This window comes from Ensifer sp. GW101-20A05, from assembly GCF_059424735.1.
This window is the reverse complement of sequence record NZ_JBWKZT010000027.1, coordinates 1-54150: the sequence shown is the minus strand read 5'-3', so window position 1 is coordinate 54150 and position 54150 is coordinate 1. Positions and strand designations below refer to the sequence as shown.

Genomic DNA, 54150 nt, shown 5'->3' with positions numbered 1-54150 from the left:
CCACAGTCGTCAACGCACCGAGACTGTAACTAAGGCTTTTGCGGATCATTTTCAGCTCCTCCGGTGAATACACATCTCCCGTTCGGAAGATATCCGTTGCGGTGGCCTTCGCGCTGGAGCGCCGCGCGTTCAAGGGGGAGCGCACAAAGGACACTCTGGACGCATGGACGACAATCCATCGAAATTCGGCGACCGCATGTAAAACCTTGCATTGACGGATGCGCCGGAAGCACGCCGGAGCATTCGCGTCTGCTGTCCGTTGAAATTGGAATTATGCCCAGTTCACGTAATCGCTACCTATGCGAACGCCACCCATCGCATCGGAGCCTAGTCAGGATTGCGCCTCAGCGATATTGTCCTTTGGGGCAGCGCATGAACGGCTGCGTGTCCGTCCATTCGGGATGGGAAGCTGCCTCGGCCTTCACGCGGTCGAGTGCGAAGGCGAGTTGGGTGTACATCGGATGCTCGACCCACAGCGTGACGTCATTGTCGAAAACGGCGATGCGCTCCGGTTCGGGAGCGAAGTCGGGCGAGTTTTCCTTGGTCACCTTCTCGACGAAGGCGACGATGGCCGCCTTCGGGACGGTGTCATTCCACGACGGCAGCGGAGCGGTCTGGGCCTGCGCCGAGGCAACAACAAACAACGTTGCCAGGCCAAGCACGACTCCGCCGGCCAGTCTGAGGAAGTTACGTCCCAAAGTCATAACGACCCCTCCATCGGTTAGGTGTCCAGATTCCCGCATCGTCCCTTGAGACGTGCGGAGGACTGTGCCTTGAAACCAGACGGGCGGCCCTGGAAAACCGCCCGTCGTGTTGAGCGGGCCTTCTAGTTACCTGGCTTGTTCTTAATTGCGGCGTCGATCTGCTTCTTGACAGCATCAAGATTGAACGAAGCCGGGTCTTGCATCGGCGGATAGTCAATCGCCGTGAGCGCCAGTTTTGCGACCTCCTGCTGGACGCTGACGAACCGCCAGAACTCGCGTGCGAAGAAGTCATTCATATAGCCTCCGCCGAGGTCATTGAGGCTTTGGCCGCCGATCGATGGTGTCCGCTCGAATGGGTCCTGGCGGATATTCACCATAGTGGGCATGTCCGTTGTGACCTTCCCACCGGGCCAGCCCTGCGGCTGTTGGAAGAACTGGAACTTGAAGTTGTCGATGCGAACCGCCCCCAGAGAAGGGCCGCCGAAGTAGAAAAATTCATGCCGTGCGGATGGGGATTTGCCCACCAGCAGGTCCAACTGATTGTAGCCATCAAGGTGATTCTTGTAGGTCCTGTCGCCCAGCTTCACACCCTTGAGCAACTGCTCAGTGATCTCGGTGTTGCCAGCTGCCGCCGCCAGCGTGGGGAACCAATCCAGAGCGGAGAAGATGCCGTTCTCGACAGTGCCCGGCCTGACTTTACCCGGCCAGCGGATGATTGCCGGTGCCCGAAAGCCGCCTTCCATCACCGTACCCTTGGTGCCCTTGAACGGGGTCATGCCACCGTCGGGCCAGGTAAACACCTCCGCCCCATTGTCAGTTGTAAAGATGACGATGGTGTTGTCGGTCTCGCCCGCATCCTCCACACACTTCATGATGGCGCCGACGCTGTCATCCAGTTGCGCCATGCCGGCTTCTTCGAGGCCGTAATTGCTGTCGCTGTTCATGAGCGCCTGGTATTTTGGCGACAGAAACGTCCAGACGTGCATGCGCGTCGTGTTGTGCCAGACAAAGAACGGTTTGCCGTCAGTCTTGGCCTTGTCCATGAAGTCGCACGAGGCCTTGACCAGCACTTCGTCGAACGTCCCCATGTCGTACTTTGCCTTGGGCGTGATGTCATGCATGTTCGGCACGTTGGTCATGTCGGCGAATGGCGCCAGAGGTCCCTCGTCGACGATCCGCTGCTTGCCGATCTTGCCCCAACGCGGCTGCTCGGTCGTGTCGTCCGTGTCCGTTGCAAAGCTGTGGACCAAATTGCGCGGCCCCACTTTGTCCCGGTACGATTGGTCATTCGGGAACGAATACCAGTAGGGGTCTGACATCGCATCGAGGTGATACAGGTACCCGAAGAACTCATCGAAGCCATGCAGCGTTGGCAGGAACTTGTTCAAATCGCCGAGATGGTTCTTACCGAATTGACCGGTGGCGTAGCCCTCGGTCTTGAGGGCGGCGGCAATGGTTGCGGCCTTGTCCGGCATGCCGACGTCTGCCCCCGCTTGTCCGACCGTCGTCAAGCCGGTGCGCAACGGGATTTCACCTGTGATGAAGCTTGCTCGGCCCGCAGTGCAGCTCGCTTCCGCGTAGTAGTCGGTAAATAGCATGCCCTCGGAGGCAAGCTTGTCGAGGTTCGGCGTCTTCCCGGACATGATGCCCCGGTGATAGGCGCCAATGTTGAACCAGCCAACATCATCGCCCATGATGACGACAATGTTGGGTTTTTGCTGATCTTGCGCGGCTGCCGGCATGATTGCTGCTGACGCAACAAAAGTGGAAGCCAGCAGACCAAACCAGATGTTTTTCATCTTGCTCATGGTCTCGATTCCCTCCCTGGCTGCCCGAAATGGGCCGGCAGCCTGCGCCCCATATGGCAACGCCTCATGCCGCATCTTCCAGTTATCGCAGGCGGGTCGATTGTTATCGTCGACACGGCGGAGCAGTTTCCTCGAAGGGACTTCTCAGCGTGTGTGTCCGACACTTCTCCTCAACGCACCAAGACCATAATTTATGGTTGTGCGACTCATTGCCGGTCCCCCCGACGAACGTGTGATGACGCACTCTGCCAGCCGAAGATAGCTGACGGTGGCCTGACCACATGCAGACCTTGCATTGATGGATGCACCGAAGCACGCCGCGCGTCTGTTGTCGTCGAAACTGGAACTACGCCGAGTTCACGCAATTGCTACTTACGCGAAAGCTATTCATCGCATCGCAGCCTAGTCAGGAACGCGCCTCGGCGGTATTGTCCTTTGGGGCAGCGCGCACGAGTTGGCGCGGTATGGATCGGTCAGCAATCGCATTGGGTGTGGAAGCCGTACGCAGGGCAGGAAGGTTTCGGCGCGGGGGCCGGACTAATTTTTGAAATAGTTGAACGCCGACGGGCAATCGCCCCGGCCGCATCGTCACCTCCGAACGCATTGACGGAGAATGGCGCAAAGGACGTTCAATATGGCTCGTGCATCGACGAAACCATCGAGCCCGTTCACCCGGATCGCATCCGCATTTCGTTGCCTTCTGTTGCTCTTGATCGTTGTGATGGCCGAGCCCTTGTCGGCGGAGATCGTGGACCAGGTGCCACGCATCCTCATCCTCTATCCCTATGACGAGAAAATCCCGGCAACGACCATTGCTGGCGAGACCCTGAGACATCGACTGCAGCAGGCGACAATGGGCAAGGTCGATCTGTTCTCGGAATTTCTCGATCTTTCCAGATTCCCCGAGAAGGTTCACATCGACCGGATGGCGCGATATCTCAGTGAGAAATACGCCGACCGACGTCCGGATGTAGTGATTGCGCTTGGTGAGGAGGCAACGGGCTTCATCGTCAAGTACCGGCATGCGATCGCCCCGGATGCGAAGATCGTGTTCTGCGGCTTCAGCAGCGCGGACGCCGTGAAGTTGAGTCTGCCGAGCGACGTCGTCGGGGCTTTCAGCGAGTATGACATCGCAAAAACCCTTCTCATGGCGCGCGGTCTCCAGCCGGAAGCCCGCGATCTCGTCATCATCGGCGGGTCCTCGGATTTCGACCGCTCCTGGCTTGCGACGGCGCGCTCGGATCTCCCCGGCCCCGCAAGCGGTCTTAAAACGACCTACGTCGAGGATTTGACCATCGATGAATTCGCAGACCGCGCCTCGCGTGTGCCGAAAGGGAGCATCATTCTGGTTCTGACCGTCTTTACCGATCGCAGCGGCAGGAACTTCATTCCGCGCAACGCGCTCGAACGGATTGCCGCCAAGGCGAGCGCTCCCGTCTACGGTCCCTATTCCACGTATATCGGCCATGGCGCCGTCGGCGGTAATTCCGTCACCTTCGAGTCGGTCGGAACGGCGGTCGCCGAACTCGCCCTCGACGCGATCGCGGGAAAACCGATCGCCAGCGTCAACGTGCCGAAAACCTTTGTCGCCGATGCGAGAGAGTTGACGCGCTGGGGCTTGCCGGAGAGCGGGCTTCCTGCCGGAACCGTCCTGAGCTTCAAGGAGAAGAGCCTCTGGGAGGAATACTGGGCGGCGATCATCGGCATCGTTGCAGCGCTTGCGCTTCAGGGGGCGATCATCACGGTGCTTCTGGTCGAGCGGCAGCGCCGGCTGGCCGCGGAGCAGGAAGCGCGGCTTCGTCTGCTCGAACTCGTGCATCTCAACCAGTCGGCAACGGCGGGAGCCCTGTCGGCATCGATCGCCCATGAACTGAACCAGCCGCTCGGAGCGATCCGCAGCAATGTCGATGCCCTCGAAATCCTGCTTCGGAAAGAGCAGCCGGATCTCGACCTCATCCGGCAGATTCTCATCGACATCCGCGAGGACGACCAGCGCGCCAGCGATATCATTGTTCGACTGCGGGGACTGCTGAAGAAGCGAAGCGAGATCGACTGGCAGGAATTCGACCTGAATGAGGTGGTCAACAGCGCGATCCATATCCTCCACGCCGAGGCGGGACAAAAAAGCATCGTCGTCAGCTCCAGCGACCCGACCCGGGCGCTGCCGGTGCGGGCCGACAAGGTACATCTCCAGCAAGTCATTCTCAACCTCGCCACCAATGCGATGGACGCCATGGTCGATGCGGCGACGACCGAGCGGAAGCTGGTCTTTCGGACGGCGCTGATCGAGAATTCCGAGGTCGAGCTGTCGATCTCCGATACCGGCCGCGGCATCCCGAGCGACCAGCTCGACCATGTTTTCCATGCGTTCTACACGACCAAGCCGACAGGCACCGGGCTGGGTCTCTCGATCGCCCGCGCGATTATCGAAACCTATGGCGGCAAGATATGGGCGGACAATCGTGCCGAAGGCGGCGCCGTGTTTCGTTTCGTCCTGCCGCTTGCTCAGCACGGATGACCCAATTGGAACCCATCATTCATATCGTCGACGACGACAACTCCTATCGCACCGCGCTGGCACGGTTGATGGAGGCATCCGGCTATCGCGTCGTCACCTACGGCTCGGGCGAAGAGCTTTTGGCCAACCTGTCGGGCTCCGACCCCGGATGCATCCTCCTCGACCTGCAGATGCCAGGTCTGAGCGGGCTCGAGTTGCAGGACCGGCTCACCGAGAAAGCACCACTGCTGCCGATCGTGTTTCTGACGGGGCGAGGCGACATCAAGGCGAGCGTCCGGGCGATGAAGGCCGGCGCCGAAGATTTCCTGGAGAAACCGGCCTCGAGGGAGGCGTTGCTGGGGGCCGTCGAGCGGGCGCTGCTTCGCTCAGAGATACGGCGCGCCGAACACGATCGCGTCCATACACTCCAGGCGCGTCTGGACGCCCTGACGCCACGCGAGTTCGACGTTTTCGGCCTGATCGTCCGCGGCAAGCTCAATAAGCAGATCGCTTACGAACTCGGCACCTCCGAACGAACCGTCAAGGCGCACCGGCACAACGTCATGGAAAAGCTTGGCGTGCATTCGCTGGCCGAGGCCGTGTCGATCGCAGAGAGACTGGGACTTCTCGACCTGACAGCAAAACCGTCTGATGATGCGCACGGTGCTGTTCGCCGCGCTTCCCCATAGGACAATATCCAGCCTTCGACGTTGGTCATACGATCGTCATGATCGGGGCTGGACATGCCTTTCCGCATGGGCCTCAGAAAGGCATCCCTTGGAAAGCCAACCACGCAAAGTGGCCGTCGTGGAAGACGATCCGAGCATGCGCAAGAGCGTCGCGCGGCTGTTGAACGCGCATGGTTTCGCGACGGAAGGATATGCCTCGGCCGAGGCCTTTCTGAGCCGCGCCACGTCGAGCGAGATCGGCTGCATCGTGCTCGATGTCCATCTCGGCGGCATATCCGGCATCGAACTCTGGCACCGGCTGAAGGACGGCGGCTCGAAGATAAAGGTCATCTTCATCACCGCCGTCGACGATCAGGCGCTCGAACAGGAGGCGGTCAAAGCGGGCTGCGTCGCCTATCTGCACAAGCCGTTCCCGGCCGAATCCCTGATCGACGCCATCGAAAGGGCGATGACGGTTTCGCCCGACGATTGAATGACGAGCCAGCGGAAGCCGCTCCGAAGCAGCACTCGCGGACGGCGGTTTCTAAAGGGGAGACGAAACATGAAGTGGCTCGGACCGTGGCGGGGAATGTGCTTTGTATTGGCGATCGGCTCCTGTCTCGTTGCCAATGCGTTGCCTGTCGGAACAGCATCTGCGCAGCAATCGACGCCAAACATCCTCTTCGTTCTCGCCGACAACATCGGCTACGGCGACATCGGCGTCTACGGCGGCGGGGAGCTGCGCGGGTCGCCGACGCCGCGCATCGACCAGCTCGCCGCAGAGGGCCTGCGGCTGACGCAGTTCCTGGTCGAGCCATCCTGCACGCCGTCGCGCGCCGCTTTGATGACAGGTCGCTATTCCATCCGCTCCGGGCTATCGCTGGTCGCGGTCGCAGGCACGCCTTTCTCGCTGCCGGACAAGGAAATCACCATGGCGGAAATGCTGCACGACGCCGGCTACGCCACGGCGATCTTCGGCAAGTGGCATCTTGGCGCCCAGGTCTATAGCCAGCCGCAGAACCAGGGCTTCGACGAGTTTTACGGAATCCCTCCTGGTGACACCTGGGACGCGTTCGGGATGATCCGCCAGGGCCATCAGACCAAGTCCATCGACGTCCCGCTCGACAAGGGGCCGCACATCGTCGAGGCCAAACGGGGAGAGCCGGTGAAGCTGGTGAAGCCCTATACCGAGGAAGTGCGTCGCGGGATCGACTGGGAACTGGTGGACCGCGGCGTCGATTTCATGAGGCGCCAAAAGGCGGCCGGCAAGCCGTTCTTCTTGTACCTGCCGATTTCCCGGACGCACTTTCCGAACCTCCCCTCGAAGCGCTTCGAAGGAGCTTCCCGCATCGGCCAGTTCGGCGACTCCCTGATGGAGGGCGACGCGATCGTCGGCACGATCCTCGACGCATTGAAGGATCTTGGCATTGAGGAAGACACCATCGTGGTCTTCGCCTCCGACAATGGACCAGACGGCCCCGGTGCGAGCCGGTTCGGCACCGACATGCCGGATATGGGAACGACAGGACCCTATCGTGGCGCGCTGGGCGACGTCAGCGAGGGCGCGATCCGCACCGCCGCGGTGATCCGCTGGCCGCAACGGATCAAGCCGCGATCCTCCTATGCGATGTTCTCGATCATGGATTTCTTCCCGACATTCGCGAAGCTTGCGGGCGGCAAGGTGCCGGACGACCGGCCGTTCGATGGGATCGACCAGAGCGACCTGCTGCTCGGCGACAATGACAGCGGACATCGCCAGCATTTGCTGACCTTCGTCGGCTCCGACCTGGTCGCCGTCCGCTGGAAACAGTTCCGGGCCTATTTTGCCGACGTAGCACCTGGCCGCAGCGGCGCAGGCGGTGCAATCTTGATGGGCGGTGTCGGATCAAGCGCTGCGCCGATGAATGGCTACCCAAAGGTGTTCAATATCGAGGCCGACCCGCAGGAGGAGCACAATATCGGCGAGATGTATAACTGGGTCCTCGGGCCGTTGTTGAAGACGGTAGAGGAATACAAGGCGAGCCTCGCGCGGTCACCCAATCCGCCCGCCGCAAACATGACGAGGTTCTGAACGTCAATACGTTGTGAAGGCGGGCCTTTTGGTTTGAACGCGATCATATTGCCACCGACGGCGTCACGCCGATGTAGGTCGAGGGCCGACTAAGGACCATAGGTCGGTTCAGCCGCTCACCGCTACCAATGGATCGGATTGGAAAAGAGGCCGCCGCCACCTGAGAAATGATAGCACCGCGCCAGGGACGATAAGTATGCCGACGGACGCCAGATTGAACGAATCGCGTGATGAAGGGAGACGCAAGGACTCCCGGCTCGAAAAATTGCTCTTCCGCCTGGAGGCCCAGCGCATCTGCCTCGAATGGGCCTTCCGAGAAATAGCCGGCCGGCCGGGCATTGTGTTCGAGATGGGCCTGGGTCACGGTCGCACCTACGACCACCTGCGCATCCACCTCCCCGAGCGCGAGATCTATGTGCTGGATCGCGAGATCGACTGTTTCGCCGACTGCACGCCGCCACAGAATTATTTGCTGCTCGGCGACATCGAGGACACGCTTGCTTCCGGAGCCACCCGCTTTGGCGGACAGGTCATCCTGGCACATGCGGATATGGGTTCGTATGTCGAAGCGAACAATATTGCGACAAGCGCCAAGCTGAGCCGATGCCTCCCGGCGGTCCTTTCGCCACATGCCATCATCCTGTCCGATTTGCCGCTCGAACTTGCGGGGACCCGTTCGCTACCGCGTCCACCGGGCGCGCCCAAAGACACGTATTTTCTCTACGTCAATGGGCCGCCGTGATCCGCCGGCCGCAACGGATTAAGCCACAACTCTCCCACGCGATGTTCTCGATCATGGACGTCTTCCCGACATTCGCGAAGCTCGCGGGCGGCAACGTGCCGGACGACCGGCCGTCGGACGGGATCGATCAGCGCAACCTGCTGCTCGGCGACAATGACGCGGACGTCGCGAACATTTGCTGACATTGGTCGGCTCTGATCTGATCGCCGTCCGCAGGAAGCAATTCCGGGCCTATTTCGTCAAAGTGGCACCCAGCCGCAACGGTCCTCCCGGCGCAACTCTGCTGGGCGGAGCGGGAAGCGGCGCCGCACCGATGAAAGGGTATCCTAAGGTGTTCAACATCGAACCGGATCCGCATGAGGAGCACAATATCGCTGAGATGTACAACTGGGTCCTCGGGCCGGTGTTGGAGACGGTGGAGGCCCTGGATGATCCTAAGACGCACCGACCTTAGCCGGTCAGTGAAACTTGCAGAGTATCGGCCGTCGATCCTACCAGCGGCCGGCAAGTTCAGACGACTTCCCCTAAGGACAATATCGCTCAGTGGAGTTTCGCGTAATCTCAGTTGGGACGAGTTGCTTGAGCAGCCGCGCTTGGTTGCCACCCCGTCACAAGCGCAAAACCTAGGAAGGAGCATGACAATGAACCGCATTGCGACTTTTTCTATGATTGCCAGCCTCTCCGCCCTTAGCTTCGTTGGAATCGTGCACGGTCAAGGTGCCGCAATGGACTGGCCTAAAGAGATTGAGCAAACTGTGCGTAGCTACAGCGGCGACAAGATCAATGTCGTCGATGTAAGCACACTTGCGGAGCAGAACCAAACGCGCATGTGGGTCGAGCATGCCACGCCGGAACAACGTGCGGCGCTTCTCGAGGCGGTCAAAGCGAACAAGTCCTTGGCTGAAAAGCTGAAGGCGCAGAACGTCGAGATGGACAACATTGGCGGCGCTGAACAGGCGACTGACGGCGGGCTGACGATCTACGTTCGCTAACCCTCCCCGGGGTCAGTAAAGCGGGGTGCGGAACACCGATGGTACTCGCGCCGCATCCCGCTCCATCCGCGAGCATACCGCGGCAGGCGTTCGGTACTCGTTATCTTTATAGGACGCCCCACGCGCGAGACCTCCCCCTCCCGTCATTTCCCGCAAGCCAAGCTCGCCGACGATCCGGCGGGCTGCTTCGGCCCAACGTCGAACGCCTTGGTGGACCATACCGGCCGAGACCAGCGGCATGGCCATGACCAACTCACTCAGTTCCGGCAGTTCCGACGAGGTGCGTCGGGCGGACAGCTTCCGCTCCATCATCTGCCGCACCAACGCCAGCCGGTCACTTCGAAGCGCTTCGTGCTCGCGTCACTGAACGGCCCGCCAACGAATCTCCGTTCATCGCGCCAACCAGCCGCCATCAGCCGGGATGACGGCACCATGCAGGTAGCGTGAAGCCGGCGTCAGCAGGAAAACGGCAGCCTCGCCGATATCCTCGGGAGTGCCCCAGCGGCGAGCAGGAATGCGATCGATGATCGCAGCGCTGCGATCGACGTCCGTGCGAAGCGCCTCTGTGTTGTTGGCGGCGGTTGGATGTCGTGGCAATTATCCCTCTAGCGGGTCCGACTATTTCCGTTGCCCCGTCGGGCGGCAATCACGCGCACTTCCATAGCAGCGGCCGGGGTGCGAAGCCGAGTTTTTCCTTCGCTCGCGTGTTCGCGGCGCCGGTCAGACGGGTGTGGTAGTAGACCGCTTCCTCGCCGGCCGACTTCAGCGCGTCCTCCACACTGACCCGCCCCGGCTCCGATGCATCAACCCATCGAGCGAAAGCCGGGAGCCATTTGGCGACGGGCATCGGGTCGTCGTCGACGATATTGTAGACCCCCGGTTCGGCCGTAAGCGCGGCGACGGTCGCAGCGATCGCGTCATCGATATGGACGAACGACCAAACGGCATTTCCTTCGCCGATAATCACCGCCTCGCCATTGCGAACCTGATCGGCAATCGCTCCGTCCGGCCGGTACCAGGTACCGGGCCCATAGAAGAAGCCGTAGCGCAGGACGACGCCATCGAGCGACGGCGAGGCGAGCACACGGTCCTCATAGGCGCCGATGGTGCGCGTGCTCTCGCCGATCTCCCCGGGCGCGTCGTAGCTGAGCCTCGCGGTCTCGTCGGCGAGTTGTCCTGCCGGGGCATCGAGGTAGAAGCCACGAGACTGCATGATGTAGCGGCGAACGCCCAGCTTCTCCGCCGCAGCGAGCAGGTTGGCGCCGCCCTCGCGATGAAGGCGCGTATCGTCCGGCATGGCCTTGATGATGTCGGCGGGGTTGGCCGGAAGCCAGGTAAGTTGATCGATCACGACGTCCGGCGCTGCTGCCGCGATTGCCTCATGGACCGCCTCGGGGTCGAAGGCATCGGCGGTCGACGCCTCGGCCCCGAGTTCGCGGAGACGATCCACGCCTGGGCCGGGGCGCGTCATGCCGGTCACCTGATGGCCAAGGGTCAAGAGCGCCCGCACCAGCGGCGAGCCGACGGCGCCTGTGGCGCCCGCGATGAATATCTTCATAGCCAACTCCTCAATTTGAGCGTTTCGGGCGTGCGCCCGCCTTTACTTTTCAAGTGCTGCCTGTGGCGTGTTACGGAAGCTGATCGCCATGCGGTTGTAGGCATTCATCAGGCCGATCGCGATCGTGAGGTCGGTGAGTTCACGCTCGTTGAACTCGGCGTACGCAGCCTCGTAGGCTTCGTCCGGCACACCCGTCTCGGCGACGCGTGTGACTGTTTCGGCCCAGGCAAGGGCCGCCCGCTCACGCGCGTCGAAGAGGTTGCCTGCTTCCCTCCACGCCTGGACCAATGCGATCTTTTCGATCTGTTGGCCCTTTTTCAGGAGGTCGCGGGTGTGCATGTCGAGACAATAGGCGCAATTGTTGATCTGTGAGATGCGAAGATAAACCAGTTCGACCAGCACTGGCGCCAGGCCACTTTGCAGGACGTAGCCGTAGACACCGCCAAGGGCCTTGGCGCCGGCCGGTGCAATCTGGTTGTAGTCGAGACGCTTGCTCATTGTTCTGCTCCTTGGGTTCGGGTCTACTTGATCGGGGTGGTGAGTTCTTTTTCATCCGTGTCGGCGACGAACACCGCCAGCAGCTTTGCCGGCGTCGTCTGGCTCGCGTTGCGGCTGACGAGGTGGGTGGACGCCGGCGGCTCGTACCAGCTCTCGCCGGCGCGGTAGGTCTGCGTCGGGCCGTCATTGACCTTGGAGACGATTTCTCCGGAGAGAACGTAGGCGAAGATGAAGGACGACTTTGCATGCGTGTGGGGAACCGAGGCACCGCCTGGGGGATAGTCGACGATCAGGGCGGTCAAGGTCTTGCCCGGAATATTGGGTATCGCCTTTTCGAAGTGCGGCGTGACAACGTCGCCGGGATCATGCGCAGCGGCCGGCAGCGTGGTGACGATTGCAAGGGCGGCGGCAGCAGCGCCAATGAAGAATCGTAAGGTCATGCCAGGGATCTCCTTTCCGTGTGGTCCTGATGACGTTTCTTCCTGCCCCTAGAAATGACGACTTCCTGGTTCTAAAAAAAGCACCAAGAACCGACAAACAACGTGTACCAGGAAAGCATGGATCAGCTGCTGGAACTGAACCTCGATCGGTCGGCGCGGACGCCACTGGCCGAGCAGATACGAAAGGGCATCAGCGCCGCGATCGAAAGCGGGGTGCTTGCCCCAGGCGCGCGTCTGCCGTCCTGGCTGGATCTCGCCGCTCAGCTTGGTGTTGCACGCGGCACTGTGCGTACGGCCTACGACAAGCTTTCCGCGGCCCAGCTCATCGTCGCCTCACGCTCGACCGGGACCCGCGTCGCCGCTCGTCCTGCAGCGGTTGCGCGGATCGAGCCGCCGCCGGATCCCGGCTCGTTCATGGAGCGCTATCGGGAGATGACAGCCGGCCCGGCGATCTTCCAGATGGGCGTACCGGCGCAGGAAACCTTTCCCGCAACGCTCTTCGCGAGGATCCGCGCGCACGCCGTACGCGTGGAGACGAGCGCTCCGGCGATCTATCCCGACCCACGCGGCGAACTGGAACTGCGCCGGGAAATTGCCGCCTATCTTGCCGTCGCACGTCGCATCGAGTGCTCGCCCTCCGAAATCATCATCACCGGGGGATACGCCAGCGGGCTTGGAATGGCGCTCCGCGTCCTCGGTCTCGAAGGGCAAAAGGTCTGGATGGAGGAGCCAGGGTTCCCATTCACCCGGCGCGGGCTGGAGCTTGCGCGACTGGAGATTGTGCCGGTCCCCGTCGATGCCGATGGCGTCAACGTCGAGCATGGCATACGCCGTGCCCCGGATGCAGCGCTGGTTGTCGCGACCCCGGGGCAACAGGCGCCGCTCGGGTCCACCCTATCGCTGGCACGCCGACTGCGTCTTCTCGACTGGGCGGCCGGGGCGCAGGCCTGGGTGATCGAGGACGACTATCTCAGCGAGTTGCAGCTCGACGGCCGCGCCGCACCGGCGCTGGCCTCCCTCGACGGCGGTGGACGCGTCATTCACATCGGCTCCTTCAGCAAGACCATCAGCCCGGCCCTCAGGCTCGGCTTTCTCGTCGCGCCGCCGGCGCTCGCCTCCCGTTTTGCGGAAGTCGCAGCCTGTCTCGCACCGCCCCCCGGGCCGTCCGTGCAGCTTGCAGCCACTGAGTTCATGCGCGAGGGGCATTATTTGCGGCATCTCCGGCGGACGAAGCGGGTCTACTCCGCCCAACGCGACGCCTTGCTGAAATCCCTGCGGCCAGAGGAAGCGACAGTTGCCGGATTGGCCGTGCTGTTGCGTTTGCCGGACGGGGCGCCGGATCTCGCTATTGCCAGAGAAACGTTGGCTTTCGGCATGTCGCCCGCACCGCTTTCGGCCTGGTACGCGTCGCCGGATTCTGCAAAATCCGGCTTGCTTCTAGGCCTTGCCACGGCGCCGCCACGGCAGCTTGCGAGATCCTGCGACCGCCTGCTTGAGATTGTAAGACGGTTTGCTTGACGTGTTGCATGTGCAAGCAAAGTGCGAACTCTCAAGCGACGGAGCCGTTCTGTGCGCCTTCGGACTTCCCCAGCCAATGGCAAGAAAATCCTGTTCCGGTCGATACACCGTGCGACCCTTCTGCTTGTCGTGCGAAACCACGAACCTGATTAAGCGGGATACGAGACTCACCTGCCAGCCGTCGCAGATGACACATCAATGGAACTTAACTGGGAGACTTTTTTCAAATTATATCAATGGTGCGCGGCTGCCGAAACAGGCGCGCAGAAACCCAACGTGTTGGGATTATTCCTCGATATCGACCTTGTCGAATCGATGCGAACCCAAGGGTTCCATCACGTAGTTCTTCACCTTTTTCGACATCGGCAGCACAACGGTGGAATGAGCAATCGGAACCCAAGGTGCCTGGTCGCTGATCATGGCCTGCGCTTCTTCGTACAGTTTCGTCCGCTCGCTCTGATCCGAGCTGGTACGCGCCTTCTGGAAGATCTCGTCGAGCGGCTTGTCGCACCAGTTGGCATTGTTGCTGCCGCCAACGCCCGAGCAGCTGAAGAAGTAGCTGAGCAGATTGTCGGGATCGCCGTTGTCGCTCGTGCCGCCCAGGATGACGGCGCCATCGCGCGCTTCGTCGCGCACCTTCTTCAGGTACTCGCCCCATTCATAGGAAACGATCTCGACGCCGATGCCGACCTTGGCAAGGTCCGCCTGCATCAGCTCGGCCGCGCGACGAGCATTCGGCATGTATGGACGGCTGACGGGCATCGCCCAGATTTTCATCTTCAGATCTTTGACGCCGGCTCCGTCGAGAAGCTTCTTTGCCGCTTCCGGATCGTAGCTGTAGCCCTCGATGCTGCCGTTATAGCCCCACATCGTCGGCGGCAGGACGCTTTTGGCGACCTGGCCCATGCCCTGATAGACGGAATCAACGATCGCCTTGCGGTCGATCGCCATGTTGATGGCGCGGCGCACCTCCAGCTTGTCGAACGGCGCGACCAAGGTGTTCATCGCGAGATAGGAGACGTTGAGACCCGGTTGTTCCAATACCGTCAGGTCCGGATTTGCCTTCAGCCCGGCAACATCGGCCGGCGCCGGGTACGGCGCGATATGGCATTCGCCCGCCTGAAGTTTCTGCATCCGTGTCGTCGGGTCGGTGGTGATCGCGAAGATGAGATTGTCGATCTTCGGCGCGCCGGCCCAATAGTCTGCATTGGCTGCAAAGCGGATCGCCGCATCTTGCTGGTAGTCGACAAACCGGAACGGCCCGGTGCCGACAGGCTTGCGGTCGAGGTCCTCGCGCCGTCCCTCAGCCGCCAGCTTGTCGGCATACTCTTTCGACATGATCGAGCCGAAGTTCAGGGCAAGCTTCGCCGGAAGCGACGCATCCGGTTGCTTCAGCACGAACTTGACGGTCTTTTCATCGACCTTGACGATGTCCTTGATGACCGTTGGCATGTCCATCGCGTTGAACATTTCCCAGTTCGCACCAGGAAAGTAGCTGTTCCACGGGTCGTCCTTGTCCAACTGGCGAATGTAGGTGAAGAGCACGTCGTCTGCGTTGAAATCCCGTGTCGGGGTGAAATCATCCGTCGTCTGGAACTTCACGCCTTCCCGCAGTTTCAGTGTGTATTCGAGATTGTCCTCGGAAATGGTCCAGCTTTCGGCGAGGCCCGGGGCGACGTTGGTGGTGCCGGGCTCGAATTCAGTGAGGCGATCGTAGATCGTCTCGGCCGAAGCATCCCACGTGCTGTTGGCCGAGTAGAGCGCTGCGTCGAACCCCTCTGGCGCGCCCTCCGAGCAATAGACGAGCGTCTTCGCCATGGCAGGCGTCAGCGCCACGCCCGAAAGCATGGTTGCTGCAAACAGGGAAACAAGGGTTTTGCGCGTCCGCGCGAATTTCAAAGTCATTGGCGTGTCCTCCCTTGGGAATGGAATGCGAAATGCCCGGCGGATGTCTCGCCGGCTGAGGTCAATCGGCTTTGCCGGCCGTCGTGCCGAGGCCACGGCCTGGCGTCCAGACCGGGTCTGGCGCGGTCCAAAGCACGTCGTTGCGGATCAGCTTCACCAACTCGTTCGCCTGCAGGTCGAGGAAGCGCTCGCCCTTTTCGGCGGTTGCGCTGCGAGGATCGCCCCAGGTGCCGGTGACCGGCGCCCGCTCGGCGAAGGAATAGAAGCGCGACACGTCCGCAGGTACGTCAACGGGATGCTGCTGGTTGCCGAAGGCCTGGCCGAACATCTCGGTCTTTACCGCATCCGGAACGATCGCCAGCATGACCGACGCTTCGCCCTCACAGGCATGGTGCGCACCGGTGTCGACCTCGAAGATCTTGCTGGCCTCCTCTGGCGCCAGCATCCACGGCGTTGTGGCGACGATCGGCATGGCGAACTCGACCGCCAGTTCGCGCACGGCAACCGCGAGCGGGTCCATGTTGCCGCCGTGACCGTTGACGATGAACAGCCGCGAGAAACCGAGCGTCTTCAGCGATCGGACGATGCAGCGAATGACGCGGCTCAGCGTATCGTAGTCCAGCGTGATGGTGCCGCCGAAAGGCAGGTGGTGTTCGCTCATGCCGAGCCACAGGCCGGGAAGAACGGCGACCGGGATGTCGTCGGCCACGAGACGGGCGGCACGGATTGCCGCGGCCGATGCGCTGGCTGTGTCGGTAATGACCGGCAGGTGCGGCCCATGCTGTTCCAGCGAACCGATCGGCAGGACGGCAAGCGCGCCCGGCTCTCCGGCGAGTTCACGCAGGCTGGGTGCGGTCATGCGCGCCCATTCGACTTCCTTCTTCATCTTAGGCCTCTTTCATCAGATCAAATTCATTTCGGCTCGTAGCCGCGTGGACTGCCGCACGCGCGACGGCGTCCGCCGACATGGGGAAAGATACGGAAGCGGCAGCTGACAGGGGCACCGATCGGCATCGGTCAGGTCAATGTAGTCTCCGGCGGCGTAGGTCGCGCTTCGTTCGAGTGCAGTGGTGCGATCCGCTCCAAATATGCACAGTCGGAAACATCAATCAAATTATTTTTCCGATACGAAAATTATCTTTCTTAAAATATCGGAACAGCGCATCAAATGATATGGAGCGGCCACCCCGCCAGCCGTGCCGACGGTCGGCGGAGTGTGTCTATAACGCTCGTCTGCGCCTCACCCCTGCGCCAGATGACACCTTGCACAGCGTGCGCCCTCGCCTAGGTGCTGGAGAACCTGCGGTGCCTCGCAGCCGGCTGCAGCCTTGCCGCAGCGTTCCTTGTAGAAGCAACCGGTTGGCAGTTTTCGGTTGTTTGGAAGCTCGGCGGTCCGCACCTCCGCAATGGTCGGCAAGGGACTTGCGAAACTCGGAGCCGCGGCCAGAAGCGTCTGCGTGTATGGGTGCCGAGGATCGCCCAGCACCACGTCGGCCGGGCCTGATTCAACTATCTGGCCGAGATACATCACCGCGACATCGTCGCAGAAGTGGCGCACCAGTGCGACATCGTGCGAGATCATGAGGTAGGCGAGCCCCCGCTCCCGCTGCAGTTTCAGAAGCAGGTTGATGATCTGCGCCTGGACCGACACGTCGAGCGCCGATGTCGGTTCGTCCAACACCATGAGGTCGGGGTCCGTGCTGATGGCGCGGGCGATGGCAATGCGCTGGCGCTGTCCGCCTGAAAACTCGTGTGGCAGACGATCGAGATGTTCCGGCCTAAGACCGACAGCGGTCGCCAGTTGTTCCGCCTTCGCATGCAGCTCGGCGTTGCTATGCCCGCCGCGAATATGCAGCGGCTCGCTGATGAGCCGCCAGACCGGCAGGCGCCGATCGAGCGAGGATTGCGGATCCTGGAAAACGATCTGCATCTTCTGCCGCAGCTGGCGCTTCTCTCTGCCCTGCGCTGCCTGAAAATCCTGACCGTCAATCGCCACCCTACCCTGCTCGTAAGGCGCAAGTCCGATGATCGCCTGGGCGAGCGTACTCTTGCCGCAACCGGATTCGCCGACAATGCCGAGGCTTCTGCCGGCACGAACTCTAAGGGTGACGCCGTTGACGGCGTGCACATGCGAGGTGGGGCGCCCGAGCCAGTTGCGGGACGCCGGGAAGCGGACATGGAGATCGGAAACCTCCAGAACCGGCCGCGCCATCGTTTCAACGCCTGCGGTCATTTCCGGCTCCCTTGCTCTGACAGTTCTCGCGCGTCACCGCGCCGCCAGCACGCCACCTGTTGGCGATCGGCCCCAGCCAATTGCGGAGACTGGGATCGACAGAGATCAACCGCTTCCTTGCATCGCGGCTGGAAATAGCAGCCCGCCGGTGGATGCAGGAGATTAGGCACCGCGCCTGGGATCGCTTCGAGCGCCTGTTTTGGCGCCACCCGATCCGGCAGACAGCGCAATAGCGCCTGGGTATAGGGGTGCTGCGGCGCCTCGAGCACGGTGCGGGTCGCACCATGCTCAACGATCCGTCCGGCATACATCACGTAGAGCCGGTCGCAGAGCTGCGACACGACGGCGACGTTGTGCGAGATGAAGATGACCGATGTGCCGGTGCGGCGCGCGCGGTTCTGGATCAGCCTCAGGATCACCGCCTGCACGGTGACATCGAGCGCGGTCGTCGGCTCGTCGGCGATGATGAGGCCGGGATTGCATGAGAACGCCATGGCGATCAGCACGCGCTGCCGCATGCCGCCGGAGAGTTCGAACGGGTAGAGCTTCATGACCCGCTCTGGCTCGCCGATCAGCATGTCGGCGAGAATATCCCGCGCAATGCGCCTGGCATCCGGCAAGCTTGTCTCCTCGTGACGCATGATGACGTCAGTCAGCTGCTTGCCGATGCGGATCGTCGGGTTCAGCGCGTTCATCGGCTCTTGAAAGATGGTCGAGAACACCTTGCCGCGCACATCCTGCAACTGACTGTCGTCCATGGCGAGGGTGCTATGGCCAAAGAGCCTGACCGAGCCGCCGGTGATCCTGTAGCGCCCCCTGGGCAGCAGCCCAGTCGCGGCCATGGTCGTCACCGATTTGCCGCAGCCTGACTCGCCGACGATCCCGACGATCTCAGCCTTTCCGACATTGATCGACACATTGTCGAGCGCCTTGATCGCGCCGCTGAAGGTGGGAAACTCCAGAGACAGGTTGTGAATGGCCAGCGCCTGGCCGCGTCGTTCTGCCGTGCCTGTCATCATCTGCCCCTCAAGCGCGGGTCGAGCATATCGCGAATGCCGTCGCCAACCAGATTGCACCCCATCGCCGTGACCAGAATGGCGAGACCCGGGAAGGTCGCGTACCACCACTGATCGAGCATGTAGCTGCGGCCGCTGCTGACCAGGGCGCCCCATTCGGAGGTCGGCGGCTGGGCACCGAGGCCGATGAAACTAAGCGCGGCTGCGATCAGCACGACGCCGCCAAGATCGAGCGTCGCCTGCACGATGATCGGCGACATCGCGTTTGGCAGGATATGCCAGCGAAGGATGTAGAACGGCGAAGCGCCGAAGGTGCGCGACGCCTTCACGAAGACCTGCTCGCGCAAGGAAAGCGTTTGACCGCGGGCCAAACGCACATAGGCGGGAATACGCACGATCGCCACGGCCAGCATGGAGTTGAACAGGCTCGGGCCAAGGGCTGCCGCCAGCGCCATGGCCAGCACCAGCGCCGGCAGAGCAAGAACGACGTCCATGAGCCGCATGATGGCGGTGTCGACCGGTCCGCCGACCACGCCGGAAAAACAACCGATCAGCACCCCGACCGACATCGAAATCAGGACGATCATGAAGGCGGCGCCGCAGGACGCCCTCGCCCCATAGATCACGCGTGAGAACAGGTCGCGGCCAACCTCGTCCGTGCCGAACCAATGCGCGGCACTTGGCGGCAACAGGCGCGCCGTCAGGGAAACCTTGTCGGGATTGTACGGTGCGACCACCGGTGCGGCGATGATCATGATGAGAACGAGCAGGATGATGGCAGCGCCAACGAGGGTCAGCGGGCTGCGGCGGCTGAGGTACCACAGATAGTGCAGCCGCTCGGAGATGGACTTGGTCCTGCGCATCGCGGCACTCGACGCAGCAGGTTCTGTCGGCATGACGGCGGACATGATCAGACCTCCCTGATTTGCGGGTCGGCGAGCATGTAGGCGAGATCGACCAGGAGGTTGATCAGCACATAGCCGATGGATGCGACGATCGTGAAACCCATGATGGCGGGAAAATCGAGCGTCTGAATGGAGGTCACGACATAGGTGCCCATGCCCGGCCAGGCAAAGATCGTCTCGGTCAGCACTGCTCCATAGAGAAGGTCGCCAAGCGCCAGTCCCAACAGGGTGATCGAAGGGATCAGCGCGTTTCTGAGTGCGTAGTTGAAAACGATCATGCCCTTGCGCAGGCCGCTCGCGCGGGCGGTGCGGATATAATCTTCCTGCAGCACATCCAGCATCGAGGCGCGGATCTGGCGGGTGATCACGCCCATATTGGCGAAGGCCAGCACGAAGCCCGGCAGGATGATGTGGTAGACGGCGCTGCAAAAGGCATCGAAGCGGCCTTGCAGCAGCGAGTCGATCAGCAGGAACCCGGTGATGCGTTCGGGTGCAACGATGCCCATGGCCAGGCGCCCGCTGCCGGGCAGTATCTGGAACTTGGCGTAGAAGAGGTAGATCAGGATCAGGCCGAACCAGAACACCGGCATTGAGATGCCGCAGACGGAGACCGTCCGCGCGATCTGGTCGATCGGGCCGTCCTTGTAGACGGCCGACAGCACGCCGAGTGGTACGCCCAGACAGATCGCAATGAAGAGCGCGACCGTTCCGAGTTCCAGTGTTGCCGGCAAGAAGGTACGAATATCGGCTGCAACCGGGCGGTTGGTCCGCAAGGACGTTCCCAGATCACCTTGCAGGAGATTGCCGATATAGATGGTGAATTGTTCGACGACCGGGCGATCCAGACCCAGGTTGCGCCTGACGTTCTCAAGCGTTTCGGCGCTTGCCCTATCGCCCGCAATCATGCGCGCGGGATCTCCCGGAATGAGGTGAGAGATCGTGAAGGTGATGACCGCGACCCCGAGCACCACAAAAAGCAGCAATATCAGACGCGGAATGATGATGCGGGTGATTGCCATGGACGTCAGCCTTTCCAGCAGGAAAACCTTGCTTGGGAAACGATGAAACCCTGCCGTCACAGCCGTTGGGGCCGGCGGCAGGTGTTCCGTGGATTGAGGCCTGTTGAGCGAGAGGATCGCTTCAATCCGGCCCCTCACTCCGTCTTCGACATCGTCCCGAAGTTGTAGACCTGGATCAGCATGGGATTGTAGACATAGCCTTTCACCACGGCGCGACGGGCGAAGATGTCATTCTTCTCCATGATGTAGAGATAGGGCGCGTCCTCGGTCGAAAGCTTCTGCGCCTCGATGTAAAGAGCCTTGCGCTTGACCTCGTCGACGATCGATCCCGCCTCACGCACGAGATCGGTCACCTGCTTGTTGCCGTAGAAGGAACGGTTGCCCGGGCCGCCCATTTTGTCGGCGTCGAACCAATAGTTCATGAACATGTAGGGGTCGGCAAAGTCAGGCGTCCAGGCACCGGGAGCCATATCGAATTTGCCGTTGGCCACCAGTTCGCGTTTGGTCGTGTCGGCGACCGCCTGCAGATCGAGCTTGATGCCGACTTCAGCCAGTGACGCCTGCAGCGCCAGCCCAACCGGCTCCCAGGCAGGGTCCGCCTGAGAGAAGGTATAGGTCAGGTGAATATCGCTCTTGCCGGAGTCGGCAAGCAGAGCCTTGGCCTTCTCGATGTCGTATGTGTACTGGAAGCCCTGCGGGTCGTGTCCCCACATGCCGCTCGGCACCGCGCCGCGCATTTGCTTGGCCTGGCCGAGCATGATGCCGTCGATGATGCCTTGATAGTCGACCGCATAGGAAATCGCCTTGCGAACCTTGGCGTCGTCGAGCGGCGGCTGGCGGTTGTTCATGTAGATGTAGTTCACATACATGCTGGGATTGCTCTCGACCACGACGGAAGCGTCCTTTTGCAGCGCCTCCGCCTGATCGAGCGGGATCTGTTCGATGATGTCGGCATCGCCGTTGGTCAACTGAAGGCGGCGGGCCGACACGTCGCCGACGATGCGAATGACGACCTGTCTCAGCGCCGGCTCAGTGCCTGCGTAATGTTCGTTGCGGTCGAGCACGATGCTCTGGTTCCGCTCCCAGGAGGCGATACGGTAGGGCCCGCTGCCGGCGGAGTGCTCGGCAAGCCAGGCCTTCGCCATGTCGCCGTCCTTTTCATGCTCCATCACCTTGGGATTGATGATCGCTGCCCCGGAGACGGCCAGCGTCGAAATGAACGGCGCGAACGGCGCCGTCAGATGAAATCTGACAGTCTGCGGATCGACGACCTCGACCTCCTTGAGCACCGGGAACGCGTCGGACGGTCCGGCCTTCAGCTTCATCAGCCGGTCGAAGCTGAATTTGACGGCCGCGGCATCGACCGGTGAACCGTCATCGAACTTGTGGCCGCTGGCGAGCTTGAAGGTCCACACGAGGCCGGCATCGTCGGCGGTCCAGCTTTCAGCCAGTTCGGGCCCGACCTCCGTTGAGCCGCCCTTGTAGGCGACGAGCCTTTCGTAGGCGGCATAAATCAGTGTGTAGCCGCTGTTGCTGATTTCAACTCCAGGATCGGCGGTCGGCGGATCTTCCGCTCGCGCCATCACCAGCACGTCCTGCGCTGCGATCGCGCCGGAAAGAGGCGTCGACGCCAGAAGCAATGCAACGCCGATCGATTTCCACTTGGAACCGTTCATCTCGTAGTCCTCCCCAGAACTGCGGCGCACGATGCCCTCCCGGCACCAACCGCAGTGCTAGACTAGGAAACGCTTTTCCTAAGTGCAATATTTTTTTCTTATCGTATTTGTTTTTTAGTTTCGATCAGCTTTTGAGCTTGATCGTCTGCGCGTTCGCCAGTGTGGAGACCAGCTCGGTTTCCGGGGTCGAGCAAACGCACAGGATATGCGCGGGTTCTTCGCTGACGCTGAGATAGGCGTGACCCATTATCGCGTCGAAGTAGCAGGAATCGCCCTTCTTGAGCCGCAAAGGCGCATAGATCTCGGTGTGAAGCTCCAGTTCCCCTTCGAGAACGTAGAAGAACTCCTCGCCCTTGTGCCGGATAAGCGGCCCAAACTCCTCAAGTGTGCGTGCCCGGGCTACCGCCACGATCGGAACCATCGACTTCTTAGAAATCTCCGTGCAAACATAAAGATAGTCGTAGTTCTGCGTGATGATCGCCCGCCCGTCGCCGGACTTGGTGTAGGTGCGCCGCCCCAGCATGTTGGGGGCTTCCTCAGCGCCCGCCATGGTCCCGAAAAGCTCGACGATGTCGACCTTCAGGCCCTGGGCGAGCTGGATCAGTCGGTCGTAGGTGAGCTGCATCTGGTTGTTCTCAACCTTGGAAAGGGTCGAGACCGCAAGCCCGGTCATGGAACTCACCTCTGCCAACGTCCAGCGATTGCGGTTGCGAATCTCCTTCAGGATATCGCCGAGGCTGGATTTCGCATCGGTCATCGTTGGCGTCTCCAATTTGCCTGCAGCCGTTCCGGACCGCGTGCCGATTTCGGCTCAGCCCGCGACGCGGCAGAATCCGACTGGCATGATAGGAAAACCATTTCCTATAATACGTGGCCGAAATCAACATTGCCTCGAAGGCAATGCGTGCCGGCGACAACCCTGCCCGCGATCGTCTTCGGATCGATACCGCCCTTGCCCTACCCCTCGAATGGGTTGGCGACCCTGGGCCAACAGGGTCGCTTCAGCTTGGTAAAGGCCAGTTTCTCGAATGAGGGCTGCAAGGCACCGGGCGCGCTGACGTAGAGAATTTCGCGCGCGATGGGTTCGAAGCCTGCGCGGAAGTGGTTGCTGGATTTCACCACGACGATCTTCTTCTGCGCCGGGTCCAGGCCGAGCGCGGTCATGCATTCCGGGTGGAAGGTTTGTGTGCGCACGGTGTTCAGCACGATGTCGACGTTGCCGACACTGACCCAGACGGCATCGCCGATGCCGAGCGGCGTCGGCCCGAAGCGCTGTGTGATGCCCGAAGCGACACGCCTGACCGTCACCGTCAGATCGAGCGGATCGCCGGAAGCCGGCCCGACCTTGCCGCCGATCCGCAGCGCCAATGTGGCCCCCTCTCCCGCCTCGCGGCACATGCGCACCGCAATCGGGTCCCAATAGAGGCAGGTCGCCACGTCTTCGATGCCGCGCTCGATGATGCGACGCAGGATGAAGGTCGAGTCTCCAGGCGCTCCGCCGCCTGCATTGTCGGAGACGTCGGCAAGCACGATCGGACCGCTCTTCGCGGCAATGGCCCGATCCAGCGCCGCGTCGATACCGAGATAGTCTCCGCGCATTTCTTCGCGCGCATCGAATATCTCCCGACCGAAGGACCGGGCGGTGCGCGCAGCCTTTTCCGGGTCATTGTCGGTGACGACGAGCATCTTGGCGCCGACATCCTCGACATCGCCCCAGGGGAAGCCGTGGCCGAAGGAGACCGACAGCACGCCATCCTGCCCCTCCACGGCTTTCATGCGATCGACAATGCCGCGCAACGGCGCGCGATGCGGGTGGAAGGTGTTGATCATGCGGCAGTCATAAACGCCCATGGCTGGTCGCACTTCGCCCGCGAGGGTCCGCTCCACCAGCCGGAACAACTGGCCGGCTACCTCCTCGATGTCCGTATGCGGATATTCCTTGTAGGTGGCGATCATGGTCGCATTGGCGAGCATGCGGTCGGTGATATGGCAATGGAGATCAAGTTCGGCGGCAACCGGCACATTCGCCCCGACCAGCCCGCGCACATGCTCGAGCAGATCCCCCTCGACATCGTCATAGCCTTCGGCGACGCAGGCGCCGTGCAGGGCAAGCATGACGGCATCGACCGGCATGGCCGCCTTGAGGTCGCCAAGGATGGTGGCGCGGAAGCTCTCGTAGACCGCCCGCGTGGTCCTGCCGCCTGGCTCGGCCACCGCGCACAGGCTCTCCACCACGCACCAGGCCTTTTCTTGAGCGGCCTTGCGCCAGACAGACAATTGCGACGAGCAGCAGGTGAGCGGCCTGCTGGTGGCATCGCCGTAGGCGATCAGGTTTTCCCGGAAGGCCTCAAGGCCCGTCTGCATCGGCGAAAATGTGTTGGTCTCGGTGTCCAGCCCAGCGATGAACAGTTTCATTTTTACCTCTTGCCTATCAAGAAAGATATTTTCTAATCATAAAACTATGTTTATCGTCGGAAAGTCAAATGCATTATCCGCGCCTTCGCGCGGCTGACTGGGGAGGCAGGAATGCGCGTCTATATTTCCGCGGATATCGAGGGCATCGTTGGGGTCGTCAGCCGCGACCAGCTGATGCCCGAAGGTTTCGAGTATGAGAACGCCCGGCGCTGGATGACGGACACAGTGGTCCATGCCTGCGAGGCTGCGCGTGAAGAAGGCGTGGAGGAAGTCATCCTCAGCGATTCTCATGGAAATGGCGAGAGCATCCTGATCGACCGCCTGCCCGACTATGTGCAGGTCGTGCGTAGCTGGCCGCGGCCGCTGATGATGATGCAGGGCATCGAGCTCGGGTCCTTCGTCGGCGCCATGCTTCTCGGCTATCACGCCGGGGCAAGCCACTCGGGGGGCGTGCTGTCGCACACCATCGGCGGCACAGCCTTCGCCGAGGTGCGGATCAACGGCGTCGTCATGCCGGAGGCCGGCATCAATGCGGCCATCGCCGGGCATTTCAATGTCCCGGTGCTGCTCGCCTCGGGCGACAACATTGCCTTGGACGAGATCAGGGAGCGCATCGGCGACATCGTGACGGTGCCGGTGAAGCAGGTCTACAGCACGCAATCGGCGATCACGCTGACGCCGGCCGTCGCGCATCGCCGCATCCGCGAGGGCGTCAAGGCGGCGCTGGCAAGAGCAGGCTCGGCAAAACCGTTCAGACTGGAAAACCCTGTCCTGGAGATCGTGTTCCGAAATCGCCTGCCGGCCGAGTATCTCTCCTATCTCAAGGGCGTCGAGCGCACTGATGGTTACACGATCCGCTACCAGGGCGACGACATGGTCGACGTATCGCGCTTCATCCAATTCGTGGTCGGCTACAATTCGCGCCTGACTTTCTGACGGGCCCTTCTGCGGAATCAAACAATGGCTACCTCCATCGTCCTCGGCGCCGGCATGGTCGGCGTCTCAACCGCGCTCGCACTGCAGGAGAACGGGCACCAGGTGGTGCTGCTGGATCGCCAGGCACCGGGCCGGGAAACAAGCTATGGCAACGCTGGCATCATCCAGACCGAGGCCGTCGAGCCCTATGCCTTCCCTCGCTCCGTGACCGAGATTGCCAGGGTTGCGCTGAAGCGCGGCAACGACGTCGACTGGCGGCTGCGCGATATGCCACAGCTGGTGAGGCCGCTCTGGCGCTATTTCGCGCAGTCGGCGCCCGCGCCTTACGCGAGAACCATCGCGGCCTATTCACAACTGGCGCTGCGTGCGAGTGACGATCACGCGCGTTTCATCGAACCCGCCGGCGCTGGGGAACTGATCGTCCGGCAGGGCTGGCGCGCGGTCTATCGTACACCCGCGACATTCGAAGCGGCTGCTGCCACCGCGGAGCGGCTGAAGCGTGTCTACGGCGTGCCGTCAGCGGTGCTTGGTGCATCCGAACTCGCAGCAAGCGAGCCGGCGCTGCAACCTCGGCTCGCGGGTGCGGTCCATTGGACCTCTCCCTGGACCTGCCGTGACCCGGGTGAACTGGTCGCGCGCTATGCCGCCCTCTTCATTGCGCGCGGCGGAACGCTGGCCCTCGGCGACGCCATGAGCTTGCAGCAGAATGGCGCCGGCTGGCAGGTGTTGTCCGAGGGCGGCACTTTTACGGCACAGAACGCGGTCATCGCCTTGGGTCCATGGTCGCCGACACTCGCGAAGACGTTCGGCTATCGCATCCCCATGGTGTTCAAGCGCGGTTATCACAGGCATTTCGCAGGTTCGAACGGACCGCGCATTTCGATGCTGGATGTCGACCGTTCCACGCTGGTTGCACCGATGAACGCAGGGTGGCGGGTATTGACCGGTGCGCATATGGCACCGCCGGGCACAGCGCCGGCATCGCGACAGATACTGCACGCCGCCAACGCCGCGCGCGAGCTTTTTGGCTTGGGCGAGGCCGTCGAAGCAACGCCCTGGTCGGGCACCCGGCCCTGCATGCCCGACATGCTGCCCGTCGTCGGTCCGACCCGGTATAAGGGCCTGTGGTTCCATTTTGGCCACGGCCATCAGGGCTTCACATTGGGCCCGACGACCGCCTTCATTCTGGCGGAGCAAATCGAGGGGGGACACGGCAATCCGCTCGCCCTGCCCCTGACGCCATCCGCGCGAGGCTGGGCATAAGGTGCGGCTTTGCGCCGTTCGGTACGGACGCTGGATAGGATTACAAGAACGAGTACTTGCGGACTGGCGAGACTTTCAGCGTCTCGCCAGTCGAAGCGGTGCGGTCCCTTGGCACACCGGCAACGCTCATAGCGCGCCGCAGCCTTACTTATTTTCTCTTCAACGGACCGTTCGGTTCCGTCCCGGTACAGCCTTCATGCGGCTGCATCCCGGAAGTTGCCAGTTCGGCCGGGCGCTTAGCGCTTGAGAAGCTGTCCCCTTCGCCGGTTCCTCCGTGCCAGCGGCGATCGTTTTGTTCCTCGCGGCCGCTGACTTCCAATCCTCCAGCGCATTCAGCGCGAATATGCACAGGCGGAAATATTCTCCGGTCGCCAGCTTGACTCCGTTTCGGCGTGCTTCTATCAAGTTGTAGGCCTAACCCTACAATTGGATGCCATGCACCACTCTCACTCATCTTCAACGTCCGCGCTGTCACTCGCAGACCTTCCCGGTCCGGATGTCGCCATCCGCCCACTGCACCACCCCTGGCGGTGGATCAGTGGCGGTCTCGTCATCCTGCTGCTTGCCGTGATCGGCCGCGCCTTCGCAGTCGGGCAAATCCAGTGGACGGTGGTCGGCGAGTTCCTGACGGCTGGCGTCATCATCACCGGCTTCGGTTGGACGCTTTTGATCTCGGCCTGTGCGCTGGTGCTCGGCGTCTTGCTTGGTTTCGCTTTCGGCATCATGCGGCTTTCGGAAAATCCGATCCTGCGCTTTGCAGCATGGCTCTATGTCTGGGTGTTCCGCGGCACGCCGGTGCTGCTGCAGCTGCTCATCTGGTTCAACATCGCTCTGGTCTTCCCGCGCCTCTATATCCCTGGGCTCATCGATGCCCGCATGGTCGATGTGGTGACGCCCTTCGTCGCGGCTGTCCTCGGTCTCGGCGTGAACGAAGGCTCCTATCTGACGGAAGTGGTGCGCGGCGGCATCTCTTCGGTCGACAAGGGCCAGAAGGAAGCTGCCCATACGCTCGGCATGACGCCGGGCCAGACGATGCGGCGTATCATCCTGCCACAGACCCTGCGGCTGATCCTGCCCGTACTCGGCAACAGCGCCATCGGTATGCTGAAGTTCTCCTCGCTCGCCGCCACCATCGCCATGGGCGAGATGCTGAACGCTGCACAACGCATCTACTTCATCAATGGCGCTGTGATCGAACTGTTGTTCGTCTGCGCCGTCTGGTATCTGGCGGGAACCACCGTTCTATCCATCGGCCAATACTATCTCGAACGCCATTTCGGCCGCGATGGCGCAGCCGCAACCCGCGAGCGCCGCTGGTTCAAAGGATGGGCGCGTCGTCCCGTCGCCCCGGGGGAAGCATGACACTCGCAGTCAAGGCAGTCGGTATCCGCAAGAGTTTTGGCAGCCACGAGGTCCTGAAGGGTCTCGATCTGGAAGTCGCCTATGGCGAGGTGCTCTGCATCCTCGGACCCTCGGGCAGCGGCAAGAGCACCTTCCTGCGCTGCATCAACCATCTGGAAACGCCGAATGGCGGCTATGTCTGGGTCGACGGCGCGATCATGGGCTACGAGCTCAGCCGCGGCGCGCTTGAGGGATTGCCGGTCAAGCGGCTCAGGGCGCAGCAGAGCCAGCTCGGCATGGTGTTCCAGCATTTCAATCTTTTCGCGCACCGAACGGTGCTCGGCAACGTCATCGAGGGACCGATGGTGGTGCGCGGCTTGAGCCGCGCCGAGGCCGAAGCCCGTGCCATGGGCCTGCTCGAGCAGGTCGGCATGGCGGCCAAGGCATCGAGTTATCCGTCGCAGCTTTCCGGCGGCCAGAAGCAGCGCGTGGCAATCGCCCGGGCGCTCGCCATGGAGCCCCGTGTCATGCTCTTCGACGAGCCGACCAGCGCGCTCGATCCGGAACTCGTCGGCGAGGTTCTGGAAGTCATGCGCAATCTCGCGCGTGGCGGCACGACGATGATCGTCGTCACCCACGAGATCGGCTTTGCCCGGGAGGTCGCCGACCGCGTCGTGGTGATGATCGACGGCGAGATCCGCGAGATGGGCGTGCCCACGCACGTTCTGAGCAACCCCGGCGACCCGCGCGTGCGGAGTTTCCTCAGCCGCGTGCTGGCCTGAAGAAAAGAGTTCAAAAAGAGGGAGAACTGAAAATGAAACAACTGCTACCAATGGTTCTGGGGCTAGCCTCCGCAACAATCATCAGCCTGGCCGCAGGCGGCCTGGCGCACGCCGCCGACGAGAAGCTCGCAGCCGCTCTGCCGGACGCGGTGCGCGATACCGGAAAGCTGAACGTCACGATCAGCCTTGCCTATCCGCCAATGGAATACAGCGACGCCGGCTCGACGGAACTGAAGGGCTTCGACATCGATCTTGCCAAGGCAATCGCCGAACGCCTCGGCCTGACGGCCGAGTTCCAGAACGTCGAGTTCCCGCAATTGATCCCGCAGGTCGTCACCGGCCGTTCGGACCTGATCATGACCGCCTTCTCCGACAAGGTGGAGCGCCAGACGCAGCTCGATTTCATCGACTACTTCAAGACCGGCAACGTCTTCTATTCGGCTGCCGATCATCAGGGTGAAATTAAGAGCGAAGCCGACCTCTGCGGCAAGACTGTCGCGGTCGCAACGGGAACCAGCTGGGTTACCTGGGCGGAAAATGTCGGCAAGGCTAAATGCGCAGCCGACAAGCTGATCACCGTCATCCAGATCCCGACCCAGGCCGAGCACATCATGCAGATCCGCCAGGGCCGCGCCCAGGCTTCAGTCATCGGCCTGGAAGGTCTTCTCGACCTGATGAAGCAGGAGCCGGGCAAGTTCTACCAGATCGGCGAGGTCGGCGATGTCAACCACTACGGCATCGCCTTTGCCAAGTCGAACGGTCAGCTGCGTGATGCCGTAAAGGGCGCGCTCGACGCCATGAAGGCCGATGGCACTTATGCACAGATCCTCGACCGCTACGGCTTGAAACAGGCCGCCGTCGAAGAGTTCAAGATAAACGGAGCCACGAAGTAACCGAACCGCGCCGGAGCCTGCCTTGACCCATCCTTCCATGCCAGACGCCTCCACCATCGCAGCAAACGGAAACCCGGACGACCGGCTGGCCCGGCTGCGCCTCGATCTCTATTCGAGCGAGCAGCTCTACCGGCAGCTCTATCGGGCGCTCCGCGCCGCGATTCTCAGCGGCGACTTCTCCGAAGGGGAAGCGATTCCCTCGGAGAACCAGTTGCGCGACCAGTTCGGCATCGCCCGAACAACGGTGCGCAATGCGATGGCGCTTTTGGTTTCGGAAGGTCTGGTTCAGCAGATTCGCGGCCGCGGCACGATCGTCTCGCACCGGCCGATCAGCCACAACATCTGGAATTTCGGCAGCTTCACGGAGCTTGCCCGCCGCCAGGGCCAGCGCCCAGTGACGCGCGTGCTGGAGCACCGGGTCGAAAATGGCGAACTCTTACTGGTGCGCGCCCGCGGGCTTGCCAATGGCGATACGGTGAGTTGGCTGAACGTCGACACATCTCAGCTTGATCTTGCCCTCTATCCGGGCATCGACCGCTACGATTTCGCGGCGCAATCGCTCTACGAGGTTTTGCGCCGCGACTATGACCGCCACCCCTTGCGTTCGGAATTGCTGCTCAGCGTCGTGCCGCCTTCCGACCGCCTCAGGGAGGTCTTTGCTCCGGCGCCTGACGTGCCGGGCTACCTTTGCGCCAGCGGGGATGTGCTCGATGCCGACGACCGGTTGGTCGAGCGCACGTCGATCGTCTACTCGCCGGCCGTCCAGATGAAATTTGCAACGCGCTGGGGGCGCGAGACCGCGCCGCACGGTGCGCAGGAGAGCAAGACATGAGCCGCTTCGGCGACACTTTCACGACCCCAAAACCCATTCTTGGCATGCTGCACCTGGCCGGTGACGGCCCCGCGGCCAAGCTTGCCCAGGCCGAGGAAGAGGCCCGCATCATGGCCGGCGAAGGCGTGGACGGGGTCGTGGTCGAGAACTACTTCGGTGGTGCAGAAGACGTCGAGCGGGTGTTGGACCGGCTGTTCGGGTTCGACCTCGGCACCCGCATCGGCGTCAACGTGCTCAGAGACGATGCGCGCGCCTTTGCCCTTGCCAAAACGTACCCCGTTTCCTTTGTCCAGGTGGATTCTGTCGCCGGCCATCTGCCGCCGGGAGCGGACGAAGCCTTCGAAGCCGAACTCGCGACACGCCGCGAGGACGTTTCGGCACTGTTGTTCGGTGGCGTTCGCTTCAAGTACCAGCCCGTTCTGTCCGGGCGACCGGAATCGGAAGATGTGCGCATCGGCGCTTCGCGCTGCGACGGGCTGGTGGTCACCTCCGACGCCACCGGCCAGCCGACAGACATGGAAAAGGTGGCGCGCTTCCGCGCCGCGACCGGTGGCGCGATGCCGCTCCTGATCGGCGCCGGTCTCACCGAGGCCAATGCCGCCGAGCAACTGGCCAAGGCCGATGGCGCCGTGGTCGGGAGCTGGTTCAAGCACGACCATAAGGACACAGGCCGTGTCGAGGCAGCCCATGTCGCCGGACTGATGCGCGTCGTGCGCGCCATCAGGAGCGACGCATGAGTGCGGCCGACTCCGTTTTCGCCCGCCCGGTGACCCCGGACAATTTCTCGCGATACGGCAAGGTCTATGACCTGACCGGCGACACCGATCCCAAGGTGGTCTGGACCGCCGGTGATGGATGGAGCGACGGCTTCACGAAAACATCGTTGATCGATGGTGCCGGCCATCTCGGCGTCACGCGCGGCGGCAGCGCACCGTGGCACTGCGGCGCTATGGAGCGGCATCCGCAAACGGAGGAGGCGATCTTCTGCTTCGCCCAACCGGTTGTCCTCGCCGTCGCTCCCGCATCTGACGCCAGGGCGCCGGACCGGAATGAGATCGAAGCCTTCGTGATCGCGCCCGGGCAGACCGTGGTGATGGACCGCAACGTCTGGCACGACGCCTGCCGAGGTGTGTCGGGACCAACCCCCTATTACTGGATGGCCGTCTGCGGTCTCGGCGAAAGCCCTTGGGTGCCGGTTGCCGGTGGCCCGAAGCTGGTGCAAGCCATTCCAGGCGAAGGACCAACCGCATGACATGCTTCTTCATCGGCGACGTCGCACTCGACGAATACTACACCGCCGATCGCTGGCCGGGCCGAGCCGACAAGGGCATGGTCAAGGAACTCCCGGCCGAGGCCGGTGGCTCCATTGCCAACGCCGCCGTGGTGCACGCTGGCCTTGGCGGTGAAACGCAGTTCATCTCCCTGCTCAACGACAGTCCCCTGTCGCAACGATTGATCGCCGATTTGAAGGACAACGGTGTCGGCGTTGATCATATGCTGATCGATCCCGCCATTCCGGAATCGCGCAATTTCATCTTCCTCGTCGACGGCGAGCATGTCGTTCTGACGGTCGAGATGGGCGAGCAGCCGATGTGGCTCGGCGCCGCTGCCCTCGATGCGTTGCGCCAACCAGGCTTTCTCTACACGACGCTCTATCGCGCCCGTCGTCTGCATGCGCGAACGGATCAAGGCGTGGTCAAGCAAGCCGACCTTCTTGCCGATCTCCGCCAGCACGGCCGCCGCGTCATCTTCGATCTCGACGTCGGTGGATGCACGCCGCAGGATATGCCTTATCTCACCGGTGCTACCGTCGTTATCTTCAACCAGGTCGGTTTCCGCGCTGCCTTCGGCCACGATGAAATCACGATAATCAGCGACTGGATGCAGGCGCACGATATCGACTGGGTCGTACGCACCCTCGCTGCGGATGGCGCCGAGGCGCGCAACGGCGACACGATCCTTCGCGTTCCCGGCCTTCCGGTTGACGTCGTTGACGTCACCGGTGCAGGCGACACGTTCGGCGGCACATTGACCTGGTGTTTGTCGCAAGGTCAGACCATCGAAGAGGCGCTGGACTTCTCCGTCGCAGCCGCCTCCCGCTCCGTCACCATCCACGGCCCGCGGGCGGGCAAGGCAGGCCCGGACGATATCCGCCGCTGGCGTGACGACGGGCGCCGGCCGAAAGCTCGGTGAACCGCAGCACAAGATCGGATCGCCGGGGGTTGTAGCTGAGCCCTTCCTTTCCGCACGAATTAGAGCATTTCCCTTTCATGCTGGATCGTATCCGCATGAGTTGAAGTAGTTTCTGCATTCTTTTGGCGCGACGAGATGGACGAGCTTGCCAATCATGTCCCACAGACCAGACACGGTCCGCTCAGCCGCCTTCCTCAGATGTGCCTTGAGCTTGGAGAAGGCCTTTTCGATGGGGTTGAAGTCGGGACTGTAGGGCGGCAGGAACACCATCGTTGCGCCCGCCGCTTCGATTAACGCTCTTGCTGCTGGCCGTTTGTGGCTGGAAAGATTGTCGAGGATCACGACGTCACCGGGTTTCAATGTCGGGACCAGGACCTGAGCGACATAGGCCTCGAACCACTCGCCATTGATCGGACCGTCGATGACCAAAGGCGCGACCATTCCGGTGTTTCGTAGACCGGCGACAAGCGTCGTCGTCTTGCGATGGCCATGCGGGAAACCCATCCGCAGCCGCTCACCTCTGGTGCATCTTCCATGAGTGCGGGCCATGTTGGTCGCGGTCCATGTTTCGTCGATGAACACGAGCCGCGACGGATCAAGATCAAGTTGCTCGTCGAACCACCGCTGACGGAGTTCCAAGACGTCTGGGCGTGCTTGCTCTATCGCGTGGCCAGTCTTTTTTTGCGCGTCTGATTGTGCCGGACAAGGAAACGGTGCAGCGCCGACTTGCTGATGGCGATGCCCTGAGCTGCAAGGGCATCACGAAGTTCGAACAAGGTGCCGTCCCGGTGTTCCTCAAGCCACGACATGATCGCGTCGGCGTTGGCTTCGGTTTTGTACGAATGACGGTCTCCACCCAGCGGACCCGGTCGAACATGGCCCTGACGGACTTGCAGGTTTCGCCACCGGCTCACGCTGGCCGCACTGACGCCAAAGCGCTCGGCAGCCTCCCGGTGCGACGCTCCGGCTGAGACGGCGGCAAGAACACGTGCGCGAAGATCAACGGAAAGGGCTTTCGACATTATCTGCCGACCTCCATCGGCAGAAAGTTTGAATCAGAACCCATCTGATTTGCAAAGCCCAAATGATTCAATCAGTCAGGGAAACGCTCTAAAGGGACGGCTGGACGTCACGACCTGCCGGCGAGGGGCTGAACCTTACTCAGATCCCCAGCATGCGCCGGTTGGCGGCCTCGTCGGTGCCGCCGCCGGCAAAGTCGTCAAACGCCTTCTCAGTCACGCGGATGATGTGGTGCTTGACGAAGTCGGCACCCTCGCGGGCACCATCCTCCGGGTGCTTCAGCGCGCATTCCCATTCGACCACCGCCCAGCCGGAGAAATCATTGGCCGCCATCCTGGAAAACACCGCGCCGAAATCCACCTGGCCGTCGCCGAGCGAGCGGAACCGTCCGGCCCGGTTGACCCAGCCCTGATAGCCGCCATAGACGCCCTGGCGTCCGGTCGGGTTGAACTCCGCATCCTTGACGTGGAACATGCGGATGCGGTCCTTGTAGATGTCGATGTTGTCGAGATAGTCGAGGCACTGCAGCACGTAGTGCGAGGGGTCGTAGAGCATGCAGGCGCGGGCGTGGTTGCCGGTGCGCTCCAGGAACATCTCGTAGGCGATGCCGTCGTGCAGGTCCTCGCCCGGATGGATCTCGTAGCAGACGTCGACACCACAGTCCTCGGCATGGTCGAGGATCGGTTTCCAGCGCTTCGCCAGTTCGTCAAAGGCGGTGTCGACGAGGCCGGCCGGCCGCTGCGGCCAGGGATAGACGAAGGGCCAGGCAAGCGCGCCGGAAAAACTCGCCATGGCGTTCAGCCCGAGGTTCTTCGAGGCGGTCAGCGCCAGCTTCACCTGTTCCACCGCCCATTGCTGCCTTGCCTTGGGATTGCCGCGCACTTCCGGTGCCGCAAAACCATCGAAGGCCTCGTCATAGGCCGGATGCACGGCGACGAGCTGGCCCTGCAGATGGGTGGAAAGCTCGGTCACCTCGACGCCGTTATCGCGGGCCTTTCCGGCAAACTCGTCGCAATAGGTCTTCGAGGTCGCTGCCTTCTGAAGATCGATCACCCGCGCGTCCCAGCTCGGGACCTGCACGCCTTTGTAGCCGCAGTCCGCCGCCCATTTGGTGATCGCATCCCAGGAATTGAACGGTGCCGCATCGCCGGCAAACTGCGCAAGAAAGAGCCCTGGCCCCTTGATCGTCTTCATCTCTCGTCTCCTCCGAAAATGTGCCGGGCAATCGAAAGGCGCCGGCGATGCCCGCCTGGGGCTCAAGACGACACGACCTGTGATTTCAGGTGATCGTTGTGGGATGGCAGCCCGCGCCGACCGCGGGCCGCCTTTCAGTCAAGCCTGGATCAGAACGGCGAATCCGGGAAGTAGAAGTCCTTGGCATTGTCCTTGGTCACCAGCGTCGCGTCGATCGTGTAGACGCCACGGACCGGAACCTGGCCGTAGAAGTTGGCCACGGTCATCTCAAGCGCAGTACCGACCATTGCCGGCGGGTAGAGCACGTCGACCGGGATCATCTTGTCGCCGTCCATGACCTTCTTGATCATTTCCTTCGAGCCGGCGCCGGCAACGACGTATTGGATGTCGGTGCGCTTCGCCTGCTCGATGGCCTGCAGCACGCCGACGGCCATGTCGTCGTCCTGGCACCAGACGACGTCGATCTTCGGGTACTTCGTCAGGTAGTCCTGCATGACCTTGAAGGCATCGTCGCGGTTCCAGTTGCCGTACTGGCGGTCGAGAACCTTGACTTTCGAGCCTTCGATGCCCTTGTCGAAGCCGTCCTGGCGCTGCTGGTCGATCGGGATCGGCAGGCCGCGGATGACGACGACTTCGGCTTCCGGCGTCGTGGCCTTGATATATTCGCCCGCGACCTGGCCGAGCGCCGGGTTGTTGCCGGCGACGTAGAGATCGCGCACGGAGTTGTCGTTGACGCTCGGCGCACGGTCGACGAGCGCGACGAAGGTTCCCTTGCCCTTTACTTCCTTGATTGCGTTGACCAGCGGATCCGGATCGGTCGGCAGGATGACGAGAGCGTCGATGCCCTGTGTCTCGAGGTCCTGCACGGCGTTGGCCTGGCTTGCCGGATCGGGTGAGGTCTTGACGATGACGTTCAGGCCCGGATTGCGTTCCATCAGGATCTTGGCGACGCGCTCGGCATGGAAGACCACGCCGGCCGTCCAGCCATGATCGGCAGCCGGGATCGAGACGCCGATCGTCACTTTCTTTTCTTCCTGCGCGTGCGACACGCCAGCGAGTGCGGTCATGGCCGCGAGGGTCAGGCCGAATAGCTTATTACGCATTAAGTTCCTCCCAAATATCAGGTCAGCCTGTTTGAGGCCGGGAGACCTGTGGACCCGGCCGTCTCACGATTTCCGAACCAGCGAGCGCTGGACGAGCATCGCAATGATGATGATCGCACCCTGGATGGCGCCGATCAGGTATTCACTGATGAAGTTGGAGAGCAGCATGATGTTGCCGACCAGTTCGAGGATGAACGCACCACAGATCGTGCCCCAGACGCGACCCGCGCCGCCTTTGAGCGCGGTGCCGCCGACGACAACGGCGGTGATTGCCTGTAGTTCCCAGAGAATGCCAGTCGTTGCCGACGTCGAGCCGAGGCGCGGCACATAGAGGAGGACGGCGGCTGCCACGCAGAGCCCCTGGATCACGAAGGCGACGGTGCGGACGCGGTTGACGGAAATGCCGGAGTAACGCGCAACGTCACGATTGGAGCCGACGGCGACGACGTGGCGACCGTAGCGCGTGCGATAGAGGATGAAGGCCGCCACGGCCGTCACCGCGAGGATGACGACGATCGGTACCGGCAGGCCGAAGATCGTGCCGAAATAGGCGGGACGATAGATTTCCTGGAGCTCTGGCTCCTTAAGCGTGATCGCGCCGCCCTGCGACAACCAGGTCGTCAGTCCCCTATAGATGCCCATGGTGCCGAGCGTCGCGATGAAGGGTTCGATCTTGCCGACCGTGGTGATCAGACCATTGGCAAGACCACAGAGTGCGCCGGCGACAATAGTAAACAGGACCGCCGCCAGAAGCATGAGCACCGGATCGGCGATGACCCCGGAGTTCATGAACAGGATCATCAGACTGGCGATGAAGGCGACCATCGCCCCGACGGAGAGATCGAGATCGCCCGACGAAATCACGAAGGTCGCTCCGACCGCGATAATGGCGATGAAGGCGCTGCGGGTAGCGACGTTGGCGAGGTTGTTGATGCTGATGAAGTTGGGATTGACCAGCGCCCCTACCAGCAGCAGCAACGCCAGTGCGACGAATGGCGCCACGGCCCTCAGATCGATGTCGCGCCAGCTGCGGCGACGAATTGCGCCCTGACTGCCTTCCTCGTTTACGCTCATATCCAATTGAACCTCCGTCCCACCTGTCGGGAATCTTGTTGTTCTCGGCATCTGCGCAGGATGCGCCGCGGCCGCCTCAGGCCGCCGTCTTCCTCTTCAATCCTGCGGCGTAGCGCATGATCTCCTGCTCGGAGATCTCGTCCCCCTCGAGAATGCCGGCGATATGGCCTTCGCGCATGACCACCACGCGACTGCATAGGCCTATGACCTCGGGCATCTCCGATGAGACGACAATGATCGAGCGACCGTCCCGGGCGAGCGCCGAGATGAAGTGGTAGATCTGCTGCTTGGTGCCGACGTCGATGCCGCGGGTCGGCTCGTCGATGATGATGATACCAGGGTCGGTTTCCATTACCTTGGCGAGAAGCAGCTTCTGCTGGTTGCCACCGGACATGCGTCCGGCGACAATCTTGTCATCCCTGACGCGGATGTCGAAGCGGCGGCGCGCCTTGACCAGAGCCGCCTCCTCGCTTCCCGGATCGAGATAGCCGAGGCGGCTATGGCGACCGAGCGACTGCAGCGTCAGGTTCGCCATCATCCCGGCATTGAGCAACAGCCCCTTGGCTTTCCGGTCCTTGGTCATGTATGCGAGACCGGCCTTGTTGACCGCGTGCACGTCACCGGATGAAACCGGCTGGCCACGAACGAGAACCTCGCCGGACACACGCGGGCGCAATCCGACGATCGCCTCCATCAATTCCGTCCGACCCGAACCGATCATCCCGGAAAAACCGAGGATTTCGCCGCGGCGGACCTCGAAGCTTGCGTCCCTAACGTAGCCTGTTGAGACCGAACTGACGCGCAGCACGACCTCCTCGTCGAAGTCGGGTTCGCTTTTGGCGGGATAGAGGCTCGAAAGCTCACGGCCAACCATCAACTGGGCGATCGCCTCGCCGTCGAGGATGGAGGTCGGCGATGTCTTGATCCATTGGCCGTCGCGCAACACCGTCACGCGATCGGTGAGTTCCATGACCTCGTCGAGCTTGTGCGACACGAAGACGAAACTCGTTCCCTTGTCGCGCAGCTTGCGCACCAAGCGGAACAGAAAGTTCGTTTCTTCGCGAGAAAGGACGGCGGTCGGCTCGTCCATGAAGACGACACGCGCGTCACGGCTGATAGCCTTGGCAATCTCCACCATCTGCTTTTCGGCGATCGACAGCGAGCCGATCATCGCGTTCTCGTCGACATGGGAGCCGAGGAGATCGAGAACGCGGCGCGTTTCCGCGCGCATGAACTTGCGGTCAAGCACGCCGAACCTGGTCACTTCGCGGCCGAGAAACAGGCTCTCGGTGACGGTGAGATGTTCGGCCAGATTGAATTCCTGATGGATGATGACGATGCCGAGCGCTTCGGCCGCACCGTTTGCCGGGAGCTTCACCGACTGGCCGTCGAGCAGGATCTCGCCCGAGGTCGGTTGCTCGAAGCCGGACAATATCTTGACGAGCGTGGATTTACCGGCGCCGTTCTCGCCCATCAGCGCGTGAATCTCGCCCTGGCGCAGCTCGAAATCGACGCTGAAAAGCACCTGCACGCCGCTGAAGGATTTACTGATGCGGCGCGCAGACAGCACGACGGGAGCCCCGTCGACAACCTCCGTGGTCATATTCCCCTCCCTGCGGCCTCCACCGCTTTTTCAATGATGTAAACCTTTACACTGCCCGATGTAAAGGTTTACATCATGCTTGTAAGACAATTTTTTCGGCCTGCGCGTTTGACCGTCAGGCAAGTCTGTGTAGTGTCTCGCAACAAAGCCCGAGGCCAAGCGAGTGTCCGATTCCACCCCCGCAACCATCGAAGATGTCGCACGGATCGCCGAAGTGTCGATCGCGACAGTTTCGCGGGCCATTCACATGCCGGAGAAGGTTGCCAAGTCCACGCGGCTGAAGGTCAACCAGGCTATTGCGCTGACGGGCTACACCACCAACGCCATGGCGCGCAGCCTGAGGCTGGGGCGCTCGAACATGATACTCGTGGTCGCGCCCGATATCGGCGATCCGAACTTCTCCAGCATTCTGGTTGGCCTTGAAAATGAAGCGCGTGCCCATGGCTACGGCGTGCTGATCGGGCATACCCAGAATGATGCCCAACGCGGGTTGGAATATCTGAAATTCTTCAACTCGAACCAGGCGGCCGGCCTGATCCTGTTTACCGGCATTCTTCCTTTCGGCCATCAGGAGGTGACGCCGCGCCTGCCGCCGACAGTCGGTGTCTTCGAGCCCGTCTTCAACGGAGGCATTCCCTATGTCGGCGTCGACGACGTCGAGGGCGCGCGCAAGGCCGTTGATCTTCTCATTTCCGAAGGGCATCGGCGGATCGCATTCATCGGAGACTCCCATACGCGCCTTGCCTATGGCCGTCGTCGGTCGGGGTACGAGGCCGGACTTGCCGCGGCCGGCATCCCCCCGAACCGCCGCCTTATCCTCGAAGGCGACGGAACGGTGGAAAGCGGCAGGCTGGCGCTGGAGCAGCTCTTCATGCGCGACGACCTTCCGACCGCCTTCATGTGTGTCAACGATCAGACTGCTCTTGGTGTCGCGCTTGGCCTCAAAGCGCGCGGCTATGAGATACCGGATCAGTTTTCGGTCACCGGCTTCGATGACGTCCCGCAAGCCAGTTTCATGACCCCTTCCCTGACCACGATCCGCCAACCACGGACCGCGATCGGCAAGCAGGCGATGGCACTGCTTCTAGAGATGCTTTCGAACCGCACCCCTTCAGAAACGGAGATCCTGCTGAGGCCCGACCTGGTGGTCCGCAACTCTGTTGGGCCGCCGCCGACACGGCGATGAAGGATTGGGCGCGACTGTCCGGTTACTCCGAGAGCAGCCACTTCGTTCCGAAATCTAGCTGATGATCCTGTTGCGCGCCTGCATGATGATCTCGCGCAGCCACCGGTGCATCGGCGAATGATGCGAGCGGTCATGCCATAGCATGTGGAAGACCATTTGCGGGAACTCGATCGGCGGCTGGCGTACGACGAGCGGCAAAAGCCCCGCAAAGTAGCTGGCAAAATGACGGCTGGTGGAAAAGATCAGGTCCGACTGCAGCAAGAGGTACGGAGCGGTCGTAAAATAGGAAAGCGCCACGGTGCGCGCCCGGCTGACCCGGAGGCTCGACAAGTGGGTTTCGACGACACCGCGATGGGCCATCGAATAGGCCACCGGCACGATATGGGCGGCCGCCAGATAGTCGGCGTCGCTGAATTCGCCCTGCGCCAGAGGATGGCTATCCCGCATCAGGCAAACGATGTCGTCCTGCAGGAGGATCGAGCGCTTGAGATAGGCGGGCGGAGACGGCCAGTTGCCAATGACGACATCGACGTCACCCCGGGCAAGCGCCCCCTCGAAGTCGAAGTCGGGACCGAGCGCCCGGATCACGAGGCTCGCATTCGGCGCCTTGCGCCTGATCTGATCGACAATTTCCGACAGGAACACCGGCGCCATGTAGTCCGGCGAGGCGATCGTGAAGCTGTGATTGCTTGATGAGGCGTCAAACGGCGCCGTGGCGTCGACCAAGCCGGTGAGATCGGCCAACAGGGCCTGAGCGCGCGGCAAAATCGCCAGAGCGCGCTCCGTCGGGACCATTCCGTCACGGCCGCGCACAAGCAATTGGTCGGAAAAGATCTCGCGCAGCTTGCCAAGCGCTAGGCTGACCGCCGGCTGGGATTGCTCCAGCTTGACCGCGGCACGCGTCACACTGCCCTCGGCCATGAGCGCGCAGAACACCTTTAGGAGATGTGCGTCAACGGTATCTTCTTTCGACATCTGATTTTCAGAATAGCCAACAAAATCCGGCAGGGCGAGCCGGCCAATAGGTCAACACCACCTTTTATTCGTCTGGCTAATAATGGGTATTTGCCTACCCGCGTTGACCAAATCGCCCCCACCGAGCACCGTTCGCATAGGAAACGCCCCGATGCGGCGGCTCAACTTCAGGGCAAGACATGCTTGATATCGACGCGATCAACCAAATGGACTGCGACGCGTTCGTCGCCTACCTCGGTCCTGTCTTCGAGAATTCGCCTTGGGTCGCGCAGCGCAGCTGGCAGAAGCGGCCGTTCGCCGACGTCGAGGCATTGCATGGTACGATGTTCGGCCAGATCCTGGCCCGTGACACGGCGTCCAAGGTCGAATTCCTGGGCGCGCATCCAGACCTTGCCGGCAAGGAGGCCAAGCAAGGCCGGATGACCGCGGAGTCGACCGTCGAACAGGGAACGGCCGGGCTCGACAGCCTGGCGGGCCACGAGATGGCGCTGATCGACGATCTGAACCGCCGCTATCGCGCCCGGCACGGCTTTCCCTTCATCGTTTGCGTTCGCCACTACACCAAGGCCGGCATCTTTGCCGAGTTCAAGCATCGCATCGGACGGGAGACCGACGCCGAGCTTGCGGAAGCACTGCGGCAGATCGCAAACATCAGCCGCTATCGACTAGGCGCTCTCGTAAAAGAGGCGCAGGAGGTTATCACGCCGGCCGCATAGCGGCCGGTATCCTGAAATGGGCTTATACGGGAGGTAGTCCACAATGGCATCGGCAGCACATGCGGGGCATAGAGGCGGCTCACCCGCCGCGAACCCTGAAAATCTCGAGTCGGTCTACCGCAAGGTGACATGGCGGCTCCTTCCCTTCCTGATGTTCCTGTGGATCCTGGCATGGATCGACCGGGTCAATGTCGGTTTCGCGAAGCTCACCATGCTGCAGGACCTACAGTTCAGCGAAACCGTTTATGGCCTCGGTGCCGGCATCTTCTTCCTCGGCTATTTCTTCTTCGAGGTGCCGAGCAACATGTGGCTTGAACGGATCGGCGCCCGCGCCACGATCGCCCGCATCACCATCGGCTGGGGCATCATCTGCGTGCTGATGATGTTCGTCACCCAGCCCTGGCAGTTCTATACGCTGCGGTTCCTGCTCGGCGTGTTCGAGGCCGGCTTCTATCCCGGCATCATCCTCTACCTGACCTATTGGTATCCATCGCTGCGTCGCGCCAGGGCCTTCGGCCTCTTCATGTCGGCCTCGGCTCTTGCCGGCGTCATCGGCGGCCCGCTGGCAGGCACAATCATGACGCAGCTCGGCGGCGCCAACGGCTGGGCCGGCTGGCAGTGGGTGTTCCTGCTCGAAGGCATCCCGTCGATATTCGCCGGCATCGCCACCATCTTCTATCTGACCGACAAGCCTGAGAAGGCGCATTGGCTGACCTCGGAGGAAAAGGCCCTGCTCATCCAGGACATCGAGCAGGACAAGAAGGCTCTCGGCCATCGTGAGCACAGCGTGCTCAAGGCGCTGAAGAACCCGACCGTATGGAAATTCATCGCCATCTATTTCTGCATCATCATGGCGAACTCGACGCTGACTTTCTTCGGCCCCTCCGTGGTGCGAGAGATCGGCTTCTCCAGCCCCGCGACGGTCGGCTGGATCATGGCAGCCATCTATCTCGGCGGTGCTGCGGGCATGATCCTGAACGGCATTCATTCCGATCGCACCTCGGAGGTGCGCTACCACTGCGCCTTTGCAGCACTCGCGGGTGCCACCGGCCTCATGGCCCTGGGCTTTGTCCTTCCGGCCAGCGCTGCCCTGTCGCTCGCTGCCCTGGCGCTTGCGATCGTCGGCACCATGTCCGCAATCCCGGTCTTCTGGCAGATGCCGAACCATTGCCTGGCGGGTTCGGCTGCAGCGGTCGGTATCGCGCTCATCAACTCGGTGGCGAACCTCGCCGGCTTCGGCGCCCCCTATCTCATGGGCTATCTGAAGGACACGACCGGCGTCATGACCCACGGGCTGTGGCTGGTGGCTGCCGTCGAGGCGCTGACCTTCGTGCTGATCGTCGGTTTCGTCAGCAAGGTCAGCCGGCAAACGCAGCAGCCTGCGTAGAACAAATCCGACAAGACCTCGCGTCTCGCGGTTGTAACAGGACGAGAAATTGTATCGGATCATCACGGCTTTGCTCGATGGTCCGATATTGCATCTGCGGCGCGCACGACACGTGAGAGGCCGACACGGGCCAAGGATTTCGGCAGGCCCAATCTGCCTGCGGCCGGCAGGTCCGGTGCCCGGTCTCGACGGTAATTCTCAGATTTTTTCATATTTTTTTCCGCGCAGTGGATGAGAAACCGCGCTCGCTCCGTATATGCGGGTATGGATTCGAAGAAAGGCGCCTTTGATATTATTGGGCAGTTGGCTGCGCTGCGGCGCTATGCCCGCTCGCTTGCGCGCAATTCGCCGGACGCCGAGGATCTCGTTCATGACGCTCTCCTGAGAGCCTACGAACGACGCTCGACTTTCCGGTCTGGAGCGAACCTTAGAAACTGGCTTTTCGCGATCGTTCGCAACACGCATATCGACCGCTTGCGATCCACGATCTCTCGTGGCCAGCGTGACGACCAGACGGCGCAGGAAGCCGGATCGTCTTACCCCGCCCACCAGGAGCACAGCGTGCGGCTGGCTCAGGTCCGCGAAGCGTTCATGCTGCTTCCGCAGGAGCAGCGCGAGGCCTTGCATCTCGTTGCCGTCGAGGACCTCTCCTATCAAGAGGCTGCCGACATACTCGACATTCCCGTCGGGACTTTGATGTCGCGCGTCTCCCGCGCAAGAGCGAGTCTGAGAGACTTCGAAGACGGAACGAAAAAGCCCAACCACCTGAGGCTTGTCGGAGGCGATAATGACTGACGTCGACACGATTATCGATACCGATCTCGATGCCTATGTGGACAACCAACTCGATGCGGCCGGTGGGCTTCGGGTTGAGACTTGGCTTGCAAGGAATCCTGATGCGGCGGCTCGCGTCATGGCTGACCTCGGAATGCGGACCACGCTCAAGCTGGCGATGACATCGGATGTCGTTGCCGGACGCCCCGAGACGCGCGAGGCGGCTCGCCGCCTTTCGTCGGGATTGGCGAATGCGCGCGTGTGGAGTTCCCTGCAGAAGGTGGCGGCGGTCGGCTTGATGATTTCGGTAGGGTGGATTGCCCATTCGTCCGTCGGTCCGAGCGAAGTCAATGCCTCGGCCCATCCGCCGGCTTTCGTGGAATACGCCATCCGCGCGCATCAGACCTCGCTCGTCAGGGCGGGAATGCCGTCACAGCCGGAAGTGCAAACCTACGACCGGAACGACATTCGTGCCGCGACCGCCATCGTCATGCCGGAACTTCCGAAGGACTGGAACGTCGTCGACGTCCAGGTGTTCCCCTCGGATTTCGGGCCCAGCGTCGAGACGAGCGTCAAGACCGATGCAGGCACACTCATATCACTCTTCGCCGGCAGGCCCGGTCACTTCGCGGTCGAGCCCGTGAAGGACCTCAATCTTTCCAACGCCGAGGCTGCCTGGTGGCAGGTCGGCGAGGTCGCCTATGCCGTCGTCTCAAGCACGCCGGATATCGGCCTCAGCGATGAGGCCGAGCTTCTCAAAAACTCACTTTACTGAGGAAACCTTCATGTATTCGAACCAGAACCGCTTCGGCGGCATGAGCCAAGCTTCGGCCGCGGCCCTCGACGAGGGCCTTCGCCAGCATATGCTGCGCGTCTACAACTATATGGGCCTCGGCCTTGTCGTGACGGGCCTTGTGGCCTTCATCGTCGGCACGACGCCGGCGCTCTACGTGCCGATCTTTTCCACCCCGCTGAAGTGGGTGGTGATGCTAGCGCCGCTCGCCTTCGTCTTTTTCTTTTCATTCAAGATGCATACGATGTCGGCATCCTCAGCGCAGATGACCTTTTGGGCCTTCTGTGCCGTCATGGGTCTATCGCTCGCCTCGGTCTTCCTGGTCTTCACCGGAGCCAGCATCGCCCGCACCTTCTTCATCGCTGCCACGATGTTCGGTGCGACGAGCCTCTACGGCTATGTGACGAAACGCGACCTGGCGAAATTGGGCTCGTTCCTGATCATGGGCCTGATCGGCGTAGTGATTGCCTCGATCGTCAACATCTTCCTCGGCTCGAGCGCTCTTCAGTTTGCCGTCTCGGTAATCGGTATCGTCGTCTTCGTCGGCCTGACTGCCTGGGATACGCAGAACATCAAGGAGCAGTATGCCGACAACTTCGACCAGGAATCCCAGCAGAAGCTCGCCGTCTTCGGCGCTTTGTCGCTCTATCTGAATTTCGTCAACATCTTCCAGTTGCTGTTGAACTTCACTGGCGAGCGTGAGTAGTAGTCTCCGCAGATAGCAAGGAAGACATCTCAGGGATCGCAACGAACAACAGGCCATTGACGGCCTGTTGTTCAAGCTCGCCCATGTTGAACACCAATCCGGCCCGCGCGACGCTCAATCCGACCATTTCATCCAGGAGCGGATCGGCCAGCAGCCGGGTGCACCCTATTAAATGGCACAGGCGATCGTCGTGCAGGAGCTGGCGCTGGAGGCGGCTCAATGCCGCATCGAGGAACTGGTGGAGCAGACCGCGCAGAGCCAGCAGCGCGGCGGCTTCTTCTCCTCCATGTTCGGCAGCAACGCCGCCCCCCATTGCCAGGTACCGAAATCCGCACTCAGCTTCCATTTTGCAGTCTGCACTTCCCCAAAGGGCAATATCGGTTCGACGATCTCTTAAGTACGTTTAGCGTACCGCGGGACGGGTTGCCGATGCACGTCCAGTGTCCTCCTCACAGAACCGAGGAATTCAAACATGTCAATGAAGCCTTGCGGAACCGACCAACGCCACCACCGGTTCGGGGAAATTGACCGTCGGTCTTTTTTCCCCTTGCTGGGCGCCGGGGTCCTCTTGATGCTGCCCGGAAAGGCTTTGGCGCAACAAGTCCCCATACCCACAACCGCCGCTCAGGTTCCCGGCCCGCCGAGCGGCACCGCCATGACCACGGCCTACGTGCAATCGGTGGGGCGCATTGCGTATCTGTGGGGCTGGCCGCTGGTCAACAGCATCAATCGTGCCAGAGCGTTCGCCGAAGCGCCCGAACCAGGCTTGATTGGCGGAGTGGTTCCAATCGCATTCAACGGAAACTCAATGCTGACCGGGTATATCAGCCCGGACCAGACGATCATCGCCTGCCCGAACCAGGATGTCGCGTATGGTGCCGGCTGGATGACACTGGACAAAGAGCCGATCGTCTTCCAGGTACCGGATTTTGGCGATCGCTTCTGGGTCTACGCGCACTATGACGCGCGCACCGACGAGTTTTCCGAAATCGGCAAGCAATACGGCACCAAGCCCGGCTTCTACCTGATGGTCGGCCCAGACTGGAAGGGCGAAACGCCAGCCGGCATCACGGCGGTGGTGCGCTCCTCCACGTCGCTTGCCTTTGTCATTCCGCGCATCTTCATCGATGACAGCGCGGAGGATCAAAAAGCCGTCCAGCCGTTGCTCAGCCAGGTCGTCTATTACCCGTTGTCGGACTTCGACGGGAAGATGAAGATCAAGGATTGGAGCAAGCTTCCGCATTTTCCGGCACCGAAATCTACCGGCAAAGGCGAGACCAAGTGGGTAAACCCGGAAACCTTCTTCGACGAGTTACCTGAGGTGATGAAACAAGTGCCGCCGATGCCGGGCGAGGAGGCCCTCTACAAGTGGATCGGTAGCGTGCTGGACGCGGCCGCCAAGGATCCTGCGATCAAGAAGACGCTTGTGGAAATTGCTGTCGCCGCCGAGGGCGAACTGATCTCACCTTTCCTTAAGTGGGCCAATAACGGTCGCCCTGTCGGCAATGGCTGGAATTCGCCAATAAACAACGCGGAGTGGGGAACCGACTACGTCAATCGCACGGGCACCTCCAAGTCGAACATGTACGACAACCGGCCTGAGGAAACCAAGTACATCTACACGGACAACGACAACGAGGGTGCACAACTCAACGGCCAAAACGTCTATACGATCACCTTTGCCAAGGGCCAGACGCCGCCGGTCAAGGGCTTCTGGTCGCTCACCCTCTACAATGATGTCCACCTGTTTCACCCCAACGCGCTGAAGCGCTATTCGCTGGGCACGAAGAACAAGACCCTGAAATACGACGCGGACGGCTCGCTGACGCTTTACGCCAGCGCCAAGTCGCCGGGCGCGGACAAGGAAAATAACTGGCTGCCAGCGCCCGAAGGGACGTTCTCGCTCTACATCCGCGCCTATTGGGCCGACACGGCGATCCTCGACGGCACCTGGACTCCGCCGACCATCACGGTGGCGAACTGAATCGACCAGACAGCGCGAAGGGTCATGACAGTGACAAACACTCGCCCACTCAACCTCCTCGTCGCCGCGCTGGCTGGCGCTCTGGCGATGAACGGCCTTGCTACGCAGGCTTTCGCTCAGGAGACCTCCTTCGATAAGTTGGCCAACCTCCCGTTCGCGGAAGGCCGGCCCACAAAAGAGACCGCGCAGACCTTGCGCGACGAACTGCTCTTCCAACGGGCGACGCAGACCTATCTCTGGGCGCTGCCGTTGATCAACACCCTTGGGATGCAGGTCGGGTCGGAAAAGACATTCGGCGCCGGCTACAACATCCTGCCGATCTGGAAGAAGAGACTCGACGCCAAGACGCTGGTGACGACTCCCAACTCCGACCTCCTCTACGCGATGAGCTACGTTGACTTGGGCAAAGATGGGCCGGTGGTGATGGATGCCCCACCCATGCTGCAAGGCATCCTGTTAGATTATTGGCAGCGCCCCATCCCGGTCGATGGTGGCAAGTTCTTTGGTGATGTCGGGCTGTTCGGGCCGGATGCCGGTAAGGGCGGCAAGTTCTTGATCCTCCCACCCGGTTACAAAGGCGAGGTGCCGAAAGGCTACTTCGTTTACCGTTCCGGGACCAACAACGTCTTCATCTTCCTGCGCGGGTTCTACGAAGACCCGAAGAATCTGACGCCGGCCGCCGCGCACCTTGAAAAGACGAGAATCTATCCACTGAACGGCGAAAGCGGCGCCAAGGCGATGAAGTTCCCCGACGCCTCTGACATCCCGGTCAACATGCTGCCGATGAGCGATGGCAGCGTCTTTCAGCAACTCAAGCTGTTCGTGGACTCGGAGGGCGACAATCTCGCCGGTCCGGATTGGCTCGGCATGCTGGCGGCGATCGGCATCGTCAAGGGTCAGCCGTTCACACCGGATGCGCACGTCCGCGAGATCCTCGATCGGGCCGCGAAGACCGGTTACAAGATGAGTCGCGTCATCGGCTTCGACGAAAAGGTCAGTGGCAACTCCTATCTCATGTATTCGGACCGCCGCTGGGTAAATCCATTCCCAGACGGGACGCCCACCAATCCAACAGGCACTTTGAATCTGGCCTGGGAAAATGTCGCTGGAACATATCCATATCTGGACCTCGATGCCCGGATCTGGATGTTCACCAACTATTACTCGATCAGCCCCGGGATGGTGTCCAAAAGTCCGGGCGCAGCCGCCATGTATGTGATCGCTTTCACCGACAGCGAGGGCACGCCCCTGGTGGGCGGCAGCAGCTACCGCCTGAATCTGCCGGCCAACATCCCGGCCCGCCTGTTCTGGTCGGTGACGCTCTATGAGGCGGAGAACGCTTCGGGTCTCGCCAATGGCCAGCCGTTCCCTTCGCTTGGTTCAAAGGACAAGCCGGCGCAGAACGCCGACGGCAGCACGGATATCTTCCTCGGACCCCAGGCACCCGAAGGCAAACAAGGCAACTGGCGCGCCACCGTGCCGGGCAGAGGATACTTCGCCATCCTCCGGCTCTACGGCCCGACCGAACCCGCCCTCGACAAGAGCTGGGTCCCAGGGGACATCGAGAAGGTGGATTGAAGGGCCGGAATGGGGTTGAGACGCGACAGGTCTACTTCAAGCACCCCGTCGAGTTTGATTTCAGATATGACGGCCTTAGCTTCGCGACGCTTGCCTTCAACAACATGGCGGCATCGGTCGTGGCGGCACGGGGACGCTGACGGTCGACGGCAAGACGGTCGCGACGCGGGCGATACAACGAACCGTATCGCTCATCCTGCCGGTTGATGAGACCTTCGACATCGGCTCGAAGACCGGCACCCCGATCGATGACCGTGATTATCAGGTTCCGTTCTTGTTCACCGACAAGCTCGAGAGGCTGACGATCTCAGTCCAACCTCCGAAGCTGACACCGGACGACCAGAAGAAACGCATGGAAGCCAATCAAAGCGCACAGGATGCAAGGTAGTCTGTGACGTCACGAGGGCCGGTTGGGCCCCGTCACTGATCTCACCAGTCTGCAACGAGCCCCAAAACGCCGGCGGGGAAGGAATCGAACAGGGTGCCCGCCAAGAGCGGTGTGAGTTCGAAGTGCTGTTCCGGTTCTACGGCCCCGAAAAGCCGCTGTTCGATAAGACGTGGAAGCTCGGCGACATTGAGGAAGTGAAGTGATCTCCGCCTCTACGGCCCGACCGAACTTGCCTTCGACAAGAGCTGGGAGCCAGATGAACTAAGCGTGCGGAAGATTATGCATCCCAATCCAAGTGAGGGAAGTCCTTCAGCCTCCTTGGACAGCGCGATTCCAAAGGTCACTCCTTCTTGCTCGAGAATCGTCGATCCGCGCAGCTTGCCAGACTTCAGCGCTCCTAAGTCAAAATGACCACCGCGCTCGCGCGAGGAACATTCCGGTGAAGGCAGGTCAGAAAAAGGCTAGAGCCGGCGTCGCCGACCTCCTATTTCGGGAACAAGAACGTGACCACTGCTCGAACTCCCCATCCGTCGGGCCCGTTCTCCGGCGAGTCCGCCCAGTAGCGCGCGCCGACGCCAAACCTCACAGGCTGTTCGTCAAGTCCGGATGGCCGCGCCTCAGGCAGGTGAACGGAGATTAAGACCGGCGCTTGCGCTTCAGAACGATCGCGGCGCTGGATCCATGAGTTTCACGCTGCCGGAGGTGACCTGGTAGACCGCGCAGGTTCGCTCGACGGAACCATTCTTTTCGAAGCGGAAGGCTGCTGCCGCGCCGATGAAGCCGTTTGGAGACCGAAGGCTCTCCTGCGTGATGGCGGTCTCGCCCTGGCTGCGCACCAGGCCGGCGGCAAGCGCGATTACGTCGAAGCCATAGGCCGCATCGGTGCCTGCGGCCCGCTCGTATCGATCGAGATAGCGCGAGGTCATCCGGGAACCGTTTTCCGGGCCGAACAGACAGAGATGGCTGCCCGCGAGCTCAGGGCGCTTGTAAGCAGCATTTGCCCAGCCGGAACTTCCGACGACCATCGCGTTCGGTTTCAGATAGCCGTTGGCCTTCAGTTGCGACAGCGCACCGACATCCGGATCCCCCGAGCCAACCAGGAGCACGCCGTCCGTGTCTTTCAACGTGGCCTTGGAGGCCGCGTCGCCGGTGAATGCCGTGGTCCCCGTCGCGGCGACGAGCGCCGGTTTGATGCCATAGCCGGCAAGTCCGCGATCGAGCCTTTGCCGCTCGGCGGCGGAGACATCGCTCGGCAAGAGCACGACGAGTCGCTTGCGCCCGGACGCCACCGCATAGGATGCCCCCTCGACGGCGCTGTCGATGCGGTCGGACACGAAAGCGAAAGTGCCGGCCGGCCGCTCGGCGCCGTTGCCCCGCAGGACCAGAAGCGGCGCGCGGGAGGAGCTGAGACCCTGGCGCACGGTGCTGACAGGAACGTCGGCGACCGACAGCGCGACGAGCGCGACGTTCTGGCTGGCAAGCCGCTTCGCCGCCTCTTGAATCTGCTGTGGCGAACCGTCGGTATTTTCGACCAGCAACGAGAGCTGGCCGCCACCCACCTCGTCGATGGCGAGCGACGCGCCGTCGCGGATATCGCGTTCGCGTACCGTTTCGCCTGACGGCGCCATCAATGCCGTGATGAGCGCGATCCGTGTTGCGCCGCTGCCGAAGGTTTCCTGCGGCTTTACCGCATGTTCGGCCGCGCGCCGTGCGTGCCTCGCCTGCGGCGATTCCACGTCGAGAACATCCTGGGGCGTGGGTGCGCCTTGACAGCCCGCAAGTGTACCGAGTGCGAGGACGCCGAGGACTAGCCACTGCCGACAGCACGACATCCGCCTGGCCGGTGAAACGACAGCGTGGGACATGACGATCAAACCGACTGTCTCAATTCATGAAATTCCGCATCTTGGAGTAGAAACAATCGCATTTGGCGATGTAATCCTCGTCGCGCCAGTTGGACTGCAGGTAGCCATAGGCCTTGCCGCAGGCAACCTTGGTCTCGGACGCCCAGACGAAAGTCGGCCGCGTCGAGGAGATCCAGTGAGGATCGTCGGCGACAGCGATCGCCTCGTCCATGCGCGACACGACCTCCTTGGTCAATGTTGCGACATCCTGATCAACGGTGAGCGAGGATTGGCTGGCTTCAGCGCACAGCCGCGCGGCTGGCGCATAGTCGACGATGAGATCGGCCGCGAAACCTGAAACGGGCATAAGAGCGACCATCGCCCCCACCAGCATGCTTCTGATCATGAAAAGGCTCCCCCTGGAAATGCGGTTCCCGGATGATTACCGAGAACCGCTGAACTGTCGAGATCGATGTTGCGCTTATGAAACGTCCTGTGTCTTCGGCGCACCGTTTTCGGTGAACAGGATCTTCACCACCTCGGTCGAAACGTGGAAGTCTTCGAGCACCGCGACGGTGTGCCACCCCGAAGCATTGCCAGCGCTGCCATCGGTGTCCACCTGCAGATTGGCGTTCTGACCGTCCTGGACCACCTGGACAAAGTTACCGTCGAGGTTCGTGCCCGTTGGCAGATTGCCGAGCAGAGCCGTCAGGTCGACGCTATCGCCTTCGGTGTAGTTGTAGTCGGTGATGACGTCATCAATGCCGGGGAGCAAGGAGTCTGCATCGATCGCGAAGGTGTCGCTGCCCCCGCCGCCGGTCATCCTGTCGGAGCCGGTCCCACCATAGAGCGTGTCATTGCCGAGCCCCCCATCTAGGATGTCGTTGCCAGCATTGCCGTAGAGCTTGTCGTTCCCGTCAAGGCCTACAAGGGTGTTGGCTAGGGCATCGCCTGTCAGAACATCGTTGTACGAGCTGCCGATCAGGCCCTCGATCGACGTATAGCTGTCGCCGGCTGCTTCGCCGGAATTCCCGGCAGGTGCTGTAAGGCTGGCAACAACCCCGGCTGAGGCCGATTGATAGGAAACTAGGTCCACGCCGCCCGCACCGTCGAAACTGTCAGACTGTGATGTGGCGGCAAAGACTTCCGCAGAGGCACCGCCGGTCATCGTCTGGTTTTCAGGCTGGAGGGTCAGATCGATCGATGTGCCAGCAGCTTTGTCGCCATCCGCATCGACGAGTTCTACGGGAATGGAGATGCTTACTGGATCAGTCGCCACAACCGCGCTACCTAACCCTGTGAGCGCAAACGTCTGTGTCGCGTTCGAGAATGTACCAGTGCCTTGACCGTAAGAAACATCAAGAGTTGTGTACTGATCTGCGGTGTAGACAGCAACGGTGGTATTATCGACGAGACCCTCAACTGTGACCATGTTCGTCACAGTGTTCCGCGTTACCCGATAGGCAATGCCATCGACTATAATCGATTGCGAGTTCCCCGTTGAGAAATCAACGACGACCGTGTCATCCGTGGCGGTGGCAGTTCCGCCGGAGTGTTTGATGACCATTCTCGTGATCGCTTCAGATGTACTATTGTCGATGCGATTGTCTTCTGTGGGGTGGCCGAAATCATTGTCGTCCGAAGCCATGAATACCGCAGTAGAACGACCGTTGCCTATCCCGCCGAATTTGACGGAGGCGCCATTGACCAGATAGTGCTCGTCGAACGCATGCCCCGGCGAAGTCGGACTATAGTTACCACTGCTGCTAGGGGTTCCCGTTAGATCCGAAACGAAGTTGAGTCGGACGCCTTCTCCGGAACCGATATTTTGGCCTCCGCCGCCCCCGGACACACCAAGGGAGGTGGCATTGCCATTGACTTTTGTGCCCGAGGCACCGATGGGAGTGATAAGAAGGTCAGGTGAATCATCGTTTTGGGGGCTGTTTATTTGTCCATTGGGCACGAATCCGACCCAGTTGGTGTTCCCGCCAGAGAACGCGTAGTTCCCGCCATTGAAGTTGACATTGCTGGCTGAATCGACCTTCCCGTACATCGTGACGGTATAGCTGTCGTTCGCCGTGGCTAGGCTACCATCCTGGTTTAGCTCAACCTCAAAGACCCACTTGGTGTTGTCTGCCGCACTGACCGAAGAGGTGGTTGCGATCAGACTATTGCCGGAGACGTAGTAATAGATCGCCGCACCACTCGACGTGTATCCACTTTCGGAGCCGTGGAGTGACGAAGCAAACCGTACGGTTCCAAGCTGATCAGCGCCGACATTATCGTCAACGTTGCGGTCTACGTCGAGATAGGCGGTCGCCTCACTCCCTGCCTTATTCGTCAGGTGCAAGTGGTCCGGATCGATAGCGGTCGGCACGTCGTCGATGATCTCGACATTGAGCGTTGCACTGTTGGTCGAGCCGTCCTCGTCCGTCACGGCGACGGTGAAGTTGTCGAACACACCACCGTCGGTGCCAGCCGAAGCGTGCGCCGTGCTGTTGTCCTGCAGCAGGTAGCTGTAGGTGAAGGTCGCGCCCGTCACGACGCCATTGACCGTCGTCGGGGTGTAGCCGGTGATCGTCAGAAGCCCGAGCGCCGTGTCCACCGTCGTGCCGACGGCAAATGTGCCGCCCGTCACCACCGCAGTGCCGTTCACCGTTAGCCCGGAAAGCCCATCCGGCGTCGTCACCGAGAAGCTGCCCGTCTGTGTCAGTGCCGCCGCATCCGGCGACGAACCGTCGGCCAGGTTCTTCTCATAGACGGTCTCCTCGGCGCCAGCCGCAAGCCCGTTCACACTCACGCCGTCATCGGCGCCGTTGATCGTGATCGTCAGCGTCGTCGGCGACTTGTCGCCGTCACCATCGGTGATCTCGTAGCTGAAGGTCTCCGTCAGCGTCTGGTTCGCCGCAAGACCCTGCAC

50 protein-coding genes and 4 pseudogenes are annotated in these 54150 nt (G+C 61.6%); 28 read left to right on the top strand and 26 right to left on the bottom strand.

The genetic code is table 11. The features are described 5' to 3' along the window. Positions 1-347: 347 nt before the first annotated feature. Positions 348-704, bottom strand: a pseudogene (locus AC070A_RS33310) (haloacid dehalogenase-like hydrolase); the annotation flags it as partial. Between the two features lie 122 nt (positions 705-826). Further along, positions 827-2512 carry an arylsulfatase gene (locus AC070A_RS33305; protein WP_057252242.1) on the bottom strand — a complete coding sequence of 562 codons (1686 nt, stop codon included), beginning with the start codon at positions 2510-2512 and terminating at the stop codon, positions 827-829. A 634-nt stretch (positions 2513-3146) separates the two neighbouring features. Between AC070A_RS33305 and AC070A_RS33300 the strand changes: the two genes are divergently transcribed. The 8 genes from AC070A_RS33300 to AC070A_RS33265 all read left to right on the top strand — a co-directional run bounded on the left by AC070A_RS33300 (position 3147) and on the right by AC070A_RS33265 (position 9482). Next, on the top strand, positions 3147-5030 hold the full coding sequence (locus tag AC070A_RS33300) for a sensor histidine kinase (RefSeq protein WP_492384050.1): 1884 nt from the start codon (positions 3147-3149) through the stop codon (positions 5028-5030). Continuing rightward, positions 5027-5698: a response regulator transcription factor gene (locus tag AC070A_RS33295; RefSeq protein ID WP_057252240.1), complete on the top strand. Its 672-nt coding sequence runs from the start codon at positions 5027-5029 to the stop codon at positions 5696-5698. The genes AC070A_RS33300 and AC070A_RS33295 overlap by 4 nt, the downstream gene beginning before the upstream one ends. An 88-nt stretch (positions 5699-5786) precedes the next feature. Further along, the gene (locus AC070A_RS33290) at positions 5787-6170 is read left to right on the top strand and encodes a response regulator transcription factor (RefSeq protein ID WP_492384051.1); all 384 of its coding nucleotides are present in this window, start codon (positions 5787-5789) and stop codon (positions 6168-6170) included. A gap of 69 nt (positions 6171-6239) precedes the next feature. Then, the gene (locus AC070A_RS33285; RefSeq protein ID WP_492384052.1) at positions 6240-7748 is read left to right on the top strand and encodes an arylsulfatase; all 1509 of its coding nucleotides are present in this window, start codon (positions 6240-6242) and stop codon (positions 7746-7748) included. Positions 7749-7944: 196 nt separating this feature from the next. Further along, positions 7945-8490 carry a class I SAM-dependent methyltransferase gene (locus AC070A_RS33280; protein ID WP_492384053.1) on the top strand — a complete coding sequence of 182 codons (546 nt, stop codon included), beginning with the start codon at positions 7945-7947 and terminating at the stop codon, positions 8488-8490. A gap of 53 nt (positions 8491-8543) precedes the next feature. Further along, positions 8544-8672 carry a hypothetical protein gene (locus AC070A_RS33275; protein WP_255571387.1) on the top strand — a complete coding sequence of 43 codons (129 nt, stop codon included), beginning with the start codon at positions 8544-8546 and terminating at the stop codon, positions 8670-8672. Next, positions 8666-8944, top strand: a complete 279-nt coding sequence (locus tag AC070A_RS33270; RefSeq protein ID WP_492384054.1) for a hypothetical protein — start codon at positions 8666-8668, stop codon at positions 8942-8944. Before AC070A_RS33275 ends, AC070A_RS33270 begins: the two co-directional genes overlap by 7 nt. A gap of 187 nt (positions 8945-9131) precedes the next feature. Further along, complete coding sequence (locus tag AC070A_RS33265; protein ID WP_058328599.1) at positions 9132-9482, top strand: hypothetical protein; 351 nt, start codon at positions 9132-9134, stop codon at positions 9480-9482. 106 nt (positions 9483-9588) lie between these two features. On the opposite strand, the pseudogene AC070A_RS33260 reads toward AC070A_RS33265, so the two are convergent. The 5 genes and pseudogenes from AC070A_RS33260 to AC070A_RS33240 form a co-directional block, all read right to left on the bottom strand. Then, a pseudogene (locus tag AC070A_RS33260) lies at positions 9589-9818 on the bottom strand (helix-turn-helix domain-containing protein); the annotation flags it as partial. Positions 9819-9872: 54 nt separating this feature from the next. Next, positions 9873-10055 (bottom strand): annotated as a pseudogene (locus AC070A_RS33255) (SDR family oxidoreductase); the annotation flags it as partial. Positions 10056-10128: 73 nt separating this feature from the next. Then, entirely contained in the window at positions 10129-11040 is a 912-nt protein-coding gene (locus AC070A_RS33250; RefSeq protein WP_113132771.1) for an NAD-dependent epimerase/dehydratase family protein, read from the bottom strand. Positions 11041-11082: 42 nt separating this feature from the next. Next, entirely contained in the window at positions 11083-11538 is a 456-nt protein-coding gene (locus AC070A_RS33245) for a carboxymuconolactone decarboxylase family protein (protein ID WP_492384055.1), read from the bottom strand. Between the two features lie 23 nt (positions 11539-11561). Further along, complete coding sequence (locus AC070A_RS33240; protein WP_492384056.1) at positions 11562-11978, bottom strand: cupin domain-containing protein; 417 nt, start codon at positions 11976-11978, stop codon at positions 11562-11564. A 117-nt stretch (positions 11979-12095) separates the two neighbouring features. On the opposite strand from AC070A_RS33240, the gene pdxR reads away from it, so the two are divergent. After that, complete coding sequence (gene pdxR, locus AC070A_RS33235) at positions 12096-13496, top strand: MocR-like pyridoxine biosynthesis transcription factor PdxR (RefSeq protein ID WP_492384057.1); 1401 nt, start codon at positions 12096-12098, stop codon at positions 13494-13496. A gap of 285 nt (positions 13497-13781) precedes the next feature. Here the strand turns inward: pdxR and AC070A_RS33230 are convergent, their stop codons facing one another. From AC070A_RS33230 to AC070A_RS33190, 9 genes are all read right to left on the bottom strand, one after another. After that, entirely contained in the window at positions 13782-15401 is a 1620-nt protein-coding gene (locus AC070A_RS33230; RefSeq protein WP_113132772.1) for an ABC transporter substrate-binding protein, read from the bottom strand. Between the two features lie 61 nt (positions 15402-15462). Further along, complete coding sequence (locus tag AC070A_RS33225; RefSeq protein ID WP_492384058.1) at positions 15463-16287, bottom strand: creatininase family protein; 825 nt, start codon at positions 16285-16287, stop codon at positions 15463-15465. 354 nt (positions 16288-16641) lie between these two features. Next, positions 16642-17634: an oligopeptide/dipeptide ABC transporter ATP-binding protein gene (locus tag AC070A_RS33220; RefSeq protein ID WP_255571386.1), complete on the bottom strand. Its 993-nt coding sequence runs from the start codon at positions 17632-17634 to the stop codon at positions 16642-16644. Then, positions 17631-18650: an ABC transporter ATP-binding protein gene (locus AC070A_RS33215; protein ID WP_492384059.1), complete on the bottom strand. Its 1020-nt coding sequence runs from the start codon at positions 18648-18650 to the stop codon at positions 17631-17633. Before AC070A_RS33215 ends, AC070A_RS33220 begins: the two co-directional genes overlap by 4 nt. Continuing rightward, on the bottom strand, positions 18650-19558 hold the full coding sequence (ddpC, locus tag AC070A_RS33210) for a D,D-dipeptide ABC transporter permease (RefSeq protein WP_057249686.1): 909 nt from the start codon (positions 19556-19558) through the stop codon (positions 18650-18652). Before ddpC ends, AC070A_RS33215 begins: the two co-directional genes overlap by 1 nt. A gap of 2 nt (positions 19559-19560) precedes the next feature. Then, complete coding sequence (locus AC070A_RS33205) at positions 19561-20574, bottom strand: ABC transporter permease (protein ID WP_057249683.1); 1014 nt, start codon at positions 20572-20574, stop codon at positions 19561-19563. 134 nt (positions 20575-20708) lie between these two features. After that, positions 20709-22280 carry an ABC transporter substrate-binding protein gene (locus AC070A_RS33200; RefSeq protein WP_492384060.1) on the bottom strand — a complete coding sequence of 524 codons (1572 nt, stop codon included), beginning with the start codon at positions 22278-22280 and terminating at the stop codon, positions 20709-20711. 94 nt (positions 22281-22374) lie between these two features. After that, on the bottom strand, positions 22375-23007 hold the full coding sequence (locus AC070A_RS33195; protein ID WP_057249680.1) for a helix-turn-helix domain-containing protein: 633 nt from the start codon (positions 23005-23007) through the stop codon (positions 22375-22377). A 200-nt stretch (positions 23008-23207) separates the two neighbouring features. After that, positions 23208-24665, bottom strand: coding sequence for a M81 family metallopeptidase (locus AC070A_RS33190; RefSeq protein ID WP_492384061.1), 1458 nt, complete (start codon positions 24663-24665; stop codon positions 23208-23210). A 111-nt stretch (positions 24666-24776) separates the two neighbouring features. Between AC070A_RS33190 and AC070A_RS33185 the strand changes: the two genes are divergently transcribed. The 9 genes from AC070A_RS33185 (at position 24777) to AC070A_RS33145 (ending at position 32905) form a co-directional block, all read left to right on the top strand. After that, on the top strand, positions 24777-25601 hold the full coding sequence (locus AC070A_RS33185) for a M55 family metallopeptidase (protein ID WP_057249676.1): 825 nt from the start codon (positions 24777-24779) through the stop codon (positions 25599-25601). 24 nt (positions 25602-25625) lie between these two features. Next, positions 25626-26864: an NAD(P)/FAD-dependent oxidoreductase gene (locus tag AC070A_RS33180; RefSeq protein ID WP_057249674.1), complete on the top strand. Its 1239-nt coding sequence runs from the start codon at positions 25626-25628 to the stop codon at positions 26862-26864. A gap of 435 nt (positions 26865-27299) precedes the next feature. Beyond that, positions 27300-28226, top strand: coding sequence for an amino acid ABC transporter permease (locus AC070A_RS33175; RefSeq protein ID WP_082615790.1), 927 nt, complete (start codon positions 27300-27302; stop codon positions 28224-28226). Then, positions 28223-28987 carry an amino acid ABC transporter ATP-binding protein gene (locus AC070A_RS33170; RefSeq protein ID WP_057249673.1) on the top strand — a complete coding sequence of 255 codons (765 nt, stop codon included), beginning with the start codon at positions 28223-28225 and terminating at the stop codon, positions 28985-28987. Before AC070A_RS33175 ends, AC070A_RS33170 begins: the two co-directional genes overlap by 4 nt. A gap of 32 nt (positions 28988-29019) precedes the next feature. Next, a complete protein-coding gene (locus tag AC070A_RS33165) occupies positions 29020-29880 on the top strand; it encodes an ABC transporter substrate-binding protein (protein ID WP_492384062.1) in 861 nt (286 codons plus the stop codon). A gap of 22 nt (positions 29881-29902) precedes the next feature. Continuing rightward, on the top strand, positions 29903-30712 hold the full coding sequence (locus tag AC070A_RS33160; protein WP_156414619.1) for a GntR family transcriptional regulator: 810 nt from the start codon (positions 29903-29905) through the stop codon (positions 30710-30712). Further along, positions 30709-31449, top strand: coding sequence for a BtpA/SgcQ family protein (locus AC070A_RS33155; RefSeq protein WP_057249667.1), 741 nt, complete (start codon positions 30709-30711; stop codon positions 31447-31449). Before AC070A_RS33160 ends, AC070A_RS33155 begins: the two co-directional genes overlap by 4 nt. Next, a complete protein-coding gene (locus AC070A_RS33150) occupies positions 31446-31964 on the top strand; it encodes an ureidoglycolate lyase (protein WP_057249666.1) in 519 nt (172 codons plus the stop codon). Before AC070A_RS33155 ends, AC070A_RS33150 begins: the two co-directional genes overlap by 4 nt. Further along, complete coding sequence (locus AC070A_RS33145; protein ID WP_492384063.1) at positions 31961-32905, top strand: carbohydrate kinase family protein; 945 nt, start codon at positions 31961-31963, stop codon at positions 32903-32905. The genes AC070A_RS33150 and AC070A_RS33145 overlap by 4 nt, the downstream gene beginning before the upstream one ends. A gap of 75 nt (positions 32906-32980) precedes the next feature. Here AC070A_RS33145 and AC070A_RS33140 read toward each other — a convergent pair. The 5 genes from AC070A_RS33140 to AC070A_RS33120 all read right to left on the bottom strand — a co-directional run bounded on the left by AC070A_RS33140 (position 32981) and on the right by AC070A_RS33120 (position 38899). Next, positions 32981-33927 (bottom strand): IS630 family transposase gene (locus tag AC070A_RS33140; protein ID WP_113132961.1). Its coding sequence is split into 2 segments (ribosomal slippage): positions 32981-33579 and positions 33579-33927, totalling 948 coding nucleotides; the frame shifts between segments, so codons are not numbered across the junction. Between the two features lie 139 nt (positions 33928-34066). Next, positions 34067-35119 (bottom strand): sugar phosphate isomerase/epimerase family protein, encoded by a 1053-nt coding sequence (locus AC070A_RS33135; RefSeq protein ID WP_057249662.1) that lies wholly within the window; start codon positions 35117-35119, stop codon positions 34067-34069. Positions 35120-35268: 149 nt separating this feature from the next. Next, complete coding sequence (locus tag AC070A_RS33130; RefSeq protein WP_057249660.1) at positions 35269-36222, bottom strand: substrate-binding domain-containing protein; 954 nt, start codon at positions 36220-36222, stop codon at positions 35269-35271. Positions 36223-36285: 63 nt separating this feature from the next. Continuing rightward, positions 36286-37296, bottom strand: a complete 1011-nt coding sequence (locus tag AC070A_RS33125) for an ABC transporter permease (RefSeq protein WP_057249658.1) — start codon at positions 37294-37296, stop codon at positions 36286-36288. Between the two features lie 76 nt (positions 37297-37372). Continuing rightward, positions 37373-38899 (bottom strand): sugar ABC transporter ATP-binding protein, encoded by a 1527-nt coding sequence (locus AC070A_RS33120; RefSeq protein WP_057249656.1) that lies wholly within the window; start codon positions 38897-38899, stop codon positions 37373-37375. A 163-nt stretch (positions 38900-39062) separates the two neighbouring features. Between AC070A_RS33120 and AC070A_RS33115 the strand changes: the two genes are divergently transcribed. Continuing rightward, positions 39063-40085, top strand: a complete 1023-nt coding sequence (locus AC070A_RS33115; protein WP_492384064.1) for a LacI family DNA-binding transcriptional regulator — start codon at positions 39063-39065, stop codon at positions 40083-40085. Positions 40086-40139: 54 nt separating this feature from the next. Here the strand turns inward: AC070A_RS33115 and AC070A_RS33110 are convergent, their stop codons facing one another. After that, on the bottom strand, positions 40140-41060 hold the full coding sequence (locus AC070A_RS33110; protein ID WP_218373600.1) for a LysR family transcriptional regulator: 921 nt from the start codon (positions 41058-41060) through the stop codon (positions 40140-40142). 179 nt (positions 41061-41239) lie between these two features. On the opposite strand from AC070A_RS33110, the gene uraD reads away from it, so the two are divergent. Then, positions 41240-41776, top strand: a complete 537-nt coding sequence (uraD, locus tag AC070A_RS33105; RefSeq protein ID WP_112948336.1) for a 2-oxo-4-hydroxy-4-carboxy-5-ureidoimidazoline decarboxylase — start codon at positions 41240-41242, stop codon at positions 41774-41776. 43 nt (positions 41777-41819) lie between these two features. Continuing rightward, positions 41820-43163, top strand: a complete 1344-nt coding sequence (locus tag AC070A_RS33100) for an MFS transporter (RefSeq protein ID WP_492384066.1) — start codon at positions 41820-41822, stop codon at positions 43161-43163. Between the two features lie 198 nt (positions 43164-43361). On the opposite strand, the gene AC070A_RS33095 is transcribed toward AC070A_RS33100, so the two are convergent. Beyond that, a complete protein-coding gene (locus AC070A_RS33095; protein ID WP_255571415.1) occupies positions 43362-43535 on the bottom strand; it encodes a hypothetical protein in 174 nt (57 codons plus the stop codon). Here AC070A_RS33095 and AC070A_RS33090 point away from each other — a divergent pair. From AC070A_RS33090 to AC070A_RS33060, 7 genes and pseudogenes are all read left to right on the top strand, one after another. Next, entirely contained in the window at positions 43467-43958 is a 492-nt protein-coding gene (locus AC070A_RS33090; protein ID WP_492384409.1) for a sigma-70 family RNA polymerase sigma factor, read from the top strand. The two genes, AC070A_RS33095 and AC070A_RS33090, sit on opposite strands and share 69 nt — an antisense overlap. Further along, the gene (locus AC070A_RS33085) at positions 43951-44712 is read left to right on the top strand and encodes an anti-sigma factor family protein (RefSeq protein WP_492384067.1); all 762 of its coding nucleotides are present in this window, start codon (positions 43951-43953) and stop codon (positions 44710-44712) included. Before AC070A_RS33090 ends, AC070A_RS33085 begins: the two co-directional genes overlap by 8 nt. 10 nt (positions 44713-44722) lie before the next feature. After that, entirely contained in the window at positions 44723-45436 is a 714-nt protein-coding gene (locus AC070A_RS33080; protein WP_110881625.1) for a Bax inhibitor-1/YccA family protein, read from the top strand. A 52-nt stretch (positions 45437-45488) separates the two neighbouring features. Continuing rightward, positions 45489-45608: pseudogene (locus AC070A_RS33075) on the top strand (DUF2076 domain-containing protein); the annotation flags it as partial. Then, a complete protein-coding gene (locus AC070A_RS33070; protein WP_492384068.1) occupies positions 45609-45833 on the top strand; it encodes a hypothetical protein in 225 nt (74 codons plus the stop codon). Positions 45834-46007: 174 nt separating this feature from the next. Continuing rightward, entirely contained in the window at positions 46008-47420 is a 1413-nt protein-coding gene (locus tag AC070A_RS33065; RefSeq protein WP_492384410.1) for a DUF1254 domain-containing protein, read from the top strand. Between the two features lie 24 nt (positions 47421-47444). Further along, positions 47445-48998: a DUF1254 domain-containing protein gene (locus tag AC070A_RS33060; protein ID WP_494773633.1), complete on the top strand. Its 1554-nt coding sequence runs from the start codon at positions 47445-47447 to the stop codon at positions 48996-48998. Positions 48999-50042: 1044 nt separating this feature from the next. Here the strand turns inward: AC070A_RS33060 and AC070A_RS33055 are convergent. The 3 genes from AC070A_RS33055 to AC070A_RS33045 form a co-directional block, all read right to left on the bottom strand. Further along, positions 50043-51122, bottom strand: coding sequence for an ABC transporter substrate-binding protein (locus AC070A_RS33055; protein ID WP_492384070.1), 1080 nt, complete (start codon positions 51120-51122; stop codon positions 50043-50045). A 148-nt stretch (positions 51123-51270) separates the two neighbouring features. After that, the gene (locus tag AC070A_RS33050; protein ID WP_058327889.1) at positions 51271-51636 is read right to left on the bottom strand and encodes a hypothetical protein; all 366 of its coding nucleotides are present in this window, start codon (positions 51634-51636) and stop codon (positions 51271-51273) included. A 75-nt stretch (positions 51637-51711) separates the two neighbouring features. After that, the coding region (locus tag AC070A_RS33045) for a type I secretion C-terminal target domain-containing protein (RefSeq protein ID WP_494773632.1) at positions 51712-54150 on the bottom strand (2439 nt) is incomplete at its 5' end.

Bases quoted from the DNA above. Each gene is read 5' to 3' on its own strand.
- AC070A_RS33190 (WP_492384061.1), bottom strand. From the start codon at position 24,665: ATGAAACTGTTCATCGCTGGGCTGGACACCGAGACCAACACATTTTCG.
- uraD (WP_112948336.1), top strand. From the start codon at position 41,240: ATGCTTGATATCGACGCGATCAACCAAATGGACTGCGACGCGTTCGTC.
- AC070A_RS33300 (WP_492384050.1), top strand. From the start codon at position 3,147: ATGGCTCGTGCATCGACGAAACCATCGAGCCCGTTCACCCGGATCGCA.
- AC070A_RS33280 (WP_492384053.1), top strand. From the start codon at position 7,945: ATGCCGACGGACGCCAGATTGAACGAATCGCGTGATGAAGGGAGACGC.
- AC070A_RS33245 (WP_492384055.1), bottom strand. From the start codon at position 11,538: ATGAGCAAGCGTCTCGACTACAACCAGATTGCACCGGCCGGCGCCAAG.
- AC070A_RS33285 (WP_492384052.1), top strand. From the start codon at position 6,240: ATGAAGTGGCTCGGACCGTGGCGGGGAATGTGCTTTGTATTGGCGATC.
- AC070A_RS33185 (WP_057249676.1), top strand. From the start codon at position 24,777: ATGCGCGTCTATATTTCCGCGGATATCGAGGGCATCGTTGGGGTCGTC.
- AC070A_RS33085 (WP_492384067.1), top strand. From the start codon at position 43,951: ATGACTGACGTCGACACGATTATCGATACCGATCTCGATGCCTATGTG.
- AC070A_RS33220 (WP_255571386.1), bottom strand. From the start codon at position 17,634: ATGACCGCAGGCGTTGAAACGATGGCGCGGCCGGTTCTGGAGGTTTCC.
- AC070A_RS33110 (WP_218373600.1), bottom strand. From the start codon at position 41,060: ATGTCGAAAGAAGATACCGTTGACGCACATCTCCTAAAGGTGTTCTGC.
- AC070A_RS33100 (WP_492384066.1), top strand. From the start codon at position 41,820: ATGGCATCGGCAGCACATGCGGGGCATAGAGGCGGCTCACCCGCCGCG.
- AC070A_RS33175 (WP_082615790.1), top strand. From the start codon at position 27,300: ATGCACCACTCTCACTCATCTTCAACGTCCGCGCTGTCACTCGCAGAC.
- AC070A_RS33205 (WP_057249683.1), bottom strand. From the start codon at position 20,574: ATGGCAATCACCCGCATCATCATTCCGCGTCTGATATTGCTGCTTTTT.
- AC070A_RS33165 (WP_492384062.1), top strand. From the start codon at position 29,020: ATGAAACAACTGCTACCAATGGTTCTGGGGCTAGCCTCCGCAACAATC.
- AC070A_RS33125 (WP_057249658.1), bottom strand. From the start codon at position 37,296: ATGAGCGTAAACGAGGAAGGCAGTCAGGGCGCAATTCGTCGCCGCAGC.
- AC070A_RS33095 (WP_255571415.1), bottom strand. From the start codon at position 43,535: ATGAACGAGATCCTCGGCGTCCGGCGAATTGCGCGCAAGCGAGCGGGC.
- AC070A_RS33135 (WP_057249662.1), bottom strand. From the start codon at position 35,119: ATGAAGACGATCAAGGGGCCAGGGCTCTTTCTTGCGCAGTTTGCCGGC.
- pdxR (WP_492384057.1), top strand. From the start codon at position 12,096: ATGGATCAGCTGCTGGAACTGAACCTCGATCGGTCGGCGCGGACGCCA.
- AC070A_RS33170 (WP_057249673.1), top strand. From the start codon at position 28,223: ATGACACTCGCAGTCAAGGCAGTCGGTATCCGCAAGAGTTTTGGCAGC.
- AC070A_RS33215 (WP_492384059.1), bottom strand. From the start codon at position 18,650: ATGACAGGCACGGCAGAACGACGCGGCCAGGCGCTGGCCATTCACAAC.
- AC070A_RS33305 (WP_057252242.1), bottom strand. From the start codon at position 2,512: ATGAGCAAGATGAAAAACATCTGGTTTGGTCTGCTGGCTTCCACTTTT.
- AC070A_RS33230 (WP_113132772.1), bottom strand. From the start codon at position 15,401: ATGACTTTGAAATTCGCGCGGACGCGCAAAACCCTTGTTTCCCTGTTT.
- AC070A_RS33145 (WP_492384063.1), top strand. From the start codon at position 31,961: ATGACATGCTTCTTCATCGGCGACGTCGCACTCGACGAATACTACACC.
- AC070A_RS33195 (WP_057249680.1), bottom strand. From the start codon at position 23,007: ATGACCGATGCGAAATCCAGCCTCGGCGATATCCTGAAGGAGATTCGC.
- AC070A_RS33265 (WP_058328599.1), top strand. From the start codon at position 9,132: ATGAACCGCATTGCGACTTTTTCTATGATTGCCAGCCTCTCCGCCCTT.
- AC070A_RS33050 (WP_058327889.1), bottom strand. From the start codon at position 51,636: ATGATCAGAAGCATGCTGGTGGGGGCGATGGTCGCTCTTATGCCCGTT.
- AC070A_RS33065 (WP_492384410.1), top strand. From the start codon at position 46,008: ATGCTGCCCGGAAAGGCTTTGGCGCAACAAGTCCCCATACCCACAACC.
- AC070A_RS33180 (WP_057249674.1), top strand. From the start codon at position 25,626: ATGGCTACCTCCATCGTCCTCGGCGCCGGCATGGTCGGCGTCTCAACC.
- AC070A_RS33070 (WP_492384068.1), top strand. From the start codon at position 45,609: ATGGCACAGGCGATCGTCGTGCAGGAGCTGGCGCTGGAGGCGGCTCAA.
- AC070A_RS33250 (WP_113132771.1), bottom strand. From the start codon at position 11,040: ATGAAGATATTCATCGCGGGCGCCACAGGCGCCGTCGGCTCGCCGCTG.
- AC070A_RS33120 (WP_057249656.1), bottom strand. From the start codon at position 38,899: ATGACCACGGAGGTTGTCGACGGGGCTCCCGTCGTGCTGTCTGCGCGC.
- AC070A_RS33130 (WP_057249660.1), bottom strand. From the start codon at position 36,222: ATGCGTAATAAGCTATTCGGCCTGACCCTCGCGGCCATGACCGCACTC.
- AC070A_RS33295 (WP_057252240.1), top strand. From the start codon at position 5,027: ATGACCCAATTGGAACCCATCATTCATATCGTCGACGACGACAACTCC.
- AC070A_RS33060 (WP_494773633.1), top strand. From the start codon at position 47,445: ATGACAGTGACAAACACTCGCCCACTCAACCTCCTCGTCGCCGCGCTG.
- ddpC (WP_057249686.1), bottom strand. From the start codon at position 19,558: ATGTCCGCCGTCATGCCGACAGAACCTGCTGCGTCGAGTGCCGCGATG.
- AC070A_RS33155 (WP_057249667.1), top strand. From the start codon at position 30,709: ATGAGCCGCTTCGGCGACACTTTCACGACCCCAAAACCCATTCTTGGC.
- AC070A_RS33080 (WP_110881625.1), top strand. From the start codon at position 44,723: ATGTATTCGAACCAGAACCGCTTCGGCGGCATGAGCCAAGCTTCGGCC.
- AC070A_RS33150 (WP_057249666.1), top strand. From the start codon at position 31,446: ATGAGTGCGGCCGACTCCGTTTTCGCCCGCCCGGTGACCCCGGACAAT.
- AC070A_RS33240 (WP_492384056.1), bottom strand. From the start codon at position 11,978: ATGACCTTACGATTCTTCATTGGCGCTGCTGCCGCCGCCCTTGCAATC.
- AC070A_RS33275 (WP_255571387.1), top strand. From the start codon at position 8,544: ATGGACGTCTTCCCGACATTCGCGAAGCTCGCGGGCGGCAACGTGCCG.
- AC070A_RS33225 (WP_492384058.1), bottom strand. From the start codon at position 16,287: ATGAAGAAGGAAGTCGAATGGGCGCGCATGACCGCACCCAGCCTGCGT.